At 68.4% G+C, this 56915-nt stretch carries 58 protein-coding genes and 2 pseudogenes (2 of these 60 running past the window's edge); 50 read left to right on the forward strand and 10 right to left on the reverse strand.

From position 1 onward, the window contains the following. The 10 genes from G1H10_RS26030 to G1H10_RS26075 form a co-directional block, all read left to right on the forward strand. Positions 1 to 241: the 3' portion of an RsmD family RNA methyltransferase gene (locus G1H10_RS26030; RefSeq protein WP_163743470.1), read on the forward strand. Its footprint begins 446 nt before the window's first position; 241 of the gene's 687 nt are visible here — the last part of the coding sequence; the start codon falls outside the window, past its left edge; the stop codon is at positions 239 to 241. A gap of 130 nt (positions 242 to 371) precedes the next feature. Then, positions 372 to 866 (forward strand): pantetheine-phosphate adenylyltransferase, encoded by a 495-nt coding sequence (gene coaD / locus G1H10_RS26035; RefSeq protein ID WP_163743574.1) that lies wholly within the window; start codon positions 372 to 374, stop codon positions 864 to 866. Positions 867 to 953: 87 nt separating this feature from the next. Beyond that, complete coding sequence (locus G1H10_RS26040) at positions 954 to 1517, forward strand: F0F1 ATP synthase subunit B family protein (RefSeq protein WP_163743471.1); 564 nt, start codon at positions 954 to 956, stop codon at positions 1515 to 1517. Positions 1518 to 1614: 97 nt separating this feature from the next. Then, complete coding sequence (locus G1H10_RS34780; protein ID WP_163743576.1) at positions 1615 to 2205, forward strand: YceD family protein; 591 nt, start codon at positions 1615 to 1617, stop codon at positions 2203 to 2205. A gap of 2 nt (positions 2206 to 2207) precedes the next feature. Beyond that, a complete protein-coding gene (gene rpmF / locus G1H10_RS26050) occupies positions 2208 to 2411 on the forward strand; it encodes a 50S ribosomal protein L32 (protein WP_163743473.1) in 204 nt (67 codons plus the stop codon). Positions 2412 to 2424: 13 nt separating this feature from the next. Then, positions 2425 to 3288 carry a ribonuclease III gene (rnc, locus tag G1H10_RS26055; protein WP_163743475.1) on the forward strand — a complete coding sequence of 288 codons (864 nt, stop codon included), beginning with the start codon at positions 2425 to 2427 and terminating at the stop codon, positions 3286 to 3288. After that, positions 3281 to 4237, forward strand: coding sequence for a bifunctional DNA-formamidopyrimidine glycosylase/DNA-(apurinic or apyrimidinic site) lyase (mutM, locus tag G1H10_RS26060; protein WP_163743477.1), 957 nt, complete (start codon positions 3281 to 3283; stop codon positions 4235 to 4237). Before rnc ends, mutM begins: the two co-directional genes overlap by 8 nt. Before the next feature lie 216 nt (positions 4238 to 4453). Further along, on the forward strand, positions 4454 to 4657 hold the full coding sequence (locus tag G1H10_RS26065; protein WP_163743480.1) for a hypothetical protein: 204 nt from the start codon (positions 4454 to 4456) through the stop codon (positions 4655 to 4657). A 375-nt stretch (positions 4658 to 5032) separates the two neighbouring features. Further along, positions 5033 to 8794, forward strand: coding sequence for a chromosome segregation protein SMC (smc, locus tag G1H10_RS26070; protein ID WP_163743482.1), 3762 nt, complete (start codon positions 5033 to 5035; stop codon positions 8792 to 8794). Positions 8795 to 8857: 63 nt separating this feature from the next. Further along, positions 8858 to 12295: an AfsR/SARP family transcriptional regulator gene (locus G1H10_RS26075; protein ID WP_163743484.1), complete on the forward strand. Its 3438-nt coding sequence runs from the start codon at positions 8858 to 8860 to the stop codon at positions 12293 to 12295. On the opposite strand, the gene G1H10_RS26080 is transcribed toward G1H10_RS26075, so the two are convergent. After that, positions 12279 to 13118, reverse strand: coding sequence for an ABC transporter permease (locus tag G1H10_RS26080; RefSeq protein ID WP_163743485.1), 840 nt, complete (start codon positions 13116 to 13118; stop codon positions 12279 to 12281). The genes G1H10_RS26075 and G1H10_RS26080 overlap by 17 nt on opposite strands. Continuing rightward, entirely contained in the window at positions 13115 to 14098 is a 984-nt protein-coding gene (locus G1H10_RS26085) for an ATP-binding cassette domain-containing protein (protein ID WP_163743487.1), read from the reverse strand. Before G1H10_RS26085 ends, G1H10_RS26080 begins: the two co-directional genes overlap by 4 nt. 286 nt (positions 14099 to 14384) lie before the next feature. Here G1H10_RS26085 and G1H10_RS26090 point away from each other — a divergent pair, with 286 nt between their 5' ends. The 25 genes from G1H10_RS26090 (at position 14385) to G1H10_RS26210 (ending at position 36694) form a co-directional block, all read left to right on the forward strand. Beyond that, complete coding sequence (locus tag G1H10_RS26090) at positions 14385 to 14666, forward strand: hypothetical protein (protein ID WP_163743489.1); 282 nt, start codon at positions 14385 to 14387, stop codon at positions 14664 to 14666. Positions 14667 to 14814: 148 nt separating this feature from the next. Further along, positions 14815 to 16020: a signal recognition particle-docking protein FtsY gene (gene ftsY, locus G1H10_RS26095; protein ID WP_163743491.1), complete on the forward strand. Its 1206-nt coding sequence runs from the start codon at positions 14815 to 14817 to the stop codon at positions 16018 to 16020. Between the two features lie 232 nt (positions 16021 to 16252). Continuing rightward, entirely contained in the window at positions 16253 to 16450 is a 198-nt protein-coding gene (locus tag G1H10_RS26100; protein ID WP_163743493.1) for a CsbD family protein, read from the forward strand. A gap of 6 nt (positions 16451 to 16456) precedes the next feature. After that, entirely contained in the window at positions 16457 to 17107 is a 651-nt protein-coding gene (locus tag G1H10_RS26105; RefSeq protein WP_163743495.1) for an HhH-GDP family DNA glycosylase, read from the forward strand. A 171-nt stretch (positions 17108 to 17278) separates the two neighbouring features. Further along, entirely contained in the window at positions 17279 to 18898 is a 1620-nt protein-coding gene (gene ffh, locus G1H10_RS26110; protein ID WP_163743497.1) for a signal recognition particle protein, read from the forward strand. After that, a complete protein-coding gene (locus G1H10_RS26115) occupies positions 18898 to 19977 on the forward strand; it encodes an amidohydrolase family protein (protein ID WP_163743498.1) in 1080 nt (359 codons plus the stop codon). The genes ffh and G1H10_RS26115 overlap by 1 nt, the downstream gene beginning before the upstream one ends. 197 nt (positions 19978 to 20174) lie before the next feature. Next, positions 20175 to 20762 (forward strand): ArsR/SmtB family transcription factor, encoded by a 588-nt coding sequence (locus G1H10_RS26120; protein WP_163743500.1) that lies wholly within the window; start codon positions 20175 to 20177, stop codon positions 20760 to 20762. Between the two features lie 65 nt (positions 20763 to 20827). Beyond that, entirely contained in the window at positions 20828 to 21043 is a 216-nt protein-coding gene (locus G1H10_RS26125; protein ID WP_163743502.1) for a hypothetical protein, read from the forward strand. A 168-nt stretch (positions 21044 to 21211) separates the two neighbouring features. Continuing rightward, positions 21212 to 21817, forward strand: coding sequence for a 30S ribosomal protein S16 (gene rpsP / locus G1H10_RS26130; protein WP_163743504.1), 606 nt, complete (start codon positions 21212 to 21214; stop codon positions 21815 to 21817). Between the two features lie 3 nt (positions 21818 to 21820). Then, the gene (locus G1H10_RS26135) at positions 21821 to 22057 is read left to right on the forward strand and encodes an RNA-binding protein (RefSeq protein ID WP_163743506.1); all 237 of its coding nucleotides are present in this window, start codon (positions 21821 to 21823) and stop codon (positions 22055 to 22057) included. Positions 22058 to 22163: 106 nt separating this feature from the next. Next, positions 22164 to 22703 (forward strand): ribosome maturation factor RimM, encoded by a 540-nt coding sequence (rimM, locus tag G1H10_RS26140; protein ID WP_163743508.1) that lies wholly within the window; start codon positions 22164 to 22166, stop codon positions 22701 to 22703. A gap of 10 nt (positions 22704 to 22713) precedes the next feature. Beyond that, a complete protein-coding gene (gene trmD, locus G1H10_RS26145) occupies positions 22714 to 23466 on the forward strand; it encodes a tRNA (guanosine(37)-N1)-methyltransferase TrmD (protein WP_163743510.1) in 753 nt (250 codons plus the stop codon). Between the two features lie 147 nt (positions 23467 to 23613). After that, on the forward strand, positions 23614 to 23964 hold the full coding sequence (gene rplS / locus G1H10_RS26150; RefSeq protein ID WP_163743513.1) for a 50S ribosomal protein L19: 351 nt from the start codon (positions 23614 to 23616) through the stop codon (positions 23962 to 23964). A gap of 22 nt (positions 23965 to 23986) precedes the next feature. Further along, positions 23987 to 24700, forward strand: coding sequence for a signal peptidase I (lepB, locus tag G1H10_RS26155; RefSeq protein ID WP_163743515.1), 714 nt, complete (start codon positions 23987 to 23989; stop codon positions 24698 to 24700). A gap of 34 nt (positions 24701 to 24734) precedes the next feature. Then, positions 24735 to 25508, forward strand: a complete 774-nt coding sequence (locus G1H10_RS26160; protein WP_163743517.1) for a ribonuclease HII — start codon at positions 24735 to 24737, stop codon at positions 25506 to 25508. Positions 25509 to 25510: 2 nt separating this feature from the next. Then, the gene (locus G1H10_RS26165; protein WP_163743519.1) at positions 25511 to 25825 is read left to right on the forward strand and encodes a DUF2469 domain-containing protein; all 315 of its coding nucleotides are present in this window, start codon (positions 25511 to 25513) and stop codon (positions 25823 to 25825) included. A gap of 251 nt (positions 25826 to 26076) precedes the next feature. Beyond that, positions 26077 to 26433: a YraN family protein gene (locus G1H10_RS26170; protein WP_163743520.1), complete on the forward strand. Its 357-nt coding sequence runs from the start codon at positions 26077 to 26079 to the stop codon at positions 26431 to 26433. Between the two features lie 23 nt (positions 26434 to 26456). Beyond that, positions 26457 to 27962, forward strand: a complete 1506-nt coding sequence (locus tag G1H10_RS26175) for a YifB family Mg chelatase-like AAA ATPase (RefSeq protein WP_216853676.1) — start codon at positions 26457 to 26459, stop codon at positions 27960 to 27962. Beyond that, positions 27959 to 29221: a DNA-processing protein DprA gene (gene dprA, locus G1H10_RS26180; protein WP_216853677.1), complete on the forward strand. Its 1263-nt coding sequence runs from the start codon at positions 27959 to 27961 to the stop codon at positions 29219 to 29221. The genes G1H10_RS26175 and dprA overlap by 4 nt, the downstream gene beginning before the upstream one ends. Before the next feature lie 46 nt (positions 29222 to 29267). Beyond that, complete coding sequence (locus G1H10_RS26185; RefSeq protein WP_163743524.1) at positions 29268 to 29975, forward strand: GntR family transcriptional regulator; 708 nt, start codon at positions 29268 to 29270, stop codon at positions 29973 to 29975. Between the two features lie 122 nt (positions 29976 to 30097). After that, the gene (locus G1H10_RS26190) at positions 30098 to 30904 is read left to right on the forward strand and encodes an N-acyl homoserine lactonase family protein (RefSeq protein ID WP_163743526.1); all 807 of its coding nucleotides are present in this window, start codon (positions 30098 to 30100) and stop codon (positions 30902 to 30904) included. 10 nt (positions 30905 to 30914) lie between these two features. Further along, a complete protein-coding gene (locus G1H10_RS26195; protein ID WP_163743527.1) occupies positions 30915 to 32192 on the forward strand; it encodes a hydroxyacid-oxoacid transhydrogenase in 1278 nt (425 codons plus the stop codon). Then, the gene (locus tag G1H10_RS26200; protein WP_216853678.1) at positions 32189 to 32623 is read left to right on the forward strand and encodes a zinc ribbon domain-containing protein; all 435 of its coding nucleotides are present in this window, start codon (positions 32189 to 32191) and stop codon (positions 32621 to 32623) included. Before G1H10_RS26195 ends, G1H10_RS26200 begins: the two co-directional genes overlap by 4 nt. Positions 32624 to 32697: 74 nt before the next feature. Beyond that, the gene (locus tag G1H10_RS26205) at positions 32698 to 35691 is read left to right on the forward strand and encodes an FAD-binding and (Fe-S)-binding domain-containing protein (protein ID WP_163743580.1); all 2994 of its coding nucleotides are present in this window, start codon (positions 32698 to 32700) and stop codon (positions 35689 to 35691) included. 103 nt (positions 35692 to 35794) lie between these two features. Next, complete coding sequence (locus G1H10_RS26210; protein ID WP_163743581.1) at positions 35795 to 36694, forward strand: tyrosine recombinase XerC; 900 nt, start codon at positions 35795 to 35797, stop codon at positions 36692 to 36694. A 12-nt stretch (positions 36695 to 36706) separates the two neighbouring features. Here the strand turns inward: G1H10_RS26210 and G1H10_RS26215 are convergent, their stop codons facing one another. The 5 genes from G1H10_RS26215 to G1H10_RS26235 all read right to left on the reverse strand — a co-directional run bounded on the left by G1H10_RS26215 (position 36707) and on the right by G1H10_RS26235 (position 39866). After that, entirely contained in the window at positions 36707 to 37084 is a 378-nt protein-coding gene (locus G1H10_RS26215) for a hypothetical protein (protein ID WP_163743531.1), read from the reverse strand. Then, a complete protein-coding gene (locus tag G1H10_RS26220) occupies positions 37081 to 37299 on the reverse strand; it encodes a ribbon-helix-helix protein, CopG family (protein WP_163743533.1) in 219 nt (72 codons plus the stop codon). Before G1H10_RS26220 ends, G1H10_RS26215 begins: the two co-directional genes overlap by 4 nt. A gap of 113 nt (positions 37300 to 37412) precedes the next feature. Then, positions 37413 to 38387, reverse strand: coding sequence for a LysR family transcriptional regulator (locus G1H10_RS26225; protein ID WP_163743535.1), 975 nt, complete (start codon positions 38385 to 38387; stop codon positions 37413 to 37415). 94 nt (positions 38388 to 38481) lie between these two features. After that, entirely contained in the window at positions 38482 to 38979 is a 498-nt protein-coding gene (locus tag G1H10_RS26230) for a 2,4'-dihydroxyacetophenone dioxygenase family protein (RefSeq protein ID WP_163743536.1), read from the reverse strand. 59 nt (positions 38980 to 39038) lie between these two features. Then, positions 39039 to 39866 carry an SDR family NAD(P)-dependent oxidoreductase gene (locus G1H10_RS26235; RefSeq protein WP_163743538.1) on the reverse strand — a complete coding sequence of 276 codons (828 nt, stop codon included), beginning with the start codon at positions 39864 to 39866 and terminating at the stop codon, positions 39039 to 39041. A gap of 385 nt (positions 39867 to 40251) precedes the next feature. On the opposite strand from G1H10_RS26235, the pseudogene G1H10_RS35155 reads away from it, so the two are divergent. From G1H10_RS35155 to G1H10_RS26245, 3 genes and pseudogenes are all read left to right on the forward strand, one after another. Continuing rightward, positions 40252 to 40410 (forward strand): annotated as a pseudogene (locus G1H10_RS35155) (multicopper oxidase domain-containing protein); the annotation flags it as partial. A gap of 281 nt (positions 40411 to 40691) precedes the next feature. Further along, on the forward strand, positions 40692 to 41144 hold the full coding sequence (locus G1H10_RS33450; RefSeq protein ID WP_246219960.1) for a hypothetical protein: 453 nt from the start codon (positions 40692 to 40694) through the stop codon (positions 41142 to 41144). After that, positions 41141 to 41380 carry a hypothetical protein gene (locus tag G1H10_RS26245; protein WP_163743540.1) on the forward strand — a complete coding sequence of 80 codons (240 nt, stop codon included), beginning with the start codon at positions 41141 to 41143 and terminating at the stop codon, positions 41378 to 41380. The genes G1H10_RS33450 and G1H10_RS26245 overlap by 4 nt, the downstream gene beginning before the upstream one ends. A 126-nt stretch (positions 41381 to 41506) precedes the next feature. On the opposite strand, the gene G1H10_RS32560 is transcribed toward G1H10_RS26245, so the two are convergent. The 3 genes from G1H10_RS32560 to G1H10_RS26260 form a co-directional block, all read right to left on the reverse strand. Further along, the gene (locus tag G1H10_RS32560; RefSeq protein ID WP_216853682.1) at positions 41507 to 41662 is read right to left on the reverse strand and encodes a PIN domain-containing protein; all 156 of its coding nucleotides are present in this window, start codon (positions 41660 to 41662) and stop codon (positions 41507 to 41509) included. A gap of 274 nt (positions 41663 to 41936) precedes the next feature. Then, positions 41937 to 42179, reverse strand: a complete 243-nt coding sequence (locus tag G1H10_RS26255) for an antitoxin (RefSeq protein ID WP_163743541.1) — start codon at positions 42177 to 42179, stop codon at positions 41937 to 41939. Between the two features lie 46 nt (positions 42180 to 42225). Next, positions 42226 to 43359 carry a M23 family metallopeptidase gene (locus G1H10_RS26260; protein ID WP_163743543.1) on the reverse strand — a complete coding sequence of 378 codons (1134 nt, stop codon included), beginning with the start codon at positions 43357 to 43359 and terminating at the stop codon, positions 42226 to 42228. Positions 43360 to 43691: 332 nt separating this feature from the next. Between G1H10_RS26260 and G1H10_RS26265 the strand changes: the two genes are divergently transcribed. The 12 genes and pseudogenes from G1H10_RS26265 to G1H10_RS26320 all read left to right on the forward strand — a co-directional run. Continuing rightward, entirely contained in the window at positions 43692 to 45281 is a 1590-nt protein-coding gene (locus G1H10_RS26265) for an ABC transporter substrate-binding protein (protein WP_163743545.1), read from the forward strand. Between the two features lie 4 nt (positions 45282 to 45285). Beyond that, positions 45286 to 46245, forward strand: coding sequence for an ABC transporter permease (locus G1H10_RS26270; RefSeq protein ID WP_163743547.1), 960 nt, complete (start codon positions 45286 to 45288; stop codon positions 46243 to 46245). Positions 46246 to 46397: 152 nt separating this feature from the next. After that, a complete protein-coding gene (locus tag G1H10_RS26275) occupies positions 46398 to 47279 on the forward strand; it encodes an ABC transporter permease (RefSeq protein ID WP_163743583.1) in 882 nt (293 codons plus the stop codon). 292 nt (positions 47280 to 47571) lie between these two features. Continuing rightward, positions 47572 to 48573 (forward strand): ABC transporter ATP-binding protein, encoded by a 1002-nt coding sequence (locus tag G1H10_RS26280; protein WP_163743548.1) that lies wholly within the window; start codon positions 47572 to 47574, stop codon positions 48571 to 48573. Further along, positions 48573 to 49652 carry an ABC transporter ATP-binding protein gene (locus G1H10_RS26285; protein ID WP_163743551.1) on the forward strand — a complete coding sequence of 360 codons (1080 nt, stop codon included), beginning with the start codon at positions 48573 to 48575 and terminating at the stop codon, positions 49650 to 49652. The genes G1H10_RS26280 and G1H10_RS26285 overlap by 1 nt, the downstream gene beginning before the upstream one ends. A gap of 298 nt (positions 49653 to 49950) precedes the next feature. Next, positions 49951 to 50883 (forward strand): 30S ribosomal protein S2, encoded by a 933-nt coding sequence (gene rpsB, locus G1H10_RS26290; RefSeq protein WP_163743553.1) that lies wholly within the window; start codon positions 49951 to 49953, stop codon positions 50881 to 50883. 90 nt (positions 50884 to 50973) lie between these two features. Then, positions 50974 to 51792 (forward strand): translation elongation factor Ts, encoded by an 819-nt coding sequence (gene tsf / locus G1H10_RS26295; RefSeq protein WP_163743554.1) that lies wholly within the window; start codon positions 50974 to 50976, stop codon positions 51790 to 51792. Positions 51793 to 51978: 186 nt separating this feature from the next. Beyond that, positions 51979 to 52785, forward strand: coding sequence for a UMP kinase (pyrH, locus tag G1H10_RS26300; RefSeq protein WP_163743556.1), 807 nt, complete (start codon positions 51979 to 51981; stop codon positions 52783 to 52785). 105 nt (positions 52786 to 52890) lie between these two features. Further along, positions 52891 to 53448: a ribosome recycling factor gene (gene frr, locus G1H10_RS26305; RefSeq protein ID WP_163743558.1), complete on the forward strand. Its 558-nt coding sequence runs from the start codon at positions 52891 to 52893 to the stop codon at positions 53446 to 53448. Positions 53449 to 53507: 59 nt separating this feature from the next. After that, on the forward strand, positions 53508 to 54377 hold the full coding sequence (locus G1H10_RS26310) for a phosphatidate cytidylyltransferase (protein WP_163743560.1): 870 nt from the start codon (positions 53508 to 53510) through the stop codon (positions 54375 to 54377). Positions 54378 to 54522: 145 nt separating this feature from the next. Further along, positions 54523 to 55773 (forward strand): annotated as a pseudogene (rlmN, locus tag G1H10_RS26315) (dual-specificity RNA methyltransferase RlmN); the annotation flags it as partial. A gap of 170 nt (positions 55774 to 55943) precedes the next feature. Then, a protein-coding gene (locus G1H10_RS26320; RefSeq protein WP_163743565.1) for a DivIVA domain-containing protein crosses the window boundary here: on the forward strand, positions 55944 to 56915 show its 5' portion. The gene runs 180 nt beyond the window's last position; 972 of the gene's 1152 nt are visible here — the first part of the coding sequence; it begins with the start codon at positions 55944 to 55946; the stop codon falls past the right edge of the window.

Raw genomic sequence — 56915 nt, forward strand, 5'->3', positions numbered from 1 at the left:
GGCTGGTGGCGCTCCGTATGACCTGGTACTCGTCGATCCGCCGTACGCCATGGACTCCGACACGCTCTCCGGCATGCTGGCGCCTCTCCCACACGGCTGGCTTGCCGCGGATGCCTTGGTCGTGGTCGAGCGGGACCGTCGTAGCGCGCCGTTCGAATGGCCCGACGGGCTGACGGGTTTGCGTGAACGCGCATATGGGGAGACCGTGCTTTGGTACGGTCGCTCGGCCGGAATGATGTAGCCGGAACAACAACACACAGATCCGGCCAGGCGCCCGCGGTGGCCGGTCCGCACTGGACCGGCGCTCGGCGCAGCCGGTGCCCGCGGCCAGGGCGCCGGTGGATAGTGCCGGTGTGACCACTGGAGGTATCGTGCGTCGTTGCGTATGCCCGGGCTCGTTCGATCCCGTCACCAACGGACACCTGGATGTGATCGAGCGGGCGGCCGGCGTGTTCGACGAGGTGGTCGTGGCGGTGCTGGTGAACGTCGCGAAGAAGGGGTTGTTCGACCCCGACGAGCGGATCGACATTCTCCAGGACGCCTGTGCTCATCTGCCCAATGTGCGGATCGCCAGCTTCGGCGGGCTGCTTGTGGACTTCGCCCGGCAGAACGATGCCTCGGTCGTCATCAGGGGGCTGCGCGCGATGACCGACTTCGAGCACGAGCTGTCGATGGCACAGATGAACCACCGGCTCAGCGGCCTGGAGACGTTCTTCGTCGCGACCAATCCTGAGTACTCGTATCTCTCCTCCAGCCTGGTCAAGGAGGTCGCCTCTTACGGAGGCGACGTGAGCGGACTGGTGCCCAAGCAGGTTGAGGAACGGCTGCGCCGCCGATTCGAGGACGCAGACCCGAACAGCCGGTAACGTGAGAGCTGTCCCGGCCGACGCCGCGTGCGACGGCCGGACCGCAGCTTGGTTTCGGCGGCGTTGTATCTCAGCAGGGGGAAGGTCGTGGAGATTCATAAGAAGCTCGACGAGCTTGCGGAGTTGGTCGACTCCGCTCGCACGATGCCGATGTCGTCTTCGGCGATCGTGAACAAGACCGACGTGCTGGCCATGATCACCCAGGTCCGGGAGATGCTGCCGGAGACCCTGGCAGCCGCGGACACCGTGATCGCCCAGCGTGAGGAGCTCCTCGCCGAGGCGCGTGGCAAGGCGTCCAAGATCATCGCCGACGCACGCGCGGAACAGGCACGACTGGTCGGCGACCACACCGTGCTGGTGGAGGCGCGACGCGAGCGCGGTCGGACCCTGGAGCAGACCAGGCTGGAGATCGAGGCGATGAAGTCGGCGCTCGACGACCATGTGGACGCCAAGCTCGCCCGGCTCGAGCTCGTCGCCGAGCGGATCGTGGAGACGGTGCGGGAAGGACGGCAGCAGCTGCACGAGACCAACCCGTACGACGGTCTCGCCTCTGCTCTGTCGACGACGGACCGCGACGAGGCCGAGCCGATGCCGGAGGGGGACGAGGACGACGTCGATCCATTCGGCTCGAGTGACCAACGCACGGAATGATCTGTTCGAGTTGGCTCCGTCCCGGCATACCTAGTACTCTTGGGTGCGGTCTCGCCACGAGGCCGTGATCGGTCTGCCCGCACATTTACGAGAGTTGATAGCCCTGAGCGCCCTCGATCCGCGCGCGCCGTTCGTGCTCGATATCCGCGAGCTCGGACGTCGCCCTGGAGCGATGCGGCGCGTCTCCCGTGTGGTGCCGGCGCCGTCCGGTCTCGGAATCGAGGGCGTGGTCGGAGTGCCTGAAGGCGCCGACGTCGAGCTGGAAATCCGGCTCGAAGCGGTGATGGAGGGTGTGCTCGTCTCCGGGACGGCGCATGCGTCGTTCTCCGGCGAGTGTGTACGGTGCTTGGATCCCATCGAGGATGAGGTTCTCGTTGAGCTCCAGGAGTTGTACTCCTACTCTGACTCCGACGACGGTGAGGCCGACGAGGACGGTCTACGCGTCATCGACGACATGATCGACCTCGAGCAGCCGGTGCGTGACGCGGTGGTGCTGGCATTGCCGTTGGCGCCGGTCTGCCGGGAGGATTGTCCCGGCCTGTGCTCCGTATGTGGGGCTCGGCTGGAGGATGACCCCTCCCACCAGCACGAAATGACCGACCCCCGGTGGGCGGCTCTGGCCGAGCTGCTCGCCGACGAAACGAACGAGTCCGGCTCCTCGGGGGCCGGCCCGACGGAGGAGAAGTAGCCGTGGCCGTCCCCAAGCGCAAGATGTCCCGCAGCAACACCCGCCACCGCCGTTCGCAGTGGAAGGCCAAGCTGCCGCAGATCCAGAAGCGCACCGTCAACGGTCGCACGACGTGGGTCGTGCCGCACCGGGCGCACGTTGTCGAGGACTCGCAGGGAACCCCGCTGTTCCGGGAGTACAACGGACGTCAGGTGGGCGACGCCTGATCGGGACCCCAGAATGACGGCTGAGTCGAAAGAGCTCTCGGAGCTCGAAGCCCGTCTTGGCCTGCCGGTTGACGGGGCGCTGCTGGAGCAGGCGCTCACCCATCGTTCGTATGCCTACGAACATGGTGGGCTGCCGACCAACGAGCGCCTTGAGTTTCTGGGCGACTCCGTGCTCGGACTGGTGGTGACCGATGCTCTGTACCGGCGCCACCCAGACCTCTCCGAAGGGCAGCTGGCGAAGCTGCGCGCCGCGGTCGTCAATATGCGTGCCCTGGCCGGTGTCGGCCGCAGCCTGAGACTGGGCGATTTCCTCCGGCTCGGCCGTGGCGAGGAGGCGACGGGTGGCCGGGACAAGGCGTCCATTCTGGCGGACACCGTCGAGGCGCTGATCGGTGCTGTCTACGTGGATTGCGGAATTGACGAAGCGACTGCGCTGGTGCACCGCCTGGTGGATGATCTGATCGACGTCTCGGCGACACTCGGCGCAGGTCTGGACTGGAAGACGTCGCTGCAGGAGTTCGCCTCGCGGCACGCGCTGGGCGTGCCGGAGTATCAGGTCTCCGAGGAGGGGCCTGATCATGAGAAGGTCTTCACGGCTGAGGTCTTGCTGTCCGGCACCGTGCACGGAACGGGTCAAGGCCGGAGCAAGAAGGAAGCCGAGGCGAACGCGGCCGAGCTCGCGTGGAGCGCGCTGAACGAACAGATCGGTCCGGAGGTCGCGGACGCCCCGGATTCGTCGGACACCTCAGGCGCTTCAGTTACCTCGGATACCTCCGAGGCCTCGAACACCTCAGACACCTCACACGACGCCGTCTCGGAGAAGCCCGGCGCGCGGGCCGGTCGTGGCCAGGGCGGCGCGCCGGCCGACGGTGCCTGAACTCCCGGAAGTCGAGGTCGTCCGGCGTGGCCTCGCTGAGCACGTCGCGGGCCGTCGTATCGCGCGCGTCGACGTTCTCCACCCTCGTGCTGTCCGCCGTCACGCGGCTGGACCGGCGGACTTTGCGTCGTCCCTGGTCGGAGCTGCCATAGATGCGCCTCGGCGGCGCGGGAAGTACTTGTGGTTGCCACTCGTCGACCGACTGACAGCCCTGGCTGCCCCTGGCCGTGAGCAGGCTCGGGACGCGCGGGCCGTCGACGCGCGCACCGTTCACGCACCGACCGATGACGTGTCGGCGGGCCGTGCCATCCTCGGACACCTGGGGATGAGCGGTCAGCTCTTGCTGCAGCCCTCGTCGGCCCCGGACGGCGCACATCTGCGGGTGCGCTTCGTGTTCGACGACGGCGGTCCGGAGCTGCGCTTCGTGGACCAGCGCACGTTCGGCGGTCTGGCGATCCACCCGACGGACGGTGCGGGGGTGCCGGTCGTCATCGGACACATCGCACGTGATCCGCTGGAGCCGGAGTTCGACGTGACGGCGCTGATCAGGGCGCTGCGTCGGCGCCGTACCGGCATCAAGCGAGCTCTGTTGGATCAGTCGCTGATCTCCGGCGTCGGCAATATCTACGCCGACGAGGCGCTGTGGCGGGCACGGCTGCATTACGCCCGGCCCACCGAGACGCTGCGCTCCATCGAGGTGCAGCGTCTGGTGGAGGCGGTGCACGATGTGATGAAGGCGGCGCTCAACGAGGGCGGGACGTCATTCGACCGCCTGTACGTCAACGTCAACGGCGAGAGCGGGTACTTCGACCGCTCGTTGCAGGTCTACGGCCGGGAAGGTGAGCCGTGTGGGCGCTGCGGCAGTGCGATCCGGCGTGATCCGTTCATGAATCGCTCGTCTTATACGTGTCCGCGGTGCCAGCCTCGACCGCGGCGGGCCCGTTGGTGACAGATGTACGCGCCGATATGTGCACTATGGGTTTAATGTCACATAGTTGAGTCGCCTGGTGTCTAGTCTCGCCTTGACCAGGGGCGGGTCCAGGTGAGATGCTGGTATACGTTGTTGCGGAGCTGTGCGTCCACCGTGAGTTTGCTCAGAGTGGAATGGCTGTCGCAACTGTCCTGAATCATTTTTTGAGATCTTAGCCTGTGGAGGGCATCAGCGATGGCAAAGGCGCTGTTGGGACATGTGGGGGGTCCGGATCCGCGGCTCGTCACAGAGGTACAGAGGCTCCGTCGCCGTGTCAACGACCTCGAGGCTGAGGTAGACCGGCTTCAGGCGGCGAACGCCGACCTCGCCCAGGCCGCCATGGACCACGACACCATGGTCCTCGACGAGTCCTCGGTACGTCAGCCGGCACTCACCTAACACACCTGGCAGCGTTGCTGCCAGGTTGTTTTTTGCGCCGGGTGGATTCCTCGCCCGGTATTCGGTGCGGGCGCCCGTGAGTGCTGCTCGCGGGCGCGTGTGTCGATCTTAGGTCACGCGCGGCACGGTCGACGTGGTGATGCGGCGACGCGTCATGGGCGACGGCGGCGTTGTTCGTCGCCGTCGCTGTTCACCGTCGCGTAGACGTCGGCGTCCGCTCCCGCCGCCTGGCTCGGGGCCGAATGCGGCTCGACGTGGGTGATCATGGGCGTTTGGACACCGCGTCCCCCGGAGAAGGGGTAGTCTGAGGCGGCAGCTTCCCCATGTGATACTCGAAAGCTGCCCGTGCGGGGGCGCGGCGAGGAGAGTTGTCCGTTGCATCTGAAGAGCTTGACGTTGCGGGGGTTCAAGTCCTTCGCGTCTTCGACGACGCTGCAATTCGAGCCCGGCATCACATGTGTGGTTGGGCCCAACGGCTCCGGCAAGTCGAACGTCGTGGACGCGCTGGCGTGGGTCATGGGGGAGCAGGGCGCGAAAAGCCTGCGCGGCGGGAAGATGGAGGACGTCATCTTCGCCGGCACCGCCGGCCGTCCAGCGCTCGGCCGGGCCGAGGTGGTGTTGACGATCGACAACGCCGACGGCGCGCTGCCGATCGAGTATTCCGAAGTGACGATCTCTCGCACCATGTTCCGCAACGGTGGCTCGGAGTACTCCATCAACGGCCAGAGTTGCCGCCTTCTCGACGTCCAGGAACTCCTGTCCGACTCCGGCATCGGCCGGGAGATGCACGTGATCGTGGGACAGGGCCAGCTCGACTCCATTCTGGGCGCCACCCCGGAGGGACGCCGGGGTTTCGTGGAGGAAGCGGCCGGAGTCCTCAAGCACCGCAAGCGCAAGGAGAAGGCGCTGCGCAAGCTCGAGGCCATGCAGGGCAATCTGACCAGGCTGCAGGACCTCACGGCCGAGCTGCGGCGTCAGCTCGGCCCGCTGGGCCGGCAGGCGGAGCTGGCACGACGGGCCGCCACCATTCAGGCCGACCTGCGCGACGCACGGCTGCGCCTGCTCGCCGACGATCTGGTGCAGGCCCGGGCGAACCTCGAGCAGGAGGTCGCCGACGAGGCTGCGCTGAAGGCGCGGCAGAGCGAATTGACGCAGGCCCTGGAACAGGCTCGTGCCGCGGAGGCGCGATTGGACGCCGAGGTCAAGGAGTCGGCGCCGGTGCTGAGCCGGGCGCAGGATGCCTGGTATCAGCTGTCCGGGCTGCGCGAGCGCGTCCGCGGGACGGTGTCGCTCGCGGCGGAGCGCTCGCGGCATCTGGCCACTACCGAAGACGCCCGGCCCACCGGACGTGATCCCGAGGAACTGGAGGAAGAGGCGGCCGCGGTCCGGGAGCAGGAGGTCGAACTCGCGGAGCTGGTCGAACAGGCCCGCGACGCGCTGGACACCGCCATCGCGGAACGCGGCGAGGCCGAGGAGGCGTCAGAGGCCGAACAGAAGCGGCTCGCCGGCCTGATGCGGGCTGCCGCCGACCGGCGGGAAGGGCTGGCCCGGCTCTCCGGTCAGGTCGAAGGGCTGCGCCGGCAGGCGGCCGCGGCAGAGGCGGAACTGACCCGGCTGACCGAGGCGCGGGAGGAGGCGCTGACCCGCGCCAGCCAGGCGGAGCATGAGTTCACCAGCCTGGAGACCACCATCGCCGGTCTGTCCGTAGGCGAGGAAGGTCTCGACGCGGCGCATGAGCGGGCGGCGGCAGAACTGTCCGAAGCCGAGCAAGCACTGGCCGCCCTGCAGGAGCATGTGCACGCGGCCGAGCGGGAGCGAGCGACTCTGGCCGCCCGCAAAGAAGCCCTGGAGATGGGGCTGACCCGCAAGGACGGGACGGCTGCGCTGTTGGCGGCGTCGGACCGGCTCTCCGGCGTGCTGGGATCGGTCGCTGCGCTGCTGACGATCGAACCGGGCTGGGAAGCGACGGTCGCGACGGCGCTGGGCTCCGCGTCCGACGCGGTGGCGGTGGAGTCCGTGGACGGCGCTGTGTCGGCCCTGCGCATGCTCCACGACGAGGATCTCGGCCGGGCCGGTTTCCTGGTCGGTGAGGCACCCGACGAGGACCCTGGAAGCTGGATGTCGCTGCCGTCCGGCATGCGGTACGTGGTGGAACTGGTAACGGCGCCCACGGAGTTGCGTCCGGCGTTGGCCGGCCTGCTGCGCGGGATGGTCGCGGTGCAGGACCTCGCGTCCGCCCGCGCCTTGGTCGCCGAGTACCCGCACCTGTGCGCTGTGACCCGGGACGGAGATCTGCTCGGTAGCGGCCGGGCCTACGGCGGCTCGAGCAGCGCGCCAAGCCTGCTGGAGGTCCAAGCCGCCGTCGACGAGGCGGCGGACCAGCTGGCTGAGGTGACCTCGCGGGCCGAACGGCTGGGACGGGAACTCGCCGAAGCCAAGCAACGACGGGACGAGGCGGCCGCGGCGGAAGCGGCGGCGTTGAGCAAGTTGCACGAGTCCGACGCGGAGTTGTCCGCCGTGGCCGAGCAACTGGGGCGGCTGGGCGAGGCCAGCCGGAGCGCGCACCAGGAGGCCGAGCGCCTGGAGAACGCCGTCGCCGAGGCGGAACAGGCCCGGGACCGCGACCTCGCGGCGTTGGCCGAGCTGGAAGAGCGGCTGGCTGCGGCCGAGGAGAGCTCCGACGAGGACGACGAGCCGTCGACGCAGGAGCGGGACCGCCTGGCCGACCTGGTCCGGCAGGCGCACCAGCGGGAGACCGAGGCGCGGCTCTCGCTGCGTACCAGCGAGGAACGGGCCCGGGCGCTCGCAGGCCGGGCGGAGAGTCTGGAGCGTGCCGCCCGGGAGGAACGGAAGAACCGCGAGCGGGCGGCCGTGCTCGCCCAGGCGCGTGCCCGGCAGGCGGAGATCGCCCAGGTCGTGGAGCGCGGTGCGACCGTGCTGCTGCACCGGGTCGAGCAGTCGCTGGAGGTGGCCGAGGCCGAGCGCGCCGCCGCCGAGCAGGCACGGGCCGAACGCGAGGCGGCGTTGGCCGCCGAGCGCGAGCGCACCCGCGCCGTCGCCACCGAACTGGAAGAGGTGACGTCCACGGTCCACCGGGACGAGCTGGCCCGCGCGGAGCACCGTATGCGGGTGGAGGCGCTGGAGACGAAGGCGCTGGAGGAGCTCGGTGTGGAACCGGATGTCCTGGTCGACGAGTACGGGCCGCACCTGATGGTGCCCGTCTTCGCGCCTCCGCAGACCATCAAGGAGGCGGCCAGACGGCAGGCCGCGGCACGGACGGGCGAGAACGACGGCGGCTCTCAGGTCGGCAGTGACCAGAACCACGGTGACCGCGCCGACGCCGACCGGGGCAACGCCGACCAGGGCAACACCGACCAGGACCGCACCGACCAGGACCGCACGGTGGCGCCGTCGTCGGGGACGCCCGCGCCGGCGCCGGACACCACCGAGGAGCCGCAGGACTACGTGCCGTATGTCCGGGACGAGCAGGAGAAACGGCTACGCAAGGCCGAGCGGGAACTGACCAAGCTGGGCAAGGTGAACCCGCTCGCGCTGGAGGAGTACACAGCGCTCGAGGAGCGGCACTCGTTCCTCGCCGAGCAGCTGGAGGATCTCAAGCGCACCCGGAAAGACCTGCTGGACATCGTCAAGGAGGTCGACAACCGGGTCCAGGAGGTCTTCACCAGCGCGTTCGAGGACACCGCCCGTGAGTTCGACCATGTCTTCTCCCGCCTCTTCCCGGGTGGCGAGGGCAGACTGGTGCTCACCGACCCGGATGACATGCTCACCACCGGCATCGACGTCGAGGCGCGCCCGCCGGGCAAGAAGGTCAAGCGGCTGTCCCTGCTCTCCGGGGGAGAGCGGTCGCTGGTAGCGGTCGCGTTCCTGGTGGCGCTGTTCAAGGCACGTCCCAGCCCGTTCTACATCCTCGATGAGGTGGAGGCGGCGCTCGACGACACCAACCTGGGGCGGCTGCTGGGCCTCTACGAGGAGCTACGGGAGCGCAGCCAGTTGCTGGTGATCACCCACCAGAAGCGGACGATGGAGATCGCCGACGCGTTGTACGGGGTGTCCATGCGCGGCGACGGCGTCACTGCCGTCATCAGCCAGCGCATCCGTGAGTCAGAGCCGGCCTGAGAGCTGATACAGACCCCAGCACGCCCATGTGTGCAATGAGCCGGGACGTGCAAAGCTGGAAGGGTGCGTGTTGGGATCCTTGGACCGCTGCAGGTATGGACTGCGGACGGGCGGCCGATCGAGATCGGCGCGGGACGCACGCGCGCGCTCCTCGCACGGCTGGCGCTGGAGCCTGGGCGGACGGTCCCGGTCGACGCCCTGGTGGAGGCCCTGTGGGGCGACGACCCGCCGTCCGGGGTGGCGAACTCGCTGCAGTCCGTGGTGTCGAGGGTGCGGCGCGCGCTGCACGCGGCTGAAGACACCGGCGATGCCGGCCACATCGGCGATGTCGGCGACATCGCCGGCCCGGAGCGGCTGGCATCGACGTCGGCCGGCGCCGGAATACCGTTGACGATCGAGTCCCGGCCTGCGGGATACATGCTCAACGTCGACGCATCGCACGTCGATGCGCAGGTGTTCGAACAGCGCGCGCGGCAGGGCCGGGAGTCGTTGCGGGACGGCGACGTCGATCATGCCTACAAACTCCTCGCCGACGCCTGTGGACTGTGGCGGGGCCAAGTCCTGGCCGATCTGCCCGGGGCGACGTTCGCCGCCGGGCCCGCGGCCCGGTGGGAAGAGTTGCGGTTGGCCGCGGTCGAAGATCGGAACGAGGCGGCGCTGCTCCTGGGCCGGTACGCCGAGGCGGTCACCGAGCTGGAAGCCGTGGCCGCCGACCATCCGTTGCGGGAGCGGGTCAGCGGGTTGTTGATCCGGGCGCTCGCCGGTGTGGGGCGGCAGGCGGATGCGGTGGCCGTGTACGAGCGGACCCGTCGGCGGCTCGCGGACGAGTTGGGGCTCGACCCGTCGCCGGAGCTTCGGGAGATCCACCTGGCCGCGTTGCGCGGTGAGCTGGCCGCCGTCGGGCCGCAGACGGCACCGGCCTCGCCGTCGGCCGATGCGTCGGATGGGTCGGGCGAGCCGGCCCGCCGGCGGGTGCCGTCGCGGCTGACCAGTTTCGTCGGCCGGGAGGACGAGGTCGAGTCACTCGCCGAGATGGTGACCGACGTGCGCTTGGCAACTCTGCACGGCCCCGGTGGTGCGGGCAAGACCCGGCTGGCGATCGAGCTGGCCCGACGGCTGACGGACGGCGCTACGTACCCGTCGCCGGAGGCGGCAGGTGTCAAGGTGGGCACCGACGGGGTCTGGTTCGTGGAACTCGCGGCGGTGGGCGACGCCCTCGACGTCGCGCCCGCGGTCCTGACCGCGCTCGGCTTAGGTGAGTATGCCTCCGGCCGGATCGAGACCATCCAGGAGCGATTGCCCAGGGCGTACGAAGCGAGCCGGCGGTTGGTCGACGTGCTCGCGGACAAGGACGTCGTCCTGGTGCTCGACAACTGCGAGCATCTGGTCGAGGCGGTGGCCGTGCTGGCCGACACGCTGCTGGCCGCGTGCCCCCGGCTCCGGGTGGTGTGCACCAGCCGGGAACCCTTGGACGTCGCCGGTGAGCAGTTGTACTCTGTGGGCCCGCTCGGCCTGCCCGACGCCGATCAGCACGTGAGCGCGGACGATGCGTATGCGTATGGGGCGATTCGGCTCTTCGCCGAGCGTGCGGCCGCCGTGCGGCCGGGATTCCGGATCGATGAGGATACCGCCCCCGCCGTGTTGGAGATCTGCCGACGGCTGGATGGGATGCCGCTGGCGATCGAACTGGCCGCCGCCCGGGTGCGGGTGCTGGCACCGGAGCAGATCGCCGCTCGCCTGGACGATCGGTTCCGGTTGTTGACCAATGGTGGCCGGACCGCGCTCGGGCGGCACCAGACGCTGCGGGCCGTCGTCGAATGGAGCTGGGATCTGCTCGACGTGCCGGAGCGGATCCTGCTCCGACGGCTGTCGGTCTTCTCCGGTGGTGCCTCGTTGGACGCGGTCGAGAGCGTCTGTGCAGGTGCGGGGCTCGCGGCCGCGGACGTCTTGGACACCCTCGCGGCGCTGGTCGGAAAGTCCCTGGTGGAAGCGGTCTCGTGCGGCTCCGGCGGCGAGGTGCGTTATCGGCTGCTGGAGACCGTGCGGGCGTACGGGGGAGAACAGCTGGCCGCCGCCGACGAGTCGGACACGGTGGGCGGAGCACACGCTCGCTACTTCCGCGATCTGCTCGAACGCGCCGAGCCCTACCTGCGGCGAGCCGAGCAGGTGGAGTGGATGGCCACGCTGACGGCCGACTATGACAACCTGCTCACCGCGCTGCGGTGGGCGATCCAGCACTCCGACGCCGACCTGGCGATACGCATGGTCGCCGTGTTGGGCTACTACTGGCTGTTGCGGGGGACCACTCGTGAGGGCGGAAGCTGGCTGCAGGAAGCCTTGGCGGTGCCCGGGCCGAACCCCCCGGAGCAGCGGGCGTGGGCGTATGTCTTCGACGCGCTGAGCTGCTATACCGATCAGGGCATGACAGGGCTGGCCCGCAGCCTCGGCCGGGCGCGATGGACGAGCCGTCGGATCCACAGCGACGCATCGACGGTGCCCGCGTTCGTCGAGACGCTGTGGTTCGCCATGTTCGACGGACGGCCCGAGGTCCGGCACCGGCTGGATCCGGCCAGGCGGAGCGACGACCCGTGGCTGCGCGGCATCGGTGACATGGCGGGGATGTTCATGGCGAGCGCCGTCAGTGATGTGCGGACCAGGGACGACGACCTCGCCGCGGCGTTGGCTGAGTTCCGGTCGATCGGCGACCGGATGGGCATGGCGTTTGTGCTACGCATGCGGGCGACGTTCGCCCGCGAGCGGGGAGCCTTCGAGGAGGCGACCGAGTCCTTGGAGGAAGCCCTGGCATACACCGAGGAGTTAGGGACGCTGGAGGACCTCCCCGTGGTGGGCGCGGAACTCGGCCTGGTCAAGGTCGACCAGGGCGACTTTGCGGCGGCGCGTCGTCTGCTCGAACAGGCGCGCTCCGACGCGCATCGTTATGGCCTGCCCTCCGCGCAGGTCATCGTGGCGCACGGGCAGGGGTGGCTGGCGTACCGGGAAGGCGATCTGGACGGTGCCCGGGAGTTCCTGGGCGAGGCGCGGTCTCTCGCCGGCGGTATGGGCGATCCGGAATCGCAAATCGCCATCGATTGCGCCCGGGTCGAGATCGCGGCCGGAGCGCTCGAGACCGCCGTCACGTTCCTGGATGAGGTGGTCGAGTTCGCTTTGCGACGCGCGACCGCGCGCGGCAAGGTCACCATTGCGGAGCTCCCGACCGCGGCGAAGGCGGCGGAGGCGGTGGCGTCCCTGGAACAGGCCCGCGGCCGGCACCGGCAGGCGGCGAAACTGCTCGGTGTCGCGGCCCTGCTCGGTGCCATCGATGACCTGCCGGATTACTCACCCAACGCCGAACGGGCCGCGGCCGAGAGCCAGGCCCGGGAAGCGCTGGGAGACGAGGTGTTCGAGCACGAGTATGCGGGCGGCGCCGCGCTGGATAGCGACGCCGCCCTGGACCTGTTGCGCACGTACCCGCTCGCAGGTGCGGTCAGAGCTTCCGCTTGAACGCCCAGACGGAGAGTGGCGCGAAGATCGCGAGGATGACCGCGGCTCCGATCAGCGTCTGCAGGATCGGTCCCGTCTCGGCCCCGGTGAGGAGCAGTCCCCGCACTGCGTCGGCGATCGTCGAGACCGGGTTCGCGTCCACGACGGGCTCGAGCCAGCTGGGAAGCGTATCCACCGGCACGAAGACGTTGCTGACGAACGTCAGCGGGAACAGGATCGTCATGCCGTAGATCTGCACCCGTTCCGGATCGCGGGCCAGGATCCCGACGACGACGCTCGTCCAGGAGAACGCCAGCGCGAACGTCAGCAGTAGCGCGACGGCGCCCAGCACGCCGAGTACGCCGTTGTCCGGACGGAACCCCAGCACCATGCCGACCGCGAGCACCAGGAGGATCGACCAGATCTGCTTGACCTGGTCGGCCAGGATGCGTCCGGCCAGCGGAGCCCAGCGTGCGATCGGCAGCGACCGCAGCCGGTCGAACACCCCTTTGGTCAGGTCGGTGTTGAGCCCCTGGCCCACGTAGAGCGTGACGAAGAGCATGTTCATCACGATCATCCCGGGCAGCATGAAGGTCAGATAGTCCTGCCAGTCACCGGCGATGGCGCCGCCGAACATGAACGTGAACAGCAACACGAACATGATCGGCTGGATGCTGAAGTCGCCGAGCTCCCAGGGATTGTGTCTGACCTGGACAACCGTGCGCCAGGCCAGGGTGAAGCTCTGCCGGATGCCGTCGACGGTGCTGACCCTCGGGCTGACATCATCGCCCGCGGGAGTGCTCCGTTCGCCGGTGGCGGGAACGCTCGTGGTGGCGGTTGTCATGCCGGAATCCTCTCGGTGCTGGTGGTGTCGTTGTCATTGCCGGCGGGGCCGCCGGTCAGGGACAGGAAGACCTCGTCCAGGCTGGAGCTGCGCAGCGTGAGCTCGGTGACGACCACGCCGGCGTCGTCCAGACGACGCACCACGGCCGGCAGCACTGCGGGGTCCGCCACGGCGGCCGTCACGAGGGTGTTGTCCACCTCGGGCTCGTTGCCGGTCAGTTCGCGCACGGTCGAGGTGACCTGGGACAGGTGAATCGGGTCCTGCGGTTGCACGGCCAGCGTCCGGGTACCGGTCATCGTCTTCAGCTCGTCCGGTGTTCCGGAGGCGATGATCTTGCCGTGATCGATCACGACGATCGTGTCGGCCAGTTCGTCGGCCTCCTCCAGGTACTGGGTGGTCAGCAGCACGGTGACACCGCGGGAGACCAGGGAACGGATCACGCCCCACAGCTCGTTGCGGGCGCGCGGATCGAGTCCGGTGGTCGGCTCGTCGAGATAGAGCATGCGCGGGCGTCCGACCAGACTGGCGGCCAGATCCAGCCGGCGGCGCATGCCGCCGGAGTAGGTCCCGGCCGCGCGTCCGGCCGCATCGGTCAGGTCGAAATCCGCGAGCAGTTCCTTGGCGCGCTGCCGGGCCTCGGCGCGCTGCATTCCCAGCAGCCGGCCGATGAGCAGCAGATTCTCCGTCCCGGTGAGGCTCTCGTCGACCGCCGCGTACTGACCGGTCAAGCCGATCAGCTGGCGGACCTGGTGGGCGTGCCGGACGACGTCATAGCCGCCGACCGTGGCGCGGCCGGCGTCCGGTTTCAAGAGCGTGCTCAGCACACGTACGGCGGTGGTCTTGCCCGCACCGTTCGGCCCGAGGACGCCAAGCACCGTGCCGGTGGGTATCTGGAGGTCGACCCCGGCGAGCGCGGTCGTCTCCCCGAAACGCTTCACCAGGCCTTCGGCCTGGATGGCGATGTCGGATGCAGTGGACATCTCGGTGGTCCTCCTCTGGCGTGAACGTGGGCTCGGCGCTGAGCCCGGGTGACGATGCCATCTTGCGTGGCGGCACTGACACATTCCGCACACTGCGCTGACACGGCGCACACCGCGCTGACACGGTGCGCACATGCGCAGAGTTCGCGTCGAGATCGCGCAGAGACGGCGCAGAGAACACGCGACACGCCGGGGCCGGCGCAGCACCGTGCGTAACCCGCGTGACTCGCGTAACCTGTTGTGACAGATGTTATTCATGTGACTGGCGTTGCACGGGGAGGTTCACATGACCGCAATCGCAGTCGCGATGCTGGCAATCGTGTTGCTGGCCACGGCCATTCTGGCGCTGGTGGGCGCCGTCCATGAGCTGACGCGCACCCGGCGTGGTCGGCGGTGGCTGCGCCGCAGGCGCTATCGCATGCAGGTCCGGACGGAGCTGCTGGGCGAGCTCGTCGCCCACGGTCTGCGGATCGGTCGGCGGGCGGTTGCCGAGCGGCTCACACGTCCGGTGCCGGTGCGCCTTCCGCGGCCCGAGGTTGTGGTGTCAGAGCACGCGATCTCACGCTGATCCGATTCTCCCACCCGCCGTAAGGGCGGGTGTCGCGACATGCATCGCGGGTGCCGGCTTCCGATGATCGCCATCCGGCCGGTCTGGCCGACGTACTCAAGAAGCACGGGTGCGGACATCCGGTGAATTCGTGGGAGGATGGGCGCTCGTGGAGTACGTGGTTATAGCTGTCGTCGTCGCTGTCCTGCTTGTCGCTGCCGTCCTTGCCTTCGTCGTCCCACGGCGCAGGGGGCGGATCAAGGAACGGCCGGAGAAGCCGCGCCCGGGTGTGGATTACCCGCCGGGTGTGGGCGACGATGCGACGCCGGCCGTCGATGAGCAGCGTCGGACCGTCTCCGACGTCACGCTTCCCGAGCCGGCGACGGTGGAGCCGGAGGTCGACCAGCAGGCCGTCGACGAGATCGTCGCGGTCCCGGTCGAGCGTCCGGAGCCCGCCGCCGGACGGCTCACTCGGCTGCGTGCCCGGCTGGCCCAATCCCAGTCGACGTTGGGACGCGGGCTGCTCGGTCTGCTGTCCCGGGAACGACTGGACGAGGACACCTGGGAGGAGATCGAGGACACGCTGCTCACCGCCGATCTCGGTGTGACGCCGACGCAGGAGCTGGTCGAGCGTCTGCGCACCCGGTCCAGGGTCGAGGGCCTCACCGATCCGGGACAGGCCCGCGCGGTGCTTCGCGAAGAGCTGATCACTCTTGTGGACCCGTCGTTGGACCGTTCGCTGCGTACGGACCGGCACGTGGCGGAGAACCGGCCTGCTGTGGTGCTCGTCGTCGGCGTGAACGGCACCGGGAAGACGACGACGGTCGGCAAGCTGGCACGGGTGCTCGTCGCCGAGGATCGCGACGTGCTGCTCGCGGCCGCGGACACCTTCCGAGCGGCCGCGGCCGATCAGCTCACCACCTGGGGCGACCGGGTGGGGGTTCCCACCGTGCGCGGACCGGAAGGCGGCGACCCCGGCAGCGTGGCGTTCGAGGCGGTGAAGGCCGGTATCGAGCAGGAGGTCGACACCGTGCTGGTCGACACCGCCGGCCGGCTGCAGACCAAGGTCGGCCTCATGGACGAGCTGGGCAAGATCAAGCGCGTCGTGGAGAAGCACGGCCCGGTCGACGAGGTGCTGCTGGTGCTGGATGCCACGACGGGGCAGAACGGGATGATGCAGGCGCGCGTGTTCGGCGAGGTCGTCGACGTCACCGGTGTGGTGCTGACCAAGCTCGACGGCACCGCCAAGGGTGGAATCGTCGTCGCGGTGCAGCGCGAGCTCGGTGTGCCGGTCAAGCTGGTCGGACTCGGAGAAGGCGCGGACGATCTCGCACCGTTCGATCCGGAGGAGTTCGTCGACGGCATCCTCGGCTGATGGCCTTCGGCTGAGGAGCCACGGCCCCGACCGCCGGCCTGGGCTCCGGCTGGCGACCATGCCGCCGTGTCGCTGCAGACCGCGCTGTCGGCTGCCCGGCCTTTCGGATCCCGGTACCGCCGCTCGGGCTACCGCGTCGCGTGCCGTTCGGGCGCTGGTGGAGGCGTGATGGCAGGCGGACTGGGTAACGAGGCAGATATCAGCATTCTGACTCGTGCGTAAGGAGAGAATCATGGGTGACGGCGAAGACCGGATCCGCCACGAGGGCGAGGAGCTCAAGGGCAAGGCCAAGGAGAAGGCGGGCGAGGCCACCGACAACGAGCAGGCTCAGGCCGAAGGTCGGAGCGAGCAAGCCAAGGGCAGCCTCAAGAAGGCCGGTGACAAGCTCAAGGATGCCGCCGAGGACGCCCGGAACGCCTTCAAGAAGTAACCTTCCGTGACGTCGACCAAGGGCAGAGCGGAGGCGGTGCTGGACCGACATGGCCAGACGTTCGCCGAGCAAGCAGGGATCAAGCTGGCTGACCGACCGTCTCCGCTCTACCGCCTACTGGTGTTGTCGACGTTGCTGTCCGCACGGATCAGTTCCGATATCGCGGTCTCCGCGGCGCGCGAGCTGTCCAAGGCGGGCTTTCGAACACCACAGAAGATGGCCGGGGCGACCTGGCAACAGCGTGTCGACGCCCTGGGCCGCGGCCACTACCGACGTTACGACGAGCGCACCTCGTCCATGCTCGGCGATGGCGCCGAGCTCCTGTTGGACCGTTACGGCGGAGACCTGCGCCGGCTGCATGACGACACGGCAGGCGTGGATGAGCTGGAGCGGCGCCTGCAGGAATTCCCCGGCATCGGCCCGTCGGGCGCGGCCATCTTCTGTCGCGAAGTGCAGGGTGTATGGCCCGACGTCCACCCGTATGTCGACTCCCGGGCGCGGGACGGCGCGGAGCGGCTGGGATTGCCGAAATCCGCGGAGAAGCTGGCTGAGATGGTCTCCAAGGACGATTTTCCGCGTCTCGTGGCCGCCTGCCTACGTGCGTCGCGCGACAAGTCCGTCGTCGACGACGTCAAGAAGGCCGCCGGCGACGACTGATCCGCGGCGGCACTGATACGCAGCAGCACTGAACCGCGGCAGCACCCGCGAAGCGCTCATGCGCACCAGCACTCCTCCGCAGCCGCATGGACGGGCTGGGGGTGGATGCGTCAAGGTAGGCTGGCAGGAGTCAACGTCAACCTCTGAGAACCGTGAGGATTCGAAGCCGACGTGTTCGCCACTCTCTCTGACCGCCTGACAGCCACGTTCAAGACGCTGCGCGGCAAAGGCCGCCTCTCCGAGGCGGACATCGACGCTACCGCACGTGAGATCCGTGTCGCCCTGTTGGAGGCCGACGTCGCTCTTCCCGTGGTGAAGGAGTTCATCGCGGCGGTCAAGGAGCGTGCGCGCGGCGCCGAGGTCTCGCAGGCACTCAATCCGGCACAGCAGGTCATCAAGATCGTCAACGAGGAGCTCGTGCAGATCCTCGGCGGCGAGACGCGCCGGCTCCGGTTCGCCAAGCAGCCGCCGACGGTGATCATGCTGGCGGGTCTGCAGGGCGCTGGTAAGACGACGCTCGCCGGCAAGCTGGCGCTCTGGTTGAAGAATCAGGGGAAGCAACCGTTGCTGGTGGCGGCCGACCTTCAGCGGCCGAACGCGGTCAACCAGCTCCAGGTGGTCGGCGAGCAGGCCGGCGTCGCGGTGTTCGCGCCGGAGCCGGGCAACGGGGTCGGAGACCCGGTCGGAGTGGCGCGCGACAGCATCGAGCACGCCACGTCCAAACTGTATGACGTCGTCGTCGTGGACACCGCCGGCCGGCTCGGTGTCGACGCGGAGCTGATGCAGCAGGCGGCCGACATCCGGGATGCCGTGCATCCCGACGAGACCCTCTTCGTGGTCGATGCCATGATCGGTCAGGACGCGGTGACCACGGCGAACGCGTTCCTCGACGGGGTCGGCTTCGACGGTGTGGTGCTGACCAAGCTGGACGGCGACGCGCGGGGTGGCGCGGCGTTGTCGGTCGCGTCCGTCACCGGCCGGCCGGTGATGTTCGCGTCAGCAGGAGAGAAGCTCACCGACTTCGATGTGTTCCATCCCGAACGGATGGCCTCGCGCATCCTCGACCTCGGCGACATGCTCACGCTGATCGAGCAGGCCGAGAAGGCGTTCGACGCCTCCGAGGCGGAGAAGATCGCGAAGAAGCTGTCGGACAAGGGCGGCAAGGGCTTCACCCTCAACGACTTCCTGGACCAGATGCAGGCGGTCAAGAAGATGGGCTCGCTGAAGAGCCTGCTGGGCATGTTGCCGGGCGCCGGGCAGATGCGTGAGGCGCTGGACAACTTCGATGACAGGGAGCTCGACCGCGTCCAGGCGATCATCTACTCGATGACGCCCGCTGAGCGGGAGAACCCGAAGATCATCAACGGTTCGCGCCGTGCCCGCATCGCGCGTGGCTCGGGCACCCAGGTGAGCGAGATCAATCAGCTCATCGAGCGGTTCTTCATGGCCAGGGACATGATGAGCCAGGCAGCCCAGGGCAAGATGGGTGGCCTGCCCGGCATGGGCGGCGGAATGCCCGGCATGCCGGGGATGCCTGGTATGCCCGGGGGCGGCAAGAAGTCCAAGGGTCGCCAGCCGAAGCAGTCGAAGAAGGGTAAGAAGCAGCGTGGAGCACGCTCCGGCAATCCGGCGAAGCGGGCTGCGCAGCTGGCGGAGGCGGAGGAGCGGCGGAACCAGTCGCCGGCGCCGGGCCAGGTGCCGTCGGCGTTCGGCGGTGCGCAGGACAACAACTCCGAGAACACCGACTTCCAGCTTCCCGACGACATCACCGAGTTCCTGAACAAGCGCTGATGGTCCAGGCGTTGCACGTCCGCGGGATCGTCCTGCCGCAAGCGGAGCACCGCGATGTCTGGGTGCGCGACGGCGTCGTCACGTATGAGCCGGTGCCGGGTGCGGAGACGGTGGCGTCCGGCTGGATTCTCCCGGGATTGGTGGACCTGCACTGCCATGTCGGCCTGGACGCCAACGGTGCGGTACCGGACGACGTCGCCGAACAGCAGGCGCTGACGAACCGCGACGCCGGCACGCTGCTGATCAGGGATGCGGGATCGCCGGCGGACACCCGGTGGATCGACCAGCGCACGGGCCTGCCGCGCATTATCCGTGCCGGTCGGCACATCGCCCGCACCAAGCGTTACCTGCGCAACTACGGCTGGGAGATCGAGCCGCACGAGCTGGTCGCCTACGTCGAGCAGGAGGCGCGGCGCGGGGACGGTTGGGTCAAGCTGGTCGGTGACTGGATCGACCGGGAACGGGGCGATCTGGGGCCATGCTGGCCACGTGAGGCGCTGGAGGCGGCGATCGCCCGGGCGCACGAGCTCGATGCGCGGGTGACCGCGCATGTCTTCGGTGAAGACGCGTTACCCGACCTGATCGGTGCCGGTATCGATGGGATCGAGCACGGCACCGGGTTGTCCGAGGACCTGATCGCGGTGATGGCCGAGCGCGGCGTCTCCATGGTCCCGACACTGGTCAACATCGCGAACTTCCCGTCTTTCGCCGATCAGGGCGCAGCGAAGTTCCCCGCCTACGCCGATCACATGCGAGCCCTGCATGCTCGGCGGTACGAGAACGTGCGGACCGCGTACGAGGCCGGCGTCCCGGTGTTCACCGGTACCGACGCGGGCGGCTACATGGCACACGGCCTGCTCGCTCGCGAGGTGCTGGAGTTCGTGACGGCGGGGATTCCGGCCGCTGACGCGGTCGCGGCGGCGTCGTGGAAGGCGCGCGCATACCTGCTGGGCGGCAGCGGTGTGCTGGAGGAAGGGTCGGCTGCGGACCTGTGCGTGTACGCGGCCGATCCCCGGATCGATCCGGCGACACTGCTGGAGCCGGTGCGCGTGGTACTGCGGGGTCGCGTCGTCGCCTAGGCCGGGTGCGTGGCCTCATCCGGCCGAACCGCCTGCTCACTGACACCTTCACGCCGCCTTTGCAATGCACACACATACGCACCGATGCGTATGTGTGTGCATTGCAAAGGCGGTGCGGTGGTGGTGAGGGCGGCGGGCGACGAGTCATCCTAAAGAAAGCTTGCAAAAGAACTCTTTAGCAAGGTATCTTTAGAGTCATGGGCGAGGAACGGACCCGGATCAGTGACCCGCAGCGGTTGCGGGCGCTGGCGCATCCACTCCGCCACGAGTTGCTCGACGTGCTGCGCACCGAAGGTGAGGCGACGGCGACCCGATGTGCGGAACTGGTCGGCGAAAGCGCGGCAAGCTGCTCGTTTCACCTGCGCATGCTGGCCAAGTACGGCTTCATCGAGCGGGCGGAACAACGTGGCCGGGATAAGCCCTGGCGGCTGGTGCACCGCAGCTTGCAAACCGGAGCCGATCTCGACGATCCGGCATCCGTTCAGGCGGCGACGCAGGTCGCTGCGGCCGTGATCGACAGGGAGATGCAGCGGCTGCGGGACTCGCTCGCCCGGGCGCCGGAGGAACCGCGGGAGTGGCTCGACGCGTCGACCATCGCCACCTCCACCTTCTGGGCGACGTCGGAGGAGATGGCGGAGGTGAGTGAGGCGCTGAGTGAGATCGCTGACCGCTTCCGCGACCGCTGGGACGATCCCTCGCTGCGCCCGGAAGGTGCCCGGATCGTCCGTGTGTTCGGCGCGACAGTGTCGGAACCGGCGTCTGAAGTTCCACACGACCAGCAGTAGGCCACGTTGACGACATGAGCACCTCGACCACGTGATTCCGTCGACCACATCAGGAGGAGATCGTCATGACCCGTATGCCGCCGCCGGAAGCTGCCATCTTCTCCGGACCAGTCGGTATTCAGGACCCGCACGGTGAGCGACTGCGCGAGGCGCAGCGCGTGCGGATGGTCTATCAGGCCCGGTCGGCGCGTCGTTGGCAACGCTGGTCGCAGCGGCTGTCCCGGCTCGCGCGGACGCGGTCGGAGGCGGCCGCGGTGCTGCGAGCGCGCAGTATCTCCTGACCGGTTGGGAATGCACGCGCGGATCTGGCACAATAGCCTGCTGAGCCGGCGTTCCGTGTGGCCCCTCTCACCCGCGGTCCGCCAGTCCATCCGAGTTGCCGACCCCGGTGCCCCACCCAGGCGGTCAGCGGCTCACCCACGCGAAGACCACAAGGAGACTCCACACCCGTGGCTGTCAAGATCAAGCTGAAGCGGATGGGAAAGATCCGCTCCCCGCACTACCGCGTCATTGTCGCCGACTCTCGTACTCGGCGAGACGGCCGGGCGATCGAGGAGATCGGCCTGTACAACCCGATGCTCGAGCCCAGCCTGATCAAGGTGGACTCGGAGCGCGTGCAGTACTGGCTCAGCGTCGGCGCGCAGCCGACCGAGCCGGTCCTCGCTCTGCTGAAGGTCACCGGTGACTGGCAGCAGTTCAAGGGCCTGCCGGGCGCCGAGGGCACGCTGAAGGTGGCGGAGCCGAAGGCCGACAAGCGAGCTGCGTTCGACGCTGCTCTTGCCGAGGTGCACGGCGAGCCGAAGAGCGACGCGACGACGCCGAAGAAGAAGACGGCGAAGAAGAGCGCGGCCAAGGCTGAAGACTCCAAGGCGGACAAGGCCGAGCAGACGGACAAGTCCGAGAAGGCCGACAAGGTGGAGAAGGCTAAGGCCGAGGAGGCCAAGGCCGAGGAAGCCAAGCCGGAGCAGCCGGCCGAGGCGGAGACCCAGGCTGAGAGCGCGGCCGGCGCCGAGTCCGAGGCTGCTGCGGCCGAATCCACCGCCGACAAGGCCTGACAGATGCTCGCTCAGGCACTGGAGCACCTGGTGACGGGTATCGTCGAGCATCCCGACGACGTGGTCGTCCGATCCCGGCAGCAACGTCGTGGCCGGCTGCTCGAGGTGCACGTCCACCCCGATGACCTCGGGAAGGTCATCGGACGAGGTGGACGCACGGCCACCGCTTTCCGTACCGTCGTCGGCGCACTCGCCGACGAGGGCGTGCGGATCGACTTCGTCGATGTCGATGAGCGGTGATAAGCGGCGCCGCTGAGCCGGCGCCACAGGACGAGGAGCCTACGCCAGCAACAGGGAGACCCTGGCGTGGGCTCTTCGCATGTGGTGGCAGAGAAGGGAACAGACGGTGTTGGTGACGGTCGGACGGATAGGCCGGGCGCACGGTATCCGTGGCGAAGTGGCCGTCGACGTCCGCACCGACACGCCCGACGAGCGGTTCACGGTCGGCGCTGAGCTGCGTGCGTCCGGTGCTCGGGGCGAGCCGCGGACCCTCACGGTCGCGCGGTCGCGATGGCACAAGGGCAGGCTCTTGGTGCTGTTCGACGAGGTGGCGGATCGAAACGTCGCGGAAGAGCTGCGCGGGCGCGTGCTGCAGGTCGAGGTCGGCGAGGAAGATCGGCCGGCGGATCCGGACGAGTATTTCGACCATCAGCTCATCGGACTGCAGGCGATCACCCGTGATGGCACCGTCGTCGGCGAGGTCTCCGATGTGATCCACGGGCCGGATCAGGACATTCTGGTAGTTCGCGGGGCCGACGGTGCGGAGGCGATGGTGCCGTTCGTCGCGCAGATCGTCCCGGAGGTGGACCTTGAGGCGGGGCGCGCGGTGCTCGAACCGCCGCCCGGACTGCTGGAGCTCGGGCGGCCCGATCAGGCGACCGGGTGAGGCCGGCGCGATGAAGATCGACATCGTCACGATCTTTCCGGATTACCTGGCGCCGCTGGAGCTGTCTCTGGTGGGGAAGGCGAGGGAGACCGGGCTGCTCGATGTCCGCGTCCACGACCTCCGGAACTGGACGCACGACCGGCATCGGACCGTGGACGATACGCCGTACGGCGGTGGCGCGGGCATGGTGATGAAGCCGGACGTGTGGGGCGACGCATTGGATGACGTCGCCTCCGACGCGGGGACCGGACCGGCGCCGCGGCTGATCGTCCCGACGCCCGCCGGTGTGCCGTTCACCCAGGGCATGGCTGCCGAGCTCGCCGATGAGCCGTGGCTCGTGTTCGCCTGCGGGCGGTACGAGGGCATCGACGCCCGAGTGGTTCAGGACGCCGCCACCCGGATGCGGGTGAGCGAGATCTCGATCGGCGACTACGTGCTCAACGGGGGCGAGGTGGCGGCCTTGGTGATGATCGAAGCGGTCGTGCGGTTGCTGCCCGGCGTCGTCGGGAACCCGGAATCCCTGCGCGAGGAGTCGCACGGCGAGGACGGCCTGCTGGAGTATCCCGTGTATACCAAGCCGCCGTCCTGGCGCGGTCTCCAGGTGCCGGAGGTCCTGCTGTCCGGGCATCACGGCCGGGTGGCGCGCTGGCGCCGGGACCAGGCGCTACGGCTGACGGCGCAGCGACGGCCCGATCTGATCGACAAGCTGGACCCGGACGCATTGGATGACCACGATCGGTCCGTCCTGGACGATTACCACTGACGTCGGTTCGTGTGGCAAACTTAGACGTCCGTGCCCGGTATGTTGGTCAGCCCCTGCCACGGGGGGAGCGCCGTCACAGACGCCGGGAAGCCAATCTCCACGTAACTGTGGGTGGCCCGTGGCACCTGCAAGGAAGCGACATTTCTGATGCACACGCTTGACGCTGTTGACGCCGCACAGCTGCGCGACGACGTGCCCGACTTCCGGGCTGGGGACACGCTGAAGGTCCACGTCCGCGTCGTTGAGGGCAACCGTTCCCGAGTCCAGGTCTTCCAGGGCGTCGTGATCCGTCGCCAGGGCGACGGCATCCGCGAGACCTTCACGGTCCGTAAGGTCAGCTTCGGCGTGGGAGTCGAGCGGACGTTCCCGGTGCACACGCCGATCATCGAGAAGATCGAGGTGGCCACCCGCGGCGACGTCCGGCGCGCCAAGCTCTACTACCTGCGGCACCGCCGAGGGAAGGCCGCGAGGATTCGCGAGAAGCGCGAAAACGCCTGACCCGCGGCCACAAGGAGTGGGCGTGATCGAAGACGGCGTGCCGCCGGGTGATCAGGAAGACGCTGAAGACCCGAAGCCGGCGCGTCGCAGGTGGGTGGCGCTCGTCAAGGAGACCGCCATCGTGGTCGCGTTGTCGCTGATCATCGCGACTGTCGTGCGGATCTTCTTGGTCCAGGCCTTCCTGATCCCGTCGGAGTCGATGCAGGACACGTTGCTCGTCGGCGACCGCGTGATGGTCTCCAAGATCAGCATGCACTTCGGTGACGTCGAACGGGGTGACGTCGTCGTCTTCGAGGACCCCGACAACTGGCTGCGGCGGCAGCCGGAGAGCGATGGCGGCGTCGGCGACAGCATCAAGGGATTCTTCGAGTTCGTCGGGGTATTGCCGGACGACTCGGAAGGTCACCTGATCAAGCGGGTCATCGGTATCGGCGGCGACACGGTGGAATGCTGCGACGACGACGGCCGGATCACCATCAACGGTGTGGCGATCGATGAATCGCACTACCTGTATCCCGGCGACGAACCCGCACAGGAGGACTTCAGCGTCACGGTGCCGGAAGGCGAGCTGTTCGTCCTTGGCGATCATCGGTCCAATTCGGGCGATTCACGCTTCAACGGCTCGTTCTCCGAGGACCTTGTCGTGGGTAAGGCGTTCGCGGTGGTCTGGCCGATCTCTCGGTGGTCCGGGGTGGGCGCGGGCGACACGTTCGACGACGTGCCTGCGCCCGAGTGAATCGCCCGGCCGAGTCAGTAAGCTGGACTGGGTCATGACCGTCTTACTCGACAGGCCACGTGTCCTCCTCCGCAAGGACTCGGGCATGTATGCCTATGAGCGTGGACTGGCACGCGCGGGCTTCGCCCCGGTGGCCGGCGCGGATGAGGCGGGCCGCGGGGCGTGTGCCGGACCGCTGGTGGTCGGTGCGGCCGTGCTCTCCGACGGCAAGCGAGGCCAGGTGCCCGGTCTGGCGGACTCCAAGCTGCTGACCCCGGCTGCCCGGGAGCGGGCGTACGACGAGGTGGTCAAGCGGGCGCTGGCGTGGTCGGTGGTCATCGTGGAGCCGGCCGAGGTCGACCGGATGGGCCTGCACCGGTGCAACATCGAAGCCATGCGACGTGCGCTGGCTCGCCTGGACGTGGCACCGTCGTACGTGCTGACCGACGGTTTCCCGGTGGCCGGTCTCGGTGTTCCGGGCTTGGCCATGTGGAAGGGCGACCAGGTGGCCGCCTGCATCGCGGCCGCATCGGTCATCGCGAAGGTGACGCGGGACCGGATCATGGTGGAGCTGAACGAGCGCTGGCCGGGTTACGGATTCGACGAGCACAAGGGGTATGTGACCGGCGAGCATCAGCGGGCGCTGGAGCGGCTGGGTGCGAGCCCGGTGCACCGTCGTTCGTACGTGAACGTCGCCCGGGTGCTTCCGGAGGGTGAACGTCCGCGCGCCGTCTTCGGCGAGGAGAGCGGTATCGACGATGGATCGGGCGACGCGGACGGCATTCTGGCCGTACCGTTCCCATCCGATCCCCAGGACGAAGGAGCGTGAGGATGAGCGCGGAAGACCTAGAGAAGTACGAGTCGGAGATGGAGCTCTCGCTCTATCGCGAGTACCGCGACGTGGTCAGCCTGTTCTCGTACGTGGTGGAGACCGAGCGACGCTTCTACCTCACCAACAACGTCGACCTCCAGGTCCGGGGCGAAGGCGCCGAGGTGTACTTCGAGGTGACGATGAGCGACGCGTGGGTGTGGGACATGTACCGCCCGGCCAGGTTTGTGAAGAACGTCAAGGTGGTCACCTTCAAGGACGTCAACGTCGAGGAACTGGCCAAGAGCGACCTGGAGATACCGAAGACGGACGACTGAGTCGTCTGGTCCGGGCGAGCCGACGGGGCCTGCCCGGCCTGGCGGTCCGTGGCGTGATCACGCCGTGGCATTGTCGGCACCCGTAGCGGTCCGGCCGACATGGATGCCCAAGGGTGGAGTGGCCACGCGCGATTGTCCACAGGCACAATTGTCGTGTTCTGTCCGTTCGCCATCGCAGTTATTCACAATCAAGCGGGCGCACTTCCATTTGACTGAGCTGATCAGCAAGCTCGTGTCGGGAGGTGTTGCCGGTGCGAGTCAAAGACAGCGTCGGTGCGTACGGCGAGGACGTCGCCGCACGGTACCTGGAAGACAAGGGCCTGGTGATCGTCGCCAGGAACTGGCGGTGCGCGGCTGGTGAGATCGACATCGTCGCGCTCGACGGCGACCTGGTGGTCATATGCGAGGTCAAGACGCGCAGCGGGTTCGGGTACGGCTCGGGTCTCGAGGCGGTCACTCGGGAGAAGGGCGCGCGGCTGCGCAGGCTGGCGGTAGCGTGGCGGGAAGCGAACGGGTGTGATCGTGCTCCGGTGCGCATCGACGTGGTGGCCGTCCACCGCGGGCGCTCGGACGCGCCGCTGATCGAACATGTCGAGGGCGCGTTCTGATGCGCCTCGGTCGGTGCCGAAGCGTGGCGCTGGTCGGTGTTCAGGGGACCGTCGTCGACATCGACGTCCACATCGGCGGCATGCCCGGCTTCACCCTGGTCGGCCTGCCCGATGCGTCGCTCTACGAGGCGCGCGATCGGGTGCGGGCGGCCATCCTGTCCAGCGGTGAGCGGTGGCCGCTGCAGAAGATCACCGCGAGCCTGTCCCCGGCCGCGCTGCCGAAGCGTGGTAGCCACTTCGACCTCGGCGTCGCGGTGGCCGTGCTCAGCGCCGCCGAGGAGCTACCGGAAGCGGCGATCGAGGACGTGGTCTTCATCGGCGAGCTGGGGCTGGACGGCCGGCTGCGCTCCGTCCCCGGGGTGCTGCCGGCGGTGCTGGCGGCCTCGAAGGCAGGGGTGCGGCGTGTGGTGGTTCCGGAACGCAACGCCCGGGAGGCGAGCCAGGTTCCTGGGGTACACGTGCTGGGCGCGCGTTCGCTGCGCCAGGTGCTGGCCTTCCTGCGCGGTGCGGATATGCCGGACGAACCGCCCGAGGAGCACGTCGCTCTGCCCGACTCCCTGCCGCACGATCCGGGGTTGGACCTGGCGGATGTAGCCGGCCAGGAGGAGGCGAAGCGAGCCGTGGAGGTGGCTGCCGCCGGTCATCACCACCTGCTGCTGGAAGGTCCACCGGGAGCGGGTAAGACCATGCTGGCGCGACGGCTTCCGGGTCTCCTGCCCGACCTGAGTACCGAGGAGTCGTTGGAGGTCACGGCGATCCATTCGGTGGCCGCAGTGCTGCCGCCGGATCGGCCTTTGGTGATCCGCCCGCCGTTCGCCGATCCGCACCATTCGGCATCGCCGGTGTCGATCATCGGCGGTGGGAGCCGGATCGTCCGACCCGGGGCGATCAGTCTGGCGCACCGGGGCGTCCTCTTCCTCGACGAGGCGCCGGAGTTCAACCGCCAGGTGATCGAGTCCCTGCGGGAGCCGCTGGAGAACGGGAAGATCGTGGTGTCCCGCGCCGCCACCACCGCTGTGTTCCCGGCGTCGTTTCTTCTGGTGCTGGCACAGAACCCGTGTGAGTGCGGCAATCACGGGAGTCGCTACCGCGAGTGTGAGTGCACCCCGTACTCGGTACGGCGCTACCGGCAGCGCGTCTCCGGGCCGGTGCGGGACCGGATCGACATCTACCGGAGGGTGCTGCCGCCGTCGATGGCCGACATCGATCTTCGGTTGCAGATCGCGGAGACGACGAAGGCGGTCGCGGAGCGGGTGGCGATCGCGCGGGAGCGTCAGACACGCCGGCTGGCGGACACACCCTGGCGAGTCAACAGTGAGGTGCCGATGGCCTTCCTGAAGCGAGAATTCCCGCTCCCGGGCGAGGTCACGGCGCCCGCGTACGAGAAACTGCGCCAGGGCACGGTCACGGCCCGCGGCGCGGACCGCATCGTCCGGCTGGCGTGGACGGTCGCCGACCTGGCCGGGCATGGCCGGCCGACCCGCGACGATGTGCACGTGGCCATCGGCCTCAGGGTGGGGGACCGGTGAACGACATCGACCGACCGGCCACCGGTATTCCGGCCGCCGACGTTCCGGTCGCCGACCTTCCTGTCGTCGGCGTTCCGGCCGGCGACATTCGGGCGACCGGAACGCCGTCCGAGGACATCCAGGCACGCAGCACGGCTGACCGGGCGGCCCGGGCGGCGCTGTCCGCAGTTGTCGAGCCCGCCAACCGCAAGGTGGTCGCGCGGGTGTACGCGACCGGAGCGGAGGCGACCTGGCGGGCGATCAGCCGGCGAGATCCGCATCTGGACACCGACGGCGTGCTCGCGCGCCGAGCGGAAGGCGTGGACGGGGCGGCACTGCTTCAGCACGCGGCCGGACTCGGTATCCGGTTCGTCTGCCCGTCGGACGCGGAATGGCCGGCCGGATTCGCGACGATGCCGGACACCCTCGACGCCGGTACGGACTCGGTGCCGCCGCCGTTCGGCCTGTGGGTCCGTGGCAACGGCTCACTGGCGGCATGCGAACCGCGAGCGATCGCGGTGGTGGGTTCGCGCGCGGCGTCACCGTATGGCCGGCACGTGGCCGGGGACATCGCCGCCGACCTCGCCGCGCGGGGGTGGATCGTGGTCTCCGGTGCCGCCTACGGGATCGACGCTGCCGCCCACCGAGGCTGCCTGGCCATGGGCGGAGTGACGGTCGCGGTGCTTGCCTGCGGGCTGGACATGGACTATCCGAGATCGCACAGCGAGCTGCTGGCCCGGATCGCCCAGGATGGCGTGGTGGTCAGCGAGCTCGCCCCCGGCATGCAGCCGATGCGTTCCCGGTTCATCGCGCGTAACCGCCTGATCGCCGCGTTGACCTCGGGGACGGTGGTGGTGGAGGCGGCGCGGCGCTCCGGCGCGTTGAGTACGGCGCACTGGGCGGTCAAGCTGGGACGCGAGGTGATGGCGGTTCCCGGCCCGGTCACCTCTGAGCAGTCGTCCGGCTGCCACGAATGGATCCGCAACCGCGGCGCGGTGCTGGTGACCGACGCCGACGAGGTGGCGGATACGGCGGGCCGGTTGGGGCCGGACGCGGCTCCGCTGGCCGTGGGCGAGGAGCGCCCGCTCGACCGGTACAGCCCCGACGTCCGCCACGTGTACGAGCGGATGCCCGCGCGGGCAGTCACCACCGTTCCCGACCTCGCCCGAGAGAGTGGCTACCCACCGCCGTTCGTGGAGCAGTCGCTCCGCGAGCTCGCGGCGGGCGGACTCGTCCTGGCGGTGCTCGACGGCTGGGTACGGGTCCCGGGCGCGGCATAGCGGCGACCCGGCGGGCGGTGGGTTTCGGGCGTGGAACAATGACGGGATGCAGCGGATCGGCGACACTGCCAACCTTGGCGAGAAGATCCTGGACGAGCTGCGCACGGCGATCGTCAGCGGCGAACTGGTGCCCGGGCGGCTGTACTCGGTGCACGAGCTCGCCGAACGCCTCGGTGTCTCGCGGACCCCGGTCCGAGAAGCGTTGATCCAGCTCGCCGCCCAGGGCATGGTGCGGTTCGAGCGCAACCGCGGAGTGCGGATCTTGCAGACGTCCCTGCACGACTTGGAGGAGGTGTTCGCGATCAGGCTGCTGCTGGAGGTTCCGGCCACGTTCCGCGCCGCCGGTCAGCCGACGCCGCACCTCCGCCGGGAGCTGCGCACGCAGCTCGACCGGATGCGGGCGGCCGCCGACGAGCACGACGAGAGTGAGTTCATGTCGGCGGACCGGCGGTTCCACGAGGTGATCAACGAGGCGTCCGGCAACGTGCGGCTGGCCCGGTACGTCGACTCGTTGCGGGACATGGTGCTGTTGCGCGGGACATCCACCGTCGATCGCTCGCGCAGTCTGCAGGACATCCTGGCCGAGCACGAGACGGTCGCTGAGTTGATCGAGAACGGGCGCGCACAAGAGGCCGCCGAGGCGATGCGCAGTCACCTGCTGAACACAGCGAGGCTGCTGGTCGCGCAGGAGGCGGCTGAACGAGGTGACCCGGTGCCGTCGGTGTCGTTGGAGTGGACGCGATACCCCGGCTGAGCACCACCCGGCCGGCGCCGGCCTGACTGAACGCGCCGACGAGAGTGAACTGATTGACAGAGTAGCATGCTACATGCCACTCTCAGGCCATCGTTTGTTCTGGGAGGCGCAAGGAGGCGCACATGACGGCACCGTTCAAGGTTCACCTGTTGCAGACCGGGGTGATGGAGTGCGACAAGACCTGGCTGTTGCTGAAGCCGGGCAGCACCATCACCGACCGCTCCCGCACCGCACAGCCGGCCCCGTGGACCACCTGCCCCACCCATGCGGTGCTGATCGAGCACCCGGATGGGCGCATTCTCTGGGACACAGGTGTGCCGCAGGATTGGGAGACCAGATGGGCGCCGACCGGCCTCCAGGAGTTCTTCCCCGTCCAGGAGGGGACCAGCTACCTGCAGGATTCGCTCGCGGCGCTTGAGCTGAGCCCGGAGGATATCGACATCCTGGTCCTCAGCCACCTGCATTTCGACCATGCCGCGAACGCGAAGCTGTTCGACAACGGCAGAACCCGGATCATGGTCAACCGCCAAGAGCACGAGGGCGCCCTCGGCATCGATGGTCCGTTCAAGGGTGCCCACCTGAAGGTGGACTACGAAGGCATCGACTACCACCTGCTCGACGGCGACGTCGAGATCGTGCCGGGGGTGAGCGTAATCGAGACGCCCGGGCACACCTGGGGCACGATGTCGCTCAGAGTCGACTGCGCGGAGTCCGGGACGAAGATCTTCACCTCCGACGCCGTGTACCTGGCCGACAGCTGGGGCCCGCCGGCCGTCGGCGCCGCTATCGTCTGGGACAACCTGAAATGGCTGGAGTCCGTGGAGAAACTGCGCAGAATCGCCGAGGAGACCGACGCGCAGGTGATCTTCGGCCACGATCCCGACCAGGCGGCGACGTTGCCGTTCGCGCCCGCCGGGTTCTACCAGTGAGGGCGGCGACGTGACCGAGTACGTGCATGAGACCGTCTTCACCTGGGGTGCCACGCCGCTGAAGTTCGGCGCCGGTGCGGTGGATGAGATCGGCTGGGATCTGGCCCAGCAAGGCGCTCGCCGGGTGCTGATCGTCACCGATCCGGGTGTCGCGGCCAGCGGCGTCCCGCAACGGGTCGCGGATGCGGCCACCGCCGGCGGGCTGAACGTCGAGATCTACGACGAGGTCCATGTCGAGCCGACCGACGCCAGCGTCACCGCCGCGGTCAAGGCGGCGTCTCGCTCGGAGTGGGACGGGTTCATCGCGGTAGGCGGTGGTTCCACGATCGACACCGCCAAGGCGATCAACCTGATGACGACCTACCCCGCGGATCTGCTCGACTACGTGAACAAGCCGATCGGCCAGGCGCTGCCGCCGCCCGGACCGCTCAAGCCGCTGGTGGCGGTGCCGACCACGGCCGGTACCGGCTCGGAGACGACGCCGGTGTGCGTCATGGACTTCCTGGATCTGAAGGTCAAATCCGGCATCAGCCACCCCAGGCTGCGGCCCACCATGGCCGTCGTCGACCCGCTGCTGACGCTCAGCATGCCGCCGGAGGTCACCGCCGCCAGCGGCATGGATGTGACATGCCATGCCTTGGAGTCGTACACGGCGCGGCCATTCCACTCGTTCCGCCGGCATCGCCCGGAGACCAGGGTGGCGTATTGCGGTTCCAACCCGATCTCAGACGCCTGGACGGAGCAGGCGCTGGGGCTGTTGGCGCGTTCCTTCCGCAGGGCCGTGTTGAACGGCGGCGATCTCGAAGCCCGGACCGACATGATGCTGGCGGCCACCTACGCCGGGATGGGATTCGGCAACGCCGGCGTGCACATCCCGCACGCGTGCGCCTACCCGATCGCCGGCCGCGTCCGCGACTACCGGCCGAAGAACTATCCGCAGGACGAGGCGCTGGTGCCGCATGGGCAATCGGTGGCGCTGACCGCACCGGCGGCGTTCCGGTTCACGTTCCCCACGGATCCGGCGAAGCATCAGCGGGCGGCCGAGCTGCTCGACGCGGACGGTGACCGGCCGGCGGACCCGCGCGAGCAGCTGCCGGCGGCACTCTCGTCGTTGATGCGCGACATCGGCTTCCCGAACGGCATCGGCGCCGTCGGCTACGGTCACGATGACATCCCGGATCTGGTCCAGGGCACCCTGCAACAGCAGCGCTTGCTCGCTGTTGCGCCCCGGGACGTGCAGGATGAGGATCTGGCCGCGATACTCCACGAATCGATCGAGAACTGGTGACCGCAACCATGCCGATATATGACTACGCCTGCGTCGGCGGGCACCGTTTCGAGATGCTGGTCCGCTCCGCCGGCAGCGCCGACCCGGCCTGCCCGGAATGCGGCGATGCGACGCGGCGCCGGCCGTCCGCGGTACGGCTCGCCGGCACGGCCGACCCGGGGCCGAGCCGGGACGACGCGCCGAAGAGCTGGCAGGCCACCGGGAACGGAGACCGGGAGACGCTGAAGTACTGGCACCGGCAGATGTCGCAGCGCGAGCGGCTGGAGCAGAAGTACCCGGAGCTGGCCGGCGACCGGCGACCGGTGCTCGCACACGAAGGGCGGTTCGCCGGTGCGCCGTTACGCGCCGGCGACGCGTTGCCGACCGGTGGCCCGTCCTCGGCAGCGAGCCAACCACCATCGACGGAAGGCGGCCGGGAAACCAACGGATGAGCGAGTCCGATTCCGATTCCGGTCTGAATGCACCGGGCCGGGAAGTGCCCGGCCCGTACGCGTCCGATCCGGATATGTCCGATCTGGTCCGTGCGCTACGTGCGGCCATCTCCGGCGAGGTGGAGGACGGGCGCGCCGCGCGGGCGACATTCAGCATGGACGCCTCCAACTACCGGCAGGTGCCCGTCGCGGTGGTGTTTCCGCGGGACGCCGTGGAGCTCGCCACCACGGTCCGACTGTGCCGGGAGCACGCCGTGCCGATCACGGCGCGCGGAGCAGGAACCAGCATCGGCGGCCAAGCGCTGGGGCGGGGGATCGTCGTCGACGTCAGCCGGCACATGAACGCCGTGGTGGCGATCGACCCAGAGCGGCGGACCGCACGCGTCCAGCCGGGAGTCGTGCTGGACGATCTGCGTGCCGCCGCCGCGGAACACGGGCTCACCTTCGGGCCGGATCCGTCCACGCACAGCCGTTGCACGATCGGCGGGATGATCGGCAACGACGCGTGCGGCTCGCACTCCGTCGCCTGGGGGCGCACTGCCGATAACGTGCTGTCCCTGGACGTGCTCACGGCCGGCGGTGCACGCTTGACGATCGACCGCGATGGCGTGGACGGTGCCCGTTCCACGCACGGTGTGCGCTCCGACGACGCTGCGGCGGCCGCCGAGGTCGGACGCGCGCTGCGGGAGCTGGCGGATGAGAACCTCGCGCTGCTGCGTCGCGGCTTTCCCGACCTGCCGCGACGGGTCTCCGGGTACGCCCTGGACCAGCTGTTGCCGGAGAACGGCCGGAACGTCCTGCGCGCCCTGGTCGGCAGCGAGGGAACGTGCGTGCTGGTCGCCGAGGCGGAGGTCCGCCTGGTGCCGCTCCCGGCGGCGACGACGCTGATGGTCGCCGGGTTCACCGACGACGTCGCGGCGGCCGACGCCGTACCCGAGGTGCTGCCGATGAAGCCGCTCACGGTCGAGGGGATGGGCGCCGACCTGATCGATGCGTTGCTCGTCCGGGGCCGTCGGCCGGCGGCGCTGGATGCCCTCCCGGAGGGCGGCGGATGGCTGTTCGTCGAGGTGGGCGGCGATGACGCTGCGGACGCTCGTCGGCGCGGCGAGGAGATGGCGGACCGGCTGCGTCGTGTCTGCGGCGCGCGGACGGCGCTCGTGCAGGACCCGGCCACCCAACGGCAGCTGTGGTCCATCCGAGAGGCTGCCGCCGGCACGGCGACCAGGATGGCGGGCGGCGCCGAGGCGTGGCCCGGCTGGGAGGACGCCGCCGTACCACCGGAGAATCTCGGCTCCTACCTTCGCGAGTTCCGTACGTTGTTGCGTGCGCACGGTCTGCATGGCATCCCGTACGGCCACTTCGGCGAGGGGTGTGTGCACGTGCGGATCGACTTCGCGCTGGCCTCTGCCGACGGGCGCGCGGATTTCCGCTCGTTCATCGAAGACGCGGCGGATCTGGTGGTGAAGCACGGTGGCTCGTTGTCCGGCGAACACGGGGACGGCCAGGCGCGCGCGGAGTTGCTGCCACGCATGTATTCGGCGGAGATGATCGCCCTGTTCGAGCGGTTCAAGGCCGTCTGGGATCCGGACGATCTGCTGAACCCGGGAATCCTGGTACGACCGCGGTCGCTCGACGCGGATCTCCGGTTCGACGGGCCGGTCCGTGAGCTCCCGATCACCCTGCGGTATCCCCATGACGACGGCAGCCTGGCCAGAGCCGCGCACCGCTGCATCGGCGTCGGAAAGTGCATCGACACATCGTCTGGCGTGATGTGCCCGAGCTATATGGTGACCGGTCGGGAGGAATACACCACGCGCGGGCGGGCCCGGCTGCTGTCTGAGATGATCCGCGGCGAGACCATCCCGGACGGGTGGCGCTCCGCCGAGGTCCGGGACGCGCTCGATCTCTGCCTTGCCTGCAAGGGTTGCCTGTCGGATTGCCCGGTCAACGTGGACATGGCGTCGTACAAGGCGGAGTTCCTGCACCAGCACTACGCCCGCCGGCTGCGTCCGGCGAGTCATTACGCGCTGGGCTTCCTGCCGCTGTGGGCGCGGCTGGCGTCGCTCGCGCCCGGCGCGGTGAACACGTTGCTCTCCGGACGGGGCACGGCATCCCTGCTGAAACGAGCCGGTGGGGTCGCCCCGGAACGCTCCCTTCCGCGGTTCGCGAAGGAGACGTTCCGGCGGGCGCTACGCAGAAGAACCGGTACGACCGTCGGGCGTACGCGCTCGGCACGCGACGACGTGGTGCGTCGGGGGATTGTGCGACGGGGGCTCATACGCCGCGGGCTCGTGCGACGCGGGGCCGCAGATAGCGGAGTGTCGGGCGCAGCCACCACGTCCGGTGCACGGCCGGCCGTCGTGCTGTGGCCGGACACCTTCACGAACTTTCTGTCGCCCGAGGTCGGCTTGGACGCCGTTCGCGTCCTCGAGCACGCCGGCTTCGAGGTCCGCCTGCCTGGCGCGTCGGTGTGTTGCGGACTCACCTGGATCTCGACCGGACAGCTGGGGGTGGCCCGGCGCCTGCTGCGCCGTACCGTACGGGTGCTGGACGCGGAGCTACGGGCCGGCACGCCCATCGTCGGGCTGGAACCGAGCTGCCTGGCGGTGCTCCGGCACGACGCACGTGACCTCCTGGCCGACGACGAACTGCGCGGGCTGCCGGATCGGGTCCAGACGTTGGCCGGGTTCCTCGAGCAGCACGCCCCGGAGATGGAGCTGCCGTCGCTGGGAGCTACCGCGATCACTCAGCAGCACTGCCATCAGCATGCCGTATTCGGCAACACCGCGGACGAGCGGATACTGCGCAAGGCCGGCGTGCGGAACCAGACGCTCGACTCCGGCTGCTGTGGCTTGGCGGGCAACTTCGGCATGGAACGCGGCCACCATGACGTCTCGGTGGCCGCGGCGAACCGGGTGCTGGTTCCGGCCGTCGACGCGGCGCCTCAGGAGACGTTGGTGCTGGCCGACGGGTTCAGCTGCCGTACCCAGATCGCGGAGTTGACCGACCGCCGTGCGCTGCACCTGGCTCAAGTGCTTGCGCGCGCGATCGACCCGACCGGCGAATGATTGCCGTGTGGCGGTGCTTGACCTGGCGGGCCGGGCAGGCAACGGTGACAAGGTGAGTACACCCGGCGAGCACGGCACGGACGAGCAGGAGCTGCCCGCGCCGATGGCCGCCGCCCTGGAGGACTTCTCCCGGCATCTGGCGTCCGAGCTGGGTCGCTCGGAGCACACGGTGCGTGCCTACGTCGGCGACGTGCAGACCATGATGGTGCACGCCGCACGGATGGGCCGGACCGAACCCCGAGGCGTCGACATCGCGGTGCTGCGCAGCTGGTTGGCCTCGCTGCACACCAGGGGAAGGGCACGCGCCACGCTGGCCCGGCGAGCATCGGCGGTGCGGACGTTCAGCGCATGGGCGTATCGCCTGGGAATGCTCGATACCGACGTCGGCGCGCAGCTGGCGTCGTTGAAGGCACAACGGGATCTGCCGGACGTCTTGCAGCCTGAGGACGCCAGGACATTGCTCGACGCGGTCGCTGACGAGGCCGCGGACGGGGACCCGGTGGCGCTGCGAGACCACGCGATCCTGGAGACGCTGTACGCGACCGGCGTGCGTGTCGGCGAGCTGGTCGGGCTCGATCTCGACCATCTGGACAGTGGTCGGCGGGTGCTGCGGGTCTTCGGCAAGGGACGGCGGGAGCGGAGCGTCCCGTACGGGATTCCGGCCGAACGCGCCCTACAGGCCTGGATCGAGCGGGGCCGGCCGGAACTTGCGGCACCGGCGGCGGGGCAGGCGCTGTTCGTCGGGGTTCGTGGGGGACGCATCGGACAACGGGCGGTGCGTACGCTCGTGCACGCCCGGCTGCGCGCGGTGCCGGATGCTCCCGACCTGGGGCCACACGGCCTTCGACACAGCGCCGCCACCCATGTGCTCGAAGGCGGCGCCGATCTCCGCGCGGTGCAGGAGTTGCTCGGGCATGCGTCGCTCGGAACCACACAGATCTACACCCACGTCTCGGTCGACCGGCTCCGCAAGGCGTATCAGCAAGCACACCCGCGGGCGTAGGCCGGGCGACGCTTAGACCGGCACGATCCGGACCTTGCGTCCCCTCGCGTCGGCTAGCCGCTCGATGTCCCGCGAGTCACTCGTCAGGATCCGATCGCCGTCCTCGGCGTGCAACACGACCGCGGCGTCGATCGGATCGGACGTACCGGCCTTTCCGATAAGCTCACCGCACTGTCGGCCGAGTCGCTCGTCGATGTCGCGCACATCGACGCTCTTCAGGAAGCGAGCGAGTTGGGCCTGGGTGCCCTTGCGCCAGACCTGCGCCACGACGAAGGGGTGCGTGACGAGACGGTCAACGCGCTTCTCAGCCTCCTTGAGCCTGGCGAGATGACGTGTGCCGTTTCGATCAACCGCGACGAGAGCACCGGAGTCCAGCACGACAGGCATCATCGACCCTCGTAACCCATTTCCGCGCGTGCACGTGCAAGCTCCTCCTCTGTGAAGGCACCGTGTTCGCGCTCGTAGTCATCGAGGAACTCGCGGAGCGACTGCGCGCGCAGTTGCTGAGCGGCGGCCTCCGACAACCATGCGGAGAGGCTCTTGCCAGAGCGACGGGCGGCTTCGCGGACCTCACGATCGAGCTCCGGATCGAGTGTGATGCTCATCTTGGCCACCTTCATATCTGAAAATGGTATCGCGATCGTATGACCGCCTGTGGAAGTTAAAGTAAAGCAAATGAAGGCAAGCAGCGTCAAGTGCCATTCATCGACCTACCGAGCTACGCTTCAGGGTTCGAGTGCTGCTCGGCGTCAGCATCCTGTCGCGAGGCGACGGTGTCGGGGCTCAACGCCGCGATAGTCTCGATGACGCGGCGCGCCGCTGTCGATGGGGTGCGATCTGATCGCCACCACACCGCAACCTGGCGTTCGACGCGGGTCCCCGTGATCGCGGCCAGCACGACCCCTGAGCAGTCCGCGGTGGTCATCGCCAGCATGTTCGTGACGCCTATGCCGAGTCCGGCCCGCACCAGGGCCGCCAGCGTCTGTGGCTGGTTGGTCTGGAAGGCGATGTTGGGCTGCACGCCGGCCTCGGCGAACGCCAGATTGGTCTCGAACTGCCGGGTGTTTCCGGTCGGTTCGCCGATGGTGATCAGTGGCGGTCCGTCCAAGCTCGACAGCTCAACGGTTCCGCCACCACGAGGGTGTCCGTCGGCCGGCAACGCCGCCACCAGCGGCTCGCGCCACAGCCGCCGGTAGTGCAGCCGGTCGTCACTCACCAGGGGCAGCAGCGGACGGACCGCCACGTCTACCTCGCCGCCGGCGAGCATCTGCTCCAGCGCCAGCGTGTCGCCTTCGCGCAACACGGTCGTGACATCCGGCGTCTCCTGCCGCAGCTGCCGGACCAGGTCCGGGTAGAGGAAGGCGGCCGCGCTCGGATACATGCCGACATGCACCTCTCCGCGCGGCTGCCCGCCCGCTTCCGCCACCACATCGGCGAAGACACCGAGCCGGACGAGGATCTCCTCCGCATGCGGCAGCAGGGCGCGACCCTCCGGAGTCAGCGCGGCTGGATGGACTGACCGATCGAACAGCTTGGTGCCGAGTGCGCGTTCCAGATCGCTGACATGGCTGCTCACCCGGGGCTGCGAGCGGAACTGGGCCCGCGCGGCCGCAGAGAAGCCGCCCTCCCGCGCCACCGCCACGAAGCTGGCGATCCAGTCGAGCCGGTAGCCGTACGCGCTGGAGAGGTGCACGCACGCAGGTTAGCCGCGCGACAACGACAGGCGGAAGGTGGCGTGCCGCGCGGAGCGGGGTCTTCCCTGGTCTTCGGTTTGCGGTTGGTCGCCGTTAGCGGATGAACTGGTCGACGTAGTCGGCGCCGAGCCCGACTTTCTCGTAGTGCGCCCGACAGCGGTCGATCTTGGTGAAGGTGTCCTCGTAGTCGATCTGGTGGCCGTTCTCGTCGACGTAGACCATGGCACCGGAGATGTTGAAGAACGTGATCATCTCGGTGCAGTCCTCGGGCACGGCAAGGGTGTGGATCTCGCCCGGCGGCTCGTAGACGAAGTGGCCGGTCTCGGCGACCCACTCGTGCTCGTAGTAGTGCCAGCGCCCCTTGACGACGTAGCCGAAGACCGCGCCGGGGTGCCGGTGCCGGGAGACGATGCCGGACGCGGTCACCTTGAGCAGGTTGCACCACTGCCCGATCACGGTGTTGAACATCAGCGGCCGGAACCAGACATTCGGCGCTTGCGGCACCCAGACCCGCTCATCGTCTGGCTGGGCGGCGACGGCGATCTCGTCCGGATAGTCCGTCGAGACGGCGATCTGCGGTCCTGTGGTCATGGAATCTCCTTCTCCATCGAAGCGTCGTCGACGATGTTCTTCAGTGTGTCTGTTGTTCGTCAGGCGGCCAGGTATCCGCCGTCCACGGGCAGTACGACCCCGGTGATGAACGCGGCGTCGGGACCGGCGAGGAACATGACGGCTCCGGCGACGTCGGACGGCTCGCCCCATCGGCCCATGGGTGTCCGGTCGACGATGCGGTCCGCGGCCTCCGAGTGCTGCCGAAGTCCGGCGGTCAGCTCCGTGCGGATCCACCCCGGAGCGACGGCGTTGACCCGGACGCCGTCCGCTGCCCACGCCACGGCCAGTGACTTGGTCAGCTGTACCACGCCGCCCTTGCTGGCCGCGTAACCGGGCACGCGGGCGCCGCCGAAGAAGCTGAGCATCGAGGCCACGTTGACGATGCATCCGCGCGAAGCGACGAGCAACTCCCGTGCAGCGACGCATGCGCGCATCGTCCCGCTCAGGTTCACGGCGAGCACGTCGTCGAACACCTCCGGGCGGAACTCCTCGTCCCGGCGGATGACGCCGGCCGAATTGACCAGCACATCCAGCACGGGTCGATCGGCGACGAACTGCTCCACCGCGCCGGCGTCGCGCAGATCGAGATCCGCCGTCGTCACCCCGGGCGGCAACGGGTCGGCATCGCCGGCAGCGGGACGACCCGCGACGGTGACGTCGGCCCCCGTGGCCGCGAACCGGGTGGCCACGGCGGCGCCGATTCCGCTGGTGCCGCCGATGACGAGCACGCGGCGCTTGTCCGCAGCACCCTCGATTGTCACGCCGCTGGGTTCGGTCCCAGCGTGGCCGCTGGTATCGCCGCCGGTGTGGTGGATGGTGTCACCGTCGGTATGGTTACTGGCGTCACCGCGTGTGCGCTGCTCCATCGCCCCATTGTGTCGGGGATCGGAACGTATTCCGAGCACCATCCGCTCATGGAATGGGAGCCATCCGCGCCCAGAATCCTGGACCTTCCGTGATCGACGTGGCGCGTGGGAGTTTCAGCTTCAAGGCCCGCGATGATCACGGCCGGGTCGGGCCCGATACGTCCCAGGGCGTATGGCCGGATCGTCTTGCTACGCACGCCGGCGTATCCGCACTCCGCGCTCGGACGGACGACAAGCACACCTCTGACCTGCATGATCAGTTCGTCGGGAAGCACCTGGAGTGACGAACGGAAGCGAGCGGATCATGCGCAAGATCTATGTCGGCCGTCGCCCGTCGACCGCCGTCCACGGCGATCGCCTCGAGATCACCCTGCAAAACGCCGACATGGATGACGGCGTGACGGTGCACTGGCACGGGTACGACGTGCCGTGCGGCGAGGACGGAGCTCCAGGAGCGACGCAGCATGCGGTGATGCCGGGGGAGGAGTTCGTCTACCGGTTTCGCGCCGAGCAGATAGGAACGTACTGGTACCGCACTCACCCGGTCTCGCATCGCGGCGTCAGGCTGGGACTGTACGGCACCCTCGTGGTCACGCCGCGTGATGACAGCGCGAGCGGCGACGGTGCGGGTGACCAGACGAGGCGCGACAAGGTCGACCTCACGCTGCCCCTGCACACGTTCGAGGGTGTCCTCACGGTCGGAGACCACGACACCGCACTCGCCCATGCTGCGCGTCCCGGTGCTCCGGTGCGGCTTCGCCTGGTCAACACCGGTTCCGACCCGCACCGGCTTGCGCTTCAGGTACGCCGTTCCGGCTCGTCGCGGTGGACGGGAGGGATCTCAACGAGCCCGACGAGTTACGCGGTGCCCACCTCAGGCTGCCTGCGGGCGGCTGGTACGACCTGGCCTTCACCATGCCCGAGCATACGGTGGCACTCGTCTTCGACAACGACCATGACAGCGGCGTACGGCTGCTGCCGTCCGCATCGGATGACGACGAGGATGCAGCGGCGCAGACAGCGGCGATGGCCGAAGACACCTCGGACTGGCCGGAGCTCGACCTGCTCAGCTACGGTTGGCCGGCGCCTGCCCCGTTCGGTGCCGACGGCCCATTCGACTGCGACTTCACCGTGGTCGACCGCAGCCTGGAGACCCATCGGTGGCACCTGCACGGTCACACGGTGCATGTCCTTTCCCGGGACTCCGAGCAGGGCATGATGCTCGGGCTCGGCTACGACGGCGTCACGTCGCCGTTCCACGGATCCCACGCACCGTGATCGACGAACGACGTACCGTCGACGCGCTGCTCACCGGCGTCCGGCACCACAACCGCGCCGTCATCGATCACGAGATGAGACGACTGTCCGGACGAGCACCCGGGTTGAGCCAACACCAGGTCGCCGTGATCGAGGCGGCCCTGGACGACCTGGCCGAGAGACTGATCCTGGCCCGGATGCGAACCATGCCGGATCAGGCCGAACGGCTCGCCCGGCTATTCGACGTCCGCTCATGACGTCACAGCACGCTGGACACATTCCGCCTCACGGATGAACGCATGTTCGTCGTCGCCTCGGCGAGGTTCGCGTGCAGTCAGACGCATCAATGCCGGCAGCGGTTCTGGGCCGCCCGTCGCAACACGTCAGAAGAGCCCCAAATGATCTTTGGTCGCGTGGTGAACGGCTTGAATCGGGACGGAGGCGTCGAAGGTGACGAATCGGCCGTCGTTGGCGACGGCGAGTGCGAGTAGATAGATGCCGGTGATCTGACGGTGGCCCAGAATCCTCGAGCGGTCCACGACCGTATCGTCGGTCAGGCTGATCGAGCAGGCCCGATAGTCGTGGTGTTCCGTCTTGCACGCCTTGGTGAGCAGGGCAAGCGCTTCTGTAGGGGTGTGACGGGGCTGGGATAGCGTGGCTGGCTGAGGATTCTCACGACACCGTTCTGCGTGATCGCACATGAAGCCCAGCCGTGCCCGATCTCCTCGCCGAGCCACTCTCGTGCCCGGTCGTGGTCGGCATGGTCGCTATCGAAGAGTGCAACGAGAACGTTGATATCGAGGAGTGCACGCCTCACTCGGGTTCTTCATCTCTCAGCTGATCGATGAGGGAGTTCGTCACCGTCGAACCACGGTGTGGCAGTGGTGTAAAGCCATGGAAACTCTCGTCTTCATCGTCGGTCCGAGCGCGATGTGCACTGGTCAGCGCTTGTCTGGCGAGATCGGACAAGACTTGCCCCATGGTGCGGTTCTCCCGTTGTGCTCGTTCGCGTACCGCGATGAGGACGTGGTCGTCGATGGCCAAGGTGGTGCGCATACATCTGGTGCTATGGCATCACCTGGCTGTTGTGCCGCACTACGGCTCAGTGGCTGAGGCTATGGGCTTCCTTGGCGTTGGTGGCGACACCGTTGCCGGGGAGTTTGCTGATCGGGTCGGCCAGGGTGCCGTCCACGTAGACCATGAAATGCAGGTGGCAGCCGGTGGAGAGTCCGGTGGTGCCAGACCATCCGATCACCTCGCCGGCTTGCACGCGTTGGCCCACAGCGACGCCGATCCTCGAGAGGTGGCTGTACGACGTGGTGATCGCCGCACCACCGAGTGAGCCATGATCGACCGTGACTTGCAGGCCGTAAGCGCCGCGATCTGCCGCGCGTGTGACCTTGCCCGCTGCGGAGGCCCGGATGGGGCTCCCACATGCCGCACGGAAGTCCGTACCGTCGTGCAGCTTGCGTTCGCCGGTGATGGGATGCGTGCGCATGCCGTATGGCGAGGTGACCTGCGGATCGGCAACGGGCCAGCCGAGTGACGTGTCGGAAGCCGGGGGATCGGGTGGGTGGGGTGGCGGTTCCTCGGTTAGCGAGCGGTCGCCGAGCGGCAGCAGCCGGACCTCGACCGTGGCGGAGTGCACCAGGGTCAGTGGATCGACATAGGTGTCACCCTCGATCGCGCCCCAATGCAGGCAGGAATCGGGTGCGCAATGGCTGCCGGTGGCCGCCACGGTGCCGATCGTGTCCCCGGCCGACACGGAGGCGCCTGCGGTCACGATCGGATCGACCGGCTCGTACGTCATACGGATAGTGCCGTGCTGGACCACCACCACACCGCGACCAGCCAGCAGCCCGGCAAAGGTGACATCACCCGGGCCGGCCGCCCGAACCTCTGACCCTTGAGGCGCTCGCAGGTCTACGCCGCGGTGCCCGGAGAGCCAAGGTTTGGAGGGCGGATCGAAGCCTCGCGCGACGTCGGGCGGTCCGCCCGGAGCTCCGACGGGGAACTCCCACTGGGCCGGAGCCCGGGCGGCGATCAGCGTGACCGCAGCCAGCGCAATGGCGAGGACGCGCAACGCGACTCGCGCCAGGAAGGTGGGCCGTGCGCGATCCGTCGACCCTCGCCACCGCGTGCGCGCGGGTGCCTCCAGGTCGGGCGGGACGCCAGATGTCTGAGTTTGCTGCGTGTAGAATCCGTTACTTTCTTCTGGAGATTGGATAGAGATCATGACCTGGATCATGGTGGATTCGTGGCCGATATGCATCACATGAACCGCGAATGTGGATATCAGCCGGATGATGCGGCGTCATGCCTGCTCATGCCTTGTGGAAAAGTGTGGCGGCGCGGACGTGGCCGGACATCACGCGCCAGGAACGAATCCGTAACGAACGCCTCAGCTCGCCGTTCTGGAGTGGACGGACACACCCGGGAGTCGGAAAGGGTCGAGATCGTAGGCCGGGGTAGGTAGCGTTGACGGACGCCCCGACACCGACGTTGGGCGCCCGCGCCGTGCATGAGCGTGACGAGACGAGAAGACGAGAAGAGAGGGCGTGAGGAGCGATGGCGCGATTCCGGCGAGCCGGTGTCTGGAGGGTGGCGGCCACTGTATCCGCGGCTGCACTGGTCCTTGCCGCCTGCGGCGATGACGACGAGGGCGTGCCGATCGACGGCGAAGGCACCGAGAACGGGGCCGAGGACGGCGAAGGTGCCGAGGATGGCGAAGGCGGCGCCGCAGGCGGGACGCTCATCGCCGCCATCTCGGGCGAGCCGGACCAGTTCGACCCGCACAGCACCTCCGCCTATGCCAGCTTCCAGGTCTTGGAGAACGTATACGACACGCTCGTCGTGCCGGACGCCGAAGGCGAGTTCCAGCCCAGCCTGGCCACCGACTGGACGACCAGCGAGGACGGCCTCACCTGGACGTTCAACCTGCGCGAGGATGTGACGTTCCACGACGGCAGCGATTTCACCGCCGCCGACGTCGTCTACTCGTACAACCGCATCATCGACAACGAGATGGCCAACGCGTACCGGTTCGGGACCGTGGAGGAGATCACCGCGGAGGACGACTACACCGTCGTGATCACGCTCAGCGAACCGACACCCTCGCTGCTCGCCAACATCGGCGGGTTCAAGGGTACGGCCATCGTCTCCGAAGACGCGGCCGACGAGTTCGACCTCGCCACCGAGGCGAACGGGACGGGTCCGTTCACACTCGGAGATCCGGCCGCCGCGGGCATGACCGTGGAGGCCTTCGCGGACTACTGGGGCGACGGGCCGTCGCTCGACGCCGTGGAGTTCCGTTACATCGGTGAGGCGACGACGGCGCTGACCTCGCTGCAGACCGGCGAGATCCACTGGACGGACAACATCCCGCCGCAGCAGATCGAGAGCCTGGAAGGCGACGACAGCGTGGAGCTCGGCATCTCGCCCAGCGTCGACTACTGGTACGTGGCGCTGAACCAGAACGAGGAGCCGTGGGATCAGGTAGAGGCTCGGCAGGCGGTGGCGTACGGGATCGACCGGCAACAGGTTGTCGACGTGGCGCAGTTCGGCGCGGCCACGGCGAACCAGACCGCCATCCCGGAGGACAACCTCTGGTACCACGACTACGCGCCGTACGAACATGACCCGGATCAAGCCGCAGACCTGCTGAGCGAGGCGGATGTCTCCGAAGGACAAGAGCTCAGGCTGATGGTCGTCCAGGACACCGCCGGCGTCCAGGCCGCGCAGGCGATCCAGGCGAATCTGGAAGAGGTCGGCATCGACGTCACGATCGAGCAGGAGCCGGATGCCACCTGGCTGGACCGCCAGGCCAACGGTGACTTCGACGCCTTCATGTGGTCGTGGCTGGGCAACCTCGATCCGTTCGACTTCTACCACTCCCAGCACCACAGCGAGGGTGGGTTCAACTTCCAGGGCTACAGCAACTCCGAGGTGGACGAGCTGCTCGACCAGGGCGCCGCGGAGACAGATCAGGACGCGCGGAAGCAGCTCTACGACCAGGCCGCCGAGATGATCGTCGACGACGTCAGCTACCTCTACCTGTACAACCCCGACGTGGTGCAGGCGTGGGCTCCCGGGCTCGGCGGTTATGAGATCCGTCCGGACCGTGCGATCAATTTCGAGAACGTGACGCTGCCGGAATGAGCCAGTGACCGGGTACGTCATCCGCCGGCTGGTGCAGTCGGTGATCGTGCTGATCGGCGTCAGCATCTTGGTGTTCGCGATCGTCCATCTGGTGCCGGGGGACCCGATCCGCCTTGCCCTGGGAACCCGCGGTACGGAGGAGACGTACCAGGCCATGCGGGAGCGGGCCGGGCTCGATGAGCCGTTGGTGGTCCAGTACTTCCAATGGATCGGGTCCGCCCTCACCGGGGATCTCGGCGTGAGTTTCCGCACGGGTCAACCGGTGGCGAACATGATCTCCGAGCGCGTGCCGGCGACGTTGTCGCTCGCTGCAGCGGCGATCGTCGTGGCGCTGCTGATCGCCGTTCCGTTGGGGACGTTGTCGGCGCTGAAGCCACGTTCCCCGGTGGACTGGTTCGCCACGGTGAGCAGCCAGGCAGGACTGAGCATCCCGGATTTCTGGATGGGGATCATGTTCATCCTGTTGTTCGCCGGGACGCTCGGGTGGTTGCCGTCGGGCGGCTACGTGGGCTTCACCGAGGACCCGGTGCAATGGGCCCGGCACCTGATCATGCCCGCGGTGACCGCCGGAGTGGCGAGTGGCTCGATCATGACTAGGTTCGTCCGATCGTCGGTCTTGGAGGCGTTGGGCCAGGACTACGTCCGTACCGCGCGTGCCAAGGGCATGCGTGCGCGAGATGTGATGACCTGGCACGTGCTGCGTAACGCTCTGGTGCCGCTGGTGACGGTCGGCGGCGTCCAACTGGCCTACCTGCTCTCGGGCGTGGTGATCGTGGAGATCGTCTTCGCCTGGCCGGGGCTCGGCCAGATGGCGTTGCAGGCGGTCGAGGCGCGGGACTATTCCCTGCTCCAGGGGACGGTGTTGCTGTTCGCGGTGATCTTCCTCGTCGTGAACCTCGTCGTCGACCTGCTGTACGCCAAGCTCGACCCACGCATCAGCTATGAGCAAGGAGCGGCGAGGTGACGAGCGAGGGGAGTGAGCGGCGCAGCGAGGAACGAGTGGAGCCGTTCGCGGAGGGAGCGAGGAGGCAAGCGCGACCGGGTGGTGAGGGCGGCGAGGTGACGAGCGAGGGCAGCATCCAGACTGCCGGCGACACGGCCGACACCGTGGCGATCATGGGCGAGAAGCACCGCTCGCGCTGGGTCGAGACGTTGGTTCTGCTGGTGCGGAACCCGATGGCCGTCGCGTCCTCACTGGTCTTGCTGGTCCTGGTGATCGTCGGTGTGTTCGGCGACGTTCTTGCCCCGTACGGATACAACGAGCAGTTCGTCGGCGATCAGCTCGAGTCACCCTCTGGCTCGCACTGGTTCGGCACCGACGACTTCGGTCGCGACGTATTCTCCCGGGTGCTGTTGGGCGCCGAGGTGTCGCTGCGGGTGGGCGCCGTCGCGGTCGGGATCTCGCTGGTGGCGGGCGTGCTGATCGGGCTGCTCGCGGGCTACTACGGCCGTTGGATCGACGACGCGTTGATGCGGTTCATGGACATGCTGTTCGCTTTTCCGGCGCTGCTCATGGCGATCGCGGTGCTGGCCATCCTGGGTCGCGGCGAGACGAACGCCATGGTCGCGATCGGCATCGTTTACACGCCGATCTTCGCCCGCGTCACCAGGGCGAGTGTGCTGACCGTACGAGAAGAGGTATTCATCCGCGCGTCCCGGGCGAGCGGTGCCGGCGACTTCCGGATCATCTTCCGTCACGTGTTGCCCAACGCTGCGCCGCCGATCATCGTGCAGACCACGATCAGCCTGGCGTTCGCGATCCTCTCCGAGGCGGCGCTGAGCTTCATCGGGCTCGGCACCCAACCGCCGGACCCGTCCTGGGGCCGGATGCTGTCGGAGGGACGGGGCTTCATCGAGCAGGCGTGGTGGATGGCGCTGTTCCCAGGGCTGGCGATCTTCGTCACGGTGCTGGCGTTCAACGTGTTGGGCGACGCGCTGCGTGACGTCCTGGATCCGCGGCAGAGATCCGCGTTGTCCGGCAAAGGAGCGGCGAGGTGACGAGCGAGCGGAGTGGCCGGTGCAGCGAGGAACGAGCGAAGCCGTCCGCGGAGCGAGGGAGGAGCCAAGCGCGACCGGGAGCTGAGGGCGGCGAGGTGACGGGCGAGCGGAGTGGCCGGTGCAGCGAGGAACGAGCGAAGCCGTCCGCGGAGCGAGGGAGGAGCCAAGCGCGACCGGGAGCTGAGGGCGGCGAGGTGACGGGCGAGCGGAGTGGCCGGTGCAGCGGGGAACGAGCGAAGCCGTCCGCGGAGCGAGGGAGGAGCCAAGCGCGGCCGATGGATGGAGGTGGACGATGACCGAGCCGGTACTGTCCGTGCGGGACCTGAATGTCGGCTTCCGCACGAGCCGCGGCCTGGCGCACGTCGTGAACGGTATCTCCTACGACGTCCAGCCGGGTGAGACGCTGGCGATCGTGGGCGAGTCCGGTTCCGGCAAGAGCGTCGGCACGCTGGCGTTGCTCGGTTTGCTCCCGCCTGGTGTGGCCAAGGTCAGCGGTAGCGCCGTCTTCGCCGGTGAGGAGCTGATCGGGCGGAGCGAGGAGAAGCTGCGGCCGATCCGCGGCGCCGGCATCGGGATGGTGTTCCAGGATCCGATGACGTCGCTCAACCCGGTGCTGACCGTGGGACGGCAGATCGTCGAGGCGGTCCGTGCGCACGGCCCGATGCCGAAGGCCGCGGCCCGTGCGCGTGCGGAGGAGCTGCTGGCGGAGGTCGGCATTCCGGATCCGCGGTCGCGCGCCGACGCGTTCCCGCATCAGCTGTCGGGTGGGATGCGGCAGCGGGTGATGATCGCGATCGCGCTGGCGGGCGACCCCAAGGTGCTGATCGCCGACGAGGCGACGACGGCACTCGACGTCACCGTGCAGGCGCAGATCATCGAGTTGATCGGGCGGCTCCAATCCGAGCACTCCACCGGCGTCATCTGGATCACCCACGATCTCGGCGTGGTAGCGGGCATCGCGGACCACGTCCTGGTGATGTACGCCGGTCGATGCGTCGAGGAAGGCAGCGTCGACGAACTCTTCGACCGGCCGGTCCACCCGTACACCCGGGGTCTGCTCGGCTCGATGCCACTGGTGGACGACCCGCGCCCGGCGCGGGAACGCGATCCGCTGTCCACGATGCCCGGCCTGCCGCCGGACCCGGTCCGTCTCCCGCCTGGTTGCTCGTTCTATCCGCGGTGCACGATCCGGGCGGACGAGCGCTGCCGGACCGAGGTGCCGCCGTTGGTGCCGATCGCCGGGAGCAGCGACCGGCACCGCGCGGCGACGTTCTACGCTCCGGAGGGCGTCTGATGACAGGCGACGACGCGACCACGGTGGTGGAACCGGTGGGTGGCCATGCCGGCGGGGCTGGTGAGCCGCCGCTGGTGCGGGCGACGGCGTTGAAAGTGCACTTTCCGATCCGGTCGGGAACGCCGCTGCGTGGCACGGCAGGGCACGTGCGCGCGGTGGACGGGGTCGATCTGGAGGTGCGCCGCGGCGAGACGCTGGGTTTGGTCGGCGAGTCCGGATGTGGGAAGTCGACCCTGGGCAGCGCGTTGCTGCGGCTGGTGGAGCCGACCGGCGGCACGGTCGAGTTCGACGGCGCGGACGTCACGTCGATGGCGAAGTCGCAGCTGCGGGCGTTACGGCGCCGGATGGCGATGATCTTTCAGGACCCGTACGCGTCGTTGGATCCGCGTCGTACCGTCGGCGACTCGATCGCCGAGCCGCTGTCCATCCACGGCCTCTACCGGGGTCGGGGCCGGCGCCGCGGCCGGGTGGGTGAGCTGATGGAGCTGGTGGGGTTGAGCCCGGACCACGCCAATCGGTACCCGCATGAGTTCTCCGGCGGGCAGCGCCAGCGGGTGGGGATCGCACGGGCGTTGGCCGGCGAGCCGGATTTCATCGTGTGCGACGAGCCGATCGCCTCGCTCGACGTGTCGGTGCAAGCTCAGGTGGTGAACCTGCTGATGCGGCTGCAGCGGGAGCTCGGGCTGACCTACCTGTTCGTCTCCCACGATCTGGCCGCGGTGCGGCAGGTGGCGGATCGGGTGGCGGTGATGTATCTGGGCCGGGTGGTGGAACTCGGCCCGGCCGAGACGGTGGCGGGCAGTCCGCAGCACCCGTACACGGAGGCGCTGGTGTCGGCGGTGCCCGTGCCGGACCCGCAGCGGGAACGCGAGCGGGAACGGATCGTGTTGCGCGGGGACGTGCCGAGTCCGGCCGCTCCGCCGTCGGGATGCCGCTTCCGGACCCGTTGTCCCAAGGTGTTCGAGCCGTGCCCGGACCATGATCCGGTGCTGCAGATCGTCGGCGGTACCACGTCGGAAGGCTCGCTTGCCCAGGCGGCGGCCTGCCACCTGCACGGAGTCACCGACCAATCCCCATGATCATGAACACTTGCCGTGCTATGTGAACGGTTAGTGTTCATGATCATGGGGGGCTTCGGTGGTGGTGGGGCGTTGGTGGGGACGCGCGCTCAGCCTGTACACTGTGCGGTGATTCAGTTTGCGCTGAATCAAATTCGCGTGTCCTGTGAGAACTGCGCACGTCGTGGTCCTCGGCTCCGGCCGGGGTTGTGGCGGCAGCAGGCAGGGCGCCAGGCGCGGCAGTATCAGGGCTGACCGCGGACAACCACGACGATACGCCCGTGCTCTCAGCGGGCGTGAGAAGGAGGTAGGCGCGGCCATGGCCGTCGTCACCATGAAGCAGCTGCTCGAGAGCGGCGTGCACTTCGGGCATCAGACCCGGCGCTGGAACCCGAAGATGAAGCGGTTCATCTTCACCGAGCGCAATGGCATTTACATCATCGACCTGCAGCAGTCGCTGTCCTACATCGACCGCGCGTACGACTTCGTCAAGGAGACCGTGGCGCACGGCGGGACGGTGCTGTTCGTGGGCACCAAGAAGCAGGCGCAGGAGGCCGTGCGCGAGCAGGCCACCCGGGTCAACATGCCGTATGTCACCGAGCGGTGGCTGGGCGGCATGCTCACGAACTTCCAGACGGTCAACAAGCGGCTGCAGCGGCTGAAGGAGCTCGAAGAGCTCGACTTCGACAACGTCGCCGCGTCCGGGCTGACCAAGAAGGAACTCCTCATGCGCCGGCGTGAGAAGGACAAGCTGGAGCGCACCCTCGGTGGTGTTCGCAACATGGCCAAGGTGCCCAGCGCGGTCTGGATCGTCGACACCAAGAAGGAGCACCTCGCGGTCGACGAGGCGCGCAAGCTCGGCATCCCGGTCATCGCCATCCTCGACACCAACTGCGACCCGGACGAGGTCGACTACCCGATCCCCGGCAACGACGACGCGATCCGCGCCGTGAACCTGCTGACCCGGGTCGTCGCCGACTCGGTCGCCGACGGTCTGATCGCCCGCCAGGGCCAGCGCGGCGGCGACGAGGGAACGGCCGACGTGGCCGTCGACGAGCCGCTGGCCGAGTGGGAGAAGGAGCTGCTCGTGGGTGCCGAGGAGACCGGCTCCGCCGAGCAGAGCGGTGCCGAGGCGTCCGCCGCCGACTCCGGCGAGAGCGCGGATACCACGGCGAGTGCTGCCAGCGAGAGCGCCGAGAACACAGAAAGCGCCGAAAGCGACCTGGCTGAGACGGCCGGTACGCAGGCCTGAGTGTGTCGTTGAACGGACGTGGCGGGGACTGCCCTGCCACGTCCGTCGCGCGTGGAAGACCAACATCACGACTCAAGAGAAAGCAAGAGGATGCCGAACTTCACTGCCGCGGACGTCAAGAAGCTCCGCGACGCCACGGGCGCGGGCATGATGGACGCCAAGAAGGCACTGGAAGAGAGCGACGGTGACTTCGACGGCGCGGTCGAGGTGCTCCGGATCAAGGGGGCCGCGAAGGCCGCCAAGCGCAGCGCCGAGCGCACCACCGCGAACGGCCTGATCGTCGCCGAGGGCACGGTCATGGTCGAACTGGCCTGCGAGACTGACTTCGTCGCCAAGAACAACGACTTCCAGAAGCTCGCCACCGACATCGCGACGGCGGCCGCCGAGGCCAAACCGGCCGACGTCGAGGCGCTGTCCGGCGTGACGCTGGCCGACGGCCGGACGGTGGCCGACGCGGTCGCCAACGCGGCTGCCGTGATCGGAGAGAAGGTCGAGGTGCGCCAGGTCGTCGCCTATGACGGCCCCGTTGCCAGCTACCTCCACCGTCGCTCGGCGGACCTGCCGCCACAGGTGGGCGTGCTGGTGGAGTACACCGGCGACTCCGCCGACGCGGCCAAGGACGCGGCGATGCAGATCGCGGCGATGCGTCCGCAGTACGTGTCGCGCGACGACGTTCCCGAGGACGTCGTGGCGAACGAGCGCCGCATCGCCGAGGCGACGGCGCGCGAGGAAGGCAAGCCCGAGCAGGCGCTGCCGAAGATCGTCGAGGGCCGGGTCAACGGGTTCTTCAAGGAGAACGTCCTGGTCGAGCAGCCGTCGGTGAAGGAATCGAAGAAGACGGTCGGCGCCCTGCTCTCCGAGGCCGGCGTCTCGGTTCGTCGGTTCGCACGGTTCGAGGTCGGCGCTTAGGGCATGTCCTCCAGCCCGTGCGGTCAGCCGTGCGGTGTGCCCGTGCGCGGCGTCGTCGGCGTTGGCGGATCCTTCACAGACAACACCCGGATGAGAACCTCCGGTGGTCATCGATCGTTCACCTGGTGAAGAATCGATGACCACCGGTGTGCAGCTGACGGCGGACGACGCGGAGGGTAGACGCCCATGACCAAGCCAGTGACGGAAGACAAGCCGGAGACGGGCGCGTCAGGTACGGCGATGCCGCCGCCGCCCGGCGGCCGCCGGGTGCTGATCAAGCTCTCCGGTGAGGTCTTCGGCGGCGGTGAAGTGGGCGTCGACCCGGTGGTGGTCAAACAGATCGCCGGTCAGATCGCCGGCGTGCTGTGTGAGGGTGTCCAGGTCGCGGTGGTCGTCGGCGGTGGGAACTTCTTCCGGGGCGCGGAGCTGCAGAACAACGGCATGGACCGGGCTCGTGGCGACTACATGGGCATGCTCGGCACGGTGATGAACTGCCTGGCGCTGCAGGATTTCCTGGAGCAGCGTGGGGTGGACACCCGGGTGCAGACCGCCATCACGATGGGGCAGGTCGCCGAGCCGTATATCCCGCGCCGAGCCGCCCGTCACCTGGAGAAGGGGCGGGTGGTGATCTTCGGGGCCGGCGCCGGCATGCCGTACTTCACGACGGATACGGTGGCCGCGCAACGCGCGCTGGAGATCGGCTGCGACCGGCTGTTGATGGCGAAGAGCGGGGTCGACGGGGTCTACGAGGCCGATCCCCGCAAGGATCCGACCGCCCGTAAGTACCTCAGCATCACCTACCGGGATGTCATCCGCCGCCGGCTCGACGTCGCGGACCCGGCGGCGTTCAGCCTGTGTGCGGACAACAAGCTTCCGATCGTGGTGTTCGGCCTGGGGGAGGACCACGGCATATCCCGCGCCATCCGGGGTGAGCCGATCGGTACCATCGTGGCCGCTGGGGTGGATACTGTCCTTGCTGATACGGGAGACTAGCCACCTCCGCCAGGAGGCACTGGTAGGCACCGGAAGATGCTCTGCGCGCGTCGCGAACCGTGGCGGTCAAGCGGTCAGGGCGCATACGAGGCTTAGGGAGCAACGGTGATCGAGGAAACACTGTTCGAGGCAGAAGAGAAGATGGAGAAGGCCGTATCGGTCGGAAAGGAGGATTTCTCCACCATCCGCACCGGACGGGCGCACCCGTCTTTGTTCAACAAGATCGTCGTCGACTATTACGGTGCTTCGACGCCGCTCAACCAGCTCGCGTCCTTCCACGTGGCGGACGCGCGGATGATCACCGTGCAGCCGTATGACAAGTCGTCGCTGGGGGCCATCGAGCGCGCCATCCGGGACTCGGATCTGGGGGTCAACCCCAACAACGACGGCCAGATCATCCGTGTGGTGCTGCCGCAGCTGACCGAGGAGCGCCGGCGCGAGTACATCAAGGTGGCGCGAGAGAAGGCGGAGGGCATCCGGGTCTCGATCCGCAACATCCGCCGGCACGCCAAGGAGACGCTGGAGAAGCTGGTGCACGACGGCGAGGTGGGCGAGGACGAGGTCGCGCGCGCCGAGAAGCAGCTCGAGACGATGACCAAGACCTACGTGGACCAGGTCGAGGAACTGCTCAAGCACAAAGAAGCCGAGCTCCTTGAGGTCTGACCTTGCGGCGTCCGGGCCAGGTCGGTCGTCCTGCGTCCGGAAAGGTCACGGGTGTGGTGGTGACTGACGAGCCTGCCGGCCCGGGCGAGGGGCCGGAGGACGCGGCCGCACCGGGAGGCCGGGCTCCGCGCCGCGCCGGTCGGGACCTTCGCGCCGCGACCGCGGTCGGCCTGGCGCTGGCCGCCGTGGTGCTGGGCACGCTGTTCACGGTGCCGGCGGTGTTCGCCGGTCTGGTCGTGGTGGTCATGGTCGTGGCCGTCTGGGAACTCGCTCAGGCGTTCGCCACCCGTGGCGTCGTGGTACCGGTGGTGCCGGCGTTGCTGGGTACCGTGCTGATGCTGGTGGGGGCGTTCGTCGCCGGGACCTCGCCGCTGGTGGTGGCGCTGGGGTTGACCGTGGCCGCGATCTGGGTCTGGCGGCTGGGCGACGGCGCGGCAGGCTACTTACGGGACGTGACCGCGGGCGTCTTCGTGGTGGCGTATGTCCCCTTCCTAGCCGGTTTCGCCATGCTGATGGCGCGTGCGGACGATGGCCATTGGCAGGTGTTCGCGCTGTTGGCCGTGGTCGTCGCATCGGACACCGGCGGCTACTTCACCGGCGTGCTGATCGGCAGGCATCCGATGGCGCGCAGCGTGAGTCCGAAGAAGACCTGGGAAGGGTTCAGCGGGTCGCTGCTTCTCGGCGTCGCGGTCGGCGTGGCCGTGGCGATGCTGGCGTTCGACGCGCCGTGGTGGAGCGGTGTGGTTCTCGGCGTGGTCGGCGTGGTCGGGGCGACCGTCGGCGACCTCGGGGAATCGATGATCAAGCGAGATCTCGGCGTGAAGGACATGAGTTCACTGCTTCCCGGCCACGGCGGGATCATGGATCGGCTCGACTCGCTGCTGCCCAGCGCTCCGCTGATCTGGCTGGTACTGACTTACCTGATGTGACACGTCCGCTGAGACAGTTCGGCGAGAGCCCCTCCGGCATGGGACAATCGTCGGCGTCATGCCTGAGAATGTAAGCCTTGCGCGGCCCGATGAGCCCACTGCTCCCCAACCGGGTGAGCTGCAACTGACCCCGGCGCGGCGGGGGAAGCCTCCGCGGCACCTGGCGGACCTCGATGTCGATGCACGCCGCGCCGCTGTGGCCGGACTCGGGGAGAAACCTTTCCGCGCGGATCAGCTGTCCCGGCACTACTTCGCACGCTTCGTCTCCGACGCCGCACAGATGACGGATATCCCGGCGGGTGTCCGAGACGACATCGGCGGTGCCATGTTGCCGTCACTGGTGACGCCGGTGAAGAACGTCGAGACCGATGGCGGAGCCACCCGGAAGACGCTATGGCGCCTGCACGACGGCGCGATGGTGGAGAGCGTGCTGATGCGCTATGGCGACGCGGTACGCGGCGTCGCGCGATCCGACGCCGCCGAACAGGCAGGTCACGGACAGGCAGGTCACGGACAGACAGGACGCGGACAGGCCGGTTACGGTCAGGCCGTGCAGGACGTGGCTGGCAACCGGCGCGGACCGGGTCGCGGCCGGGGCGGAGCGTCGTCTGCCCGGACGCCCGCCCGCGATCGGGTGACCATCTGTGTGTCGAGCCAGGCCGGCTGCGGGATGAATTGCCCGTTCTGTGCCACGGGCCAGCAGGGGCTGACCCGGAACATGTCCGCGGCGGAGATCGTGGAGCAGGTGGTCGCCGGTGCTCGGGCGCTTGCGGCCGGCGAGATCGCCGGTGGTCCCGGCCGCGTGACCAACGTGGTATTCATGGGCATGGGCGAGCCGATGGCCAATTACAAGGCGGTCGTCACCGCCATCCGCCGGATGACCGATCCGGTGCCGGCCGGCCTCGGCATCAGCCAGCGAGGGGTGACCGTCTCAACAGTTGGACTGGTTTCCGCGATCGATCGGCTGGCTTCGGAGCAACTCTCCGTGACATTGGCGTTGTCCCTGCATGCGCCGGACGACGAGCTGCGTGACGAGTTGGTGCCGATCAACACGCGGTGGAAGGTGGGCGAGGCGCTGGATGCCGCCCGGCGGTACTTCGACCGTACCGGCAGGCGTGTGTCCATTGAGTATGCGTTGATCCGGGACATCAACGACCAGGAATGGCGGGCTGATCTGCTCGGCAGACTGCTGGCCGAACGGGGCCGAGGATGGGTACATGTCAACCCGATCCCGTTGAATCCGACGCCTGGGTCGAAATGGACAGCTTCCGATCCTGAGGTGGAACGTGCGTTCGTCGCGGCGCTGGAGCGACATGACATTCCCGTCACTGTGCGTGACACTCGAGGGCGCGACATCGATGGGGCCTGTGGACAACTAGCCACCTCGAGCGCCTAAGATGCCTGACAGCTTGGAGTGGAACGCCTGGAAAAGTGCTCTAGACTACGTTCTGCTTGGGGTGGCCGGTCACGGGGGTCGGCAGTCGGCAGCGAGCGGTTCCGCCGCTCGCCGGTTGTGCTGCGCTGCGTGGTCGGCCGTTCTCGTAACTGGAGGAGTGTGACGACGCCGTGGCTGTGAGTCGCGAACCTGAGTTCCGTACCGTGCGCATGCGCGAGGGCTATGATCTGGACGCCGTCGACGATTTCGTGGACCAGGTCATAGATGCGCTGGACGGCCGACCAGGCGGCAAGGGGATCACGCCGGAGCGGATCGAGGCCGAGGAGTTCAAGGTCGTCCGGATGCGCGAGGGCTACTCCATGGACGACGTCGATGACTGGCTGGACGCAGCGGCCGCCGAGTTGCGGAAGAAGCGGCACGCGGCGCAGCAGGCCCAGCAACAGCAGTACGCCGTCCCCGCACAGCACCCGCAGCAGTACGCACAGGCCCCGCAGGCTCCGCACGGCGCGCAGACGCCGGATCACACTTGGGCCGCCGCCGACCACGTCGGGCTGAACACGGCACCGATCGCACCCGTGGCGCCGCCCGCAGCGCCGACTCCTCCGGTCAGCCCGGTGCCCCCGGCGGGTCAGGTCCCGCCCGCCTATCCAGGGGCCGGCGGCACCGGATACACCGGCTACGCCGATCCTGCCATCGGTGGTGACCCGCTCACCGACTCGGCCGTCAACGAACTGGACCCGGCGCTGCGAGCGCTCGATCCGAGTTACGGTGGGGAGCGTACGCAACCGCACTACACCGACCCGGCCGGTCAGCAGTACGCCGAAGCGGTGCAGTTCCAGGAGCCGGCGCAGCGGACCCACCAGCAGCCCGCCGTCAACGGCTACGAGCCGACCACCGATGATCCCTCGCTCTCCGACGTGCGCACGCCGTCGACCGGGTTGCACCACGTGGAGATCTGGACGCGTGACATCGATGCGGCGACGCGGTCGTTCGGGTGGCTCTTCGAGCGGCTGGGATGGACCCTGTTCCAGGTATGGGACAGCGGTCGCTCCTGGCAGTCTCCGGGTGGCGGCCCGTACGTGGTCATCGAGCAGTCGCCGGACCTCTCCTGGACGCCGTACGACCGGAAGGCTCCCGGCCTG

Source organism: Phytoactinopolyspora halotolerans (genome assembly GCF_010550675.1).
In the GTDB taxonomy this organism is placed as follows: domain Bacteria; phylum Actinomycetota; class Actinomycetes; order Jiangellales; family Jiangellaceae; genus Phytoactinopolyspora; species Phytoactinopolyspora halotolerans.

Excerpts from the sequence above, each read along its gene's own strand:
- rnc (WP_163743475.1), top strand. The coding sequence starts at position 2,425 with ATGACGGCTGAGTCGAAAGAGCTCTCGGAGCTCGAAGCCCGTCTTGGC.
- G1H10_RS26065 (WP_163743480.1), top strand. The coding sequence starts at position 4,454 with ATGGCAAAGGCGCTGTTGGGACATGTGGGGGGTCCGGATCCGCGGCTC.
- G1H10_RS26080 (WP_163743485.1), bottom strand. The coding sequence starts at position 13,118 with ATGACAACCGCCACCACGAGCGTTCCCGCCACCGGCGAACGGAGCACT.
- G1H10_RS26085 (WP_163743487.1), bottom strand. The coding sequence starts at position 14,098 with ATGTCCACTGCATCCGACATCGCCATCCAGGCCGAAGGCCTGGTGAAG.
- G1H10_RS26090 (WP_163743489.1), top strand. The coding sequence starts at position 14,385 with ATGACCGCAATCGCAGTCGCGATGCTGGCAATCGTGTTGCTGGCCACG.
- G1H10_RS26100 (WP_163743493.1), top strand. The coding sequence starts at position 16,253 with ATGGGTGACGGCGAAGACCGGATCCGCCACGAGGGCGAGGAGCTCAAG.
- G1H10_RS26115 (WP_163743498.1), top strand. The coding sequence starts at position 18,898 with ATGGTCCAGGCGTTGCACGTCCGCGGGATCGTCCTGCCGCAAGCGGAG.
- G1H10_RS26120 (WP_163743500.1), top strand. The coding sequence starts at position 20,175 with ATGGGCGAGGAACGGACCCGGATCAGTGACCCGCAGCGGTTGCGGGCG.
- G1H10_RS26125 (WP_163743502.1), top strand. The coding sequence starts at position 20,828 with ATGACCCGTATGCCGCCGCCGGAAGCTGCCATCTTCTCCGGACCAGTC.
- G1H10_RS26135 (WP_163743506.1), top strand. The coding sequence starts at position 21,821 with ATGCTCGCTCAGGCACTGGAGCACCTGGTGACGGGTATCGTCGAGCAT.
- trmD (WP_163743510.1), top strand. The coding sequence starts at position 22,714 with ATGAAGATCGACATCGTCACGATCTTTCCGGATTACCTGGCGCCGCTG.
- rplS (WP_163743513.1), top strand. The coding sequence starts at position 23,614 with ATGCACACGCTTGACGCTGTTGACGCCGCACAGCTGCGCGACGACGTG.
- G1H10_RS26160 (WP_163743517.1), top strand. The coding sequence starts at position 24,735 with ATGACCGTCTTACTCGACAGGCCACGTGTCCTCCTCCGCAAGGACTCG.
- G1H10_RS26165 (WP_163743519.1), top strand. The coding sequence starts at position 25,511 with ATGAGCGCGGAAGACCTAGAGAAGTACGAGTCGGAGATGGAGCTCTCG.
- G1H10_RS26185 (WP_163743524.1), top strand. The coding sequence starts at position 29,268 with ATGCAGCGGATCGGCGACACTGCCAACCTTGGCGAGAAGATCCTGGAC.
- G1H10_RS26190 (WP_163743526.1), top strand. The coding sequence starts at position 30,098 with ATGACGGCACCGTTCAAGGTTCACCTGTTGCAGACCGGGGTGATGGAG.
- G1H10_RS26205 (WP_163743580.1), top strand. The coding sequence starts at position 32,698 with ATGTCCGATCTGGTCCGTGCGCTACGTGCGGCCATCTCCGGCGAGGTG.
- G1H10_RS26210 (WP_163743581.1), top strand. The coding sequence starts at position 35,795 with ATGGCCGCCGCCCTGGAGGACTTCTCCCGGCATCTGGCGTCCGAGCTG.
- G1H10_RS26215 (WP_163743531.1), bottom strand. The coding sequence starts at position 37,084 with ATGATGCCTGTCGTGCTGGACTCCGGTGCTCTCGTCGCGGTTGATCGA.
- G1H10_RS26220 (WP_163743533.1), bottom strand. The coding sequence starts at position 37,299 with ATGAGCATCACACTCGATCCGGAGCTCGATCGTGAGGTCCGCGAAGCC.
- G1H10_RS26230 (WP_163743536.1), bottom strand. The coding sequence starts at position 38,979 with ATGACCACAGGACCGCAGATCGCCGTCTCGACGGACTATCCGGACGAG.
- G1H10_RS26235 (WP_163743538.1), bottom strand. The coding sequence starts at position 39,866 with ATGGAGCAGCGCACACGCGGTGACGCCAGTAACCATACCGACGGTGAC.
- G1H10_RS26255 (WP_163743541.1), bottom strand. The coding sequence starts at position 42,179 with ATGCGCACCACCTTGGCCATCGACGACCACGTCCTCATCGCGGTACGC.
- G1H10_RS26260 (WP_163743543.1), bottom strand. The coding sequence starts at position 43,359 with ATGATCTCTATCCAATCTCCAGAAGAAAGTAACGGATTCTACACGCAG.
- G1H10_RS26265 (WP_163743545.1), top strand. The coding sequence starts at position 43,692 with ATGGCGCGATTCCGGCGAGCCGGTGTCTGGAGGGTGGCGGCCACTGTA.
- G1H10_RS26275 (WP_163743583.1), top strand. The coding sequence starts at position 46,398 with ATGGGCGAGAAGCACCGCTCGCGCTGGGTCGAGACGTTGGTTCTGCTG.
- G1H10_RS26280 (WP_163743548.1), top strand. The coding sequence starts at position 47,572 with ATGACCGAGCCGGTACTGTCCGTGCGGGACCTGAATGTCGGCTTCCGC.
- G1H10_RS26285 (WP_163743551.1), top strand. The coding sequence starts at position 48,573 with ATGACAGGCGACGACGCGACCACGGTGGTGGAACCGGTGGGTGGCCAT.
- rpsB (WP_163743553.1), top strand. The coding sequence starts at position 49,951 with ATGGCCGTCGTCACCATGAAGCAGCTGCTCGAGAGCGGCGTGCACTTC.
- tsf (WP_163743554.1), top strand. The coding sequence starts at position 50,974 with ATGCCGAACTTCACTGCCGCGGACGTCAAGAAGCTCCGCGACGCCACG.
- pyrH (WP_163743556.1), top strand. The coding sequence starts at position 51,979 with ATGACCAAGCCAGTGACGGAAGACAAGCCGGAGACGGGCGCGTCAGGT.